The sequence below is a fragment of the Pseudomonas fluorescens genome (genome assembly GCF_000967965.1).
GTDB lineage: Bacteria > Pseudomonadota > Gammaproteobacteria > Pseudomonadales > Pseudomonadaceae > Aquipseudomonas > Aquipseudomonas grandcourensis.
Genome location: NZ_LACC01000048.1, coordinates 1 through 52,780, shown reverse-complemented (window position 1 = coordinate 52,780; position 52,780 = coordinate 1). Strand labels below are relative to the sequence as shown.

At 60.2% G+C, this 52,780-nt stretch carries 45 protein-coding genes; 25 read left to right on the top strand and 20 right to left on the bottom strand.

All coding sequences use genetic code 11. From position 1 onward, the window contains the following. On the bottom strand, positions 1–1,666 hold a 1,666-nt coding region (locus tag VC35_RS27055; RefSeq protein WP_046043730.1), incomplete at its 3' end, for a retention module-containing protein. Positions 1,667–2,254: 588 nt separating this feature from the next. Between VC35_RS27055 and VC35_RS27050 the strand changes: the two genes are divergently transcribed. The 3 genes from VC35_RS27050 to VC35_RS27040 all read left to right on the top strand — a co-directional run bounded on the left by VC35_RS27050 (position 2,255) and on the right by VC35_RS27040 (position 7,293). Continuing rightward, complete coding sequence (locus VC35_RS27050; protein ID WP_046043733.1) at positions 2,255–3,619, top strand: TolC family outer membrane protein; 1,365 nt, start codon at positions 2,255–2,257, stop codon at positions 3,617–3,619. Between the two features lie 149 nt (positions 3,620–3,768). After that, entirely contained in the window at positions 3,769–5,928 is a 2,160-nt protein-coding gene (locus VC35_RS27045) for a type I secretion system permease/ATPase (RefSeq protein WP_046043729.1), read from the top strand. A 9-nt stretch (positions 5,929–5,937) separates the two neighbouring features. Further along, positions 5,938–7,293 carry an HlyD family type I secretion periplasmic adaptor subunit gene (locus VC35_RS27040; RefSeq protein WP_046043728.1) on the top strand — a complete coding sequence of 452 codons (1,356 nt, stop codon included), beginning with the start codon at positions 5,938–5,940 and terminating at the stop codon, positions 7,291–7,293. Positions 7,294–7,438: 145 nt separating this feature from the next. On the opposite strand, the gene VC35_RS27035 is transcribed toward VC35_RS27040, so the two are convergent. Further along, on the bottom strand, positions 7,439–8,035 hold the full coding sequence (locus tag VC35_RS27035; RefSeq protein WP_046043726.1) for a tRNA-uridine aminocarboxypropyltransferase: 597 nt from the start codon (positions 8,033–8,035) through the stop codon (positions 7,439–7,441). A gap of 4 nt (positions 8,036–8,039) precedes the next feature. Beyond that, positions 8,040–8,933: a LysR family transcriptional regulator gene (locus tag VC35_RS27030; protein WP_007972518.1), complete on the bottom strand. Its 894-nt coding sequence runs from the start codon at positions 8,931–8,933 to the stop codon at positions 8,040–8,042. A 349-nt stretch (positions 8,934–9,282) separates the two neighbouring features. On the opposite strand from VC35_RS27030, the gene speB reads away from it, so the two are divergent. The 6 genes from speB (at position 9,283) to VC35_RS27000 (ending at position 14,934) form a co-directional block, all read left to right on the top strand. After that, positions 9,283–10,233, top strand: a complete 951-nt coding sequence (speB, locus tag VC35_RS27025) for an agmatinase (protein WP_046043724.1) — start codon at positions 9,283–9,285, stop codon at positions 10,231–10,233. Positions 10,234–10,242: 9 nt separating this feature from the next. After that, positions 10,243–10,665, top strand: coding sequence for a YybH family protein (locus VC35_RS27020; RefSeq protein WP_046043723.1), 423 nt, complete (start codon positions 10,243–10,245; stop codon positions 10,663–10,665). A 55-nt stretch (positions 10,666–10,720) separates the two neighbouring features. After that, positions 10,721–12,232 carry a purine-cytosine permease family protein gene (locus VC35_RS27015; protein WP_046043721.1) on the top strand — a complete coding sequence of 504 codons (1,512 nt, stop codon included), beginning with the start codon at positions 10,721–10,723 and terminating at the stop codon, positions 12,230–12,232. 190 nt (positions 12,233–12,422) lie between these two features. Then, complete coding sequence (locus VC35_RS27010) at positions 12,423–13,802, top strand: sodium:solute symporter family protein (RefSeq protein ID WP_046043720.1); 1,380 nt, start codon at positions 12,423–12,425, stop codon at positions 13,800–13,802. An 84-nt stretch (positions 13,803–13,886) separates the two neighbouring features. Further along, the gene (locus VC35_RS27005) at positions 13,887–14,612 is read left to right on the top strand and encodes an MBL fold metallo-hydrolase (RefSeq protein WP_046043719.1); all 726 of its coding nucleotides are present in this window, start codon (positions 13,887–13,889) and stop codon (positions 14,610–14,612) included. A gap of 70 nt (positions 14,613–14,682) precedes the next feature. Further along, on the top strand, positions 14,683–14,934 hold the full coding sequence (locus VC35_RS27000; protein ID WP_046043717.1) for an acyl carrier protein: 252 nt from the start codon (positions 14,683–14,685) through the stop codon (positions 14,932–14,934). 86 nt (positions 14,935–15,020) lie between these two features. On the opposite strand, the gene VC35_RS30135 is transcribed toward VC35_RS27000, so the two are convergent. Further along, on the bottom strand, positions 15,021–15,149 hold the full coding sequence (locus VC35_RS30135) for a PA1414 family protein (protein WP_007972508.1): 129 nt from the start codon (positions 15,147–15,149) through the stop codon (positions 15,021–15,023). Positions 15,150–15,284: 135 nt separating this feature from the next. After that, positions 15,285–16,178: a putrescine utilization regulator PtrR gene (gene ptrR, locus VC35_RS26995; RefSeq protein ID WP_046043716.1), complete on the bottom strand. Its 894-nt coding sequence runs from the start codon at positions 16,176–16,178 to the stop codon at positions 15,285–15,287. Positions 16,179–16,282: 104 nt separating this feature from the next. Here ptrR and VC35_RS26990 point away from each other — a divergent pair, with 104 nt between their 5' ends. Beyond that, positions 16,283–17,464, top strand: coding sequence for an MFS transporter (locus VC35_RS26990; RefSeq protein ID WP_046043715.1), 1,182 nt, complete (start codon positions 16,283–16,285; stop codon positions 17,462–17,464). On the opposite strand, the gene VC35_RS26985 is transcribed toward VC35_RS26990, so the two are convergent. Further along, positions 17,415–18,341, bottom strand: coding sequence for a DMT family transporter (locus tag VC35_RS26985; RefSeq protein WP_046043713.1), 927 nt, complete (start codon positions 18,339–18,341; stop codon positions 17,415–17,417). The genes VC35_RS26990 and VC35_RS26985 overlap by 50 nt on opposite strands. Positions 18,342–18,538: 197 nt before the next feature. Further along, positions 18,539–19,375, bottom strand: coding sequence for a CvfB family protein (locus tag VC35_RS26980; RefSeq protein WP_046043712.1), 837 nt, complete (start codon positions 19,373–19,375; stop codon positions 18,539–18,541). Positions 19,376–19,726: 351 nt separating this feature from the next. Between VC35_RS26980 and VC35_RS26975 the strand changes: the two genes are divergently transcribed. The 5 genes from VC35_RS26975 to VC35_RS26955 all read left to right on the top strand — a co-directional run bounded on the left by VC35_RS26975 (position 19,727) and on the right by VC35_RS26955 (position 23,023). Then, positions 19,727–19,915 carry a hypothetical protein gene (locus VC35_RS26975; RefSeq protein ID WP_015096330.1) on the top strand — a complete coding sequence of 63 codons (189 nt, stop codon included), beginning with the start codon at positions 19,727–19,729 and terminating at the stop codon, positions 19,913–19,915. 208 nt (positions 19,916–20,123) lie between these two features. Beyond that, positions 20,124–20,846 carry a TorF family putative porin gene (locus VC35_RS26970; protein WP_046043710.1) on the top strand — a complete coding sequence of 241 codons (723 nt, stop codon included), beginning with the start codon at positions 20,124–20,126 and terminating at the stop codon, positions 20,844–20,846. Positions 20,847–20,923: 77 nt separating this feature from the next. Further along, positions 20,924–21,793 (top strand): DUF6279 family lipoprotein, encoded by an 870-nt coding sequence (locus VC35_RS26965; protein ID WP_046043709.1) that lies wholly within the window; start codon positions 20,924–20,926, stop codon positions 21,791–21,793. A 190-nt stretch (positions 21,794–21,983) separates the two neighbouring features. Next, positions 21,984–22,718: a DUF899 domain-containing protein gene (locus VC35_RS26960; protein ID WP_046043708.1), complete on the top strand. Its 735-nt coding sequence runs from the start codon at positions 21,984–21,986 to the stop codon at positions 22,716–22,718. 71 nt (positions 22,719–22,789) lie between these two features. Beyond that, positions 22,790–23,023 carry a hypothetical protein gene (locus VC35_RS26955; protein WP_223466245.1) on the top strand — a complete coding sequence of 78 codons (234 nt, stop codon included), beginning with the start codon at positions 22,790–22,792 and terminating at the stop codon, positions 23,021–23,023. Between the two features lie 46 nt (positions 23,024–23,069). On the opposite strand, the gene VC35_RS26950 is transcribed toward VC35_RS26955, so the two are convergent. The 3 genes from VC35_RS26950 to VC35_RS26940 form a co-directional block, all read right to left on the bottom strand. Further along, positions 23,070–23,840, bottom strand: coding sequence for an IclR family transcriptional regulator (locus VC35_RS26950; RefSeq protein ID WP_046043706.1), 771 nt, complete (start codon positions 23,838–23,840; stop codon positions 23,070–23,072). Between the two features lie 95 nt (positions 23,841–23,935). Beyond that, entirely contained in the window at positions 23,936–25,147 is a 1,212-nt protein-coding gene (locus VC35_RS26945) for a CaiB/BaiF CoA transferase family protein (protein WP_046043705.1), read from the bottom strand. Next, a complete protein-coding gene (locus VC35_RS26940) occupies positions 25,144–26,085 on the bottom strand; it encodes a hydroxymethylglutaryl-CoA lyase (RefSeq protein ID WP_046043704.1) in 942 nt (313 codons plus the stop codon). The genes VC35_RS26945 and VC35_RS26940 overlap by 4 nt, the downstream gene beginning before the upstream one ends. Positions 26,086–26,353: 268 nt before the next feature. Between VC35_RS26940 and VC35_RS26935 the strand changes: the two genes are divergently transcribed. Then, positions 26,354–27,640, top strand: a complete 1,287-nt coding sequence (locus tag VC35_RS26935; RefSeq protein WP_046043702.1) for a CitMHS family transporter — start codon at positions 26,354–26,356, stop codon at positions 27,638–27,640. A 61-nt stretch (positions 27,641–27,701) separates the two neighbouring features. Here VC35_RS26935 and VC35_RS26930 read toward each other — a convergent pair whose 3' ends face one another. Further along, complete coding sequence (locus tag VC35_RS26930; protein ID WP_046043701.1) at positions 27,702–29,042, bottom strand: DEAD/DEAH box helicase; 1,341 nt, start codon at positions 29,040–29,042, stop codon at positions 27,702–27,704. A 192-nt stretch (positions 29,043–29,234) separates the two neighbouring features. On the opposite strand from VC35_RS26930, the gene VC35_RS26925 reads away from it, so the two are divergent. Then, complete coding sequence (locus VC35_RS26925) at positions 29,235–30,533, top strand: mechanosensitive ion channel family protein (RefSeq protein ID WP_046043700.1); 1,299 nt, start codon at positions 29,235–29,237, stop codon at positions 30,531–30,533. A 203-nt stretch (positions 30,534–30,736) separates the two neighbouring features. Here VC35_RS26925 and VC35_RS26920 read toward each other — a convergent pair whose 3' ends face one another. After that, on the bottom strand, positions 30,737–31,381 hold the full coding sequence (locus VC35_RS26920) for a hydrolase (protein WP_008018228.1): 645 nt from the start codon (positions 31,379–31,381) through the stop codon (positions 30,737–30,739). 158 nt (positions 31,382–31,539) lie between these two features. Here VC35_RS26920 and VC35_RS26915 point away from each other — a divergent pair, with 158 nt between their 5' ends. Beyond that, positions 31,540–32,427, top strand: coding sequence for a LysR family transcriptional regulator (locus VC35_RS26915; protein WP_046043699.1), 888 nt, complete (start codon positions 31,540–31,542; stop codon positions 32,425–32,427). A gap of 45 nt (positions 32,428–32,472) precedes the next feature. On the opposite strand, the gene VC35_RS26910 is transcribed toward VC35_RS26915, so the two are convergent. From VC35_RS26910 to VC35_RS26900, 3 genes are all read right to left on the bottom strand, one after another. Next, positions 32,473–33,339, bottom strand: coding sequence for a carboxylate/amino acid/amine transporter (locus VC35_RS26910; RefSeq protein WP_046043698.1), 867 nt, complete (start codon positions 33,337–33,339; stop codon positions 32,473–32,475). 341 nt (positions 33,340–33,680) lie between these two features. Then, positions 33,681–34,280, bottom strand: coding sequence for an FMN-dependent NADH-azoreductase (locus tag VC35_RS26905; RefSeq protein WP_046043697.1), 600 nt, complete (start codon positions 34,278–34,280; stop codon positions 33,681–33,683). Between the two features lie 228 nt (positions 34,281–34,508). Beyond that, the gene (locus VC35_RS26900) at positions 34,509–34,823 is read right to left on the bottom strand and encodes a hypothetical protein (RefSeq protein WP_046043696.1); all 315 of its coding nucleotides are present in this window, start codon (positions 34,821–34,823) and stop codon (positions 34,509–34,511) included. Positions 34,824–34,872: 49 nt separating this feature from the next. On the opposite strand from VC35_RS26900, the gene VC35_RS26895 reads away from it, so the two are divergent. The 5 genes from VC35_RS26895 (at position 34,873) to aqpZ (ending at position 39,996) form a co-directional block, all read left to right on the top strand. Then, positions 34,873–35,796, top strand: a complete 924-nt coding sequence (locus tag VC35_RS26895; protein ID WP_007972479.1) for a PA3225 family LysR-type transcriptional regulator — start codon at positions 34,873–34,875, stop codon at positions 35,794–35,796. A 14-nt stretch (positions 35,797–35,810) separates the two neighbouring features. Next, entirely contained in the window at positions 35,811–36,614 is an 804-nt protein-coding gene (locus VC35_RS26890; protein ID WP_046043695.1) for an alpha/beta fold hydrolase, read from the top strand. Positions 36,615–36,617: 3 nt separating this feature from the next. Next, positions 36,618–37,181, top strand: coding sequence for a peptidylprolyl isomerase (locus VC35_RS26885; protein ID WP_046043694.1), 564 nt, complete (start codon positions 36,618–36,620; stop codon positions 37,179–37,181). 94 nt (positions 37,182–37,275) lie between these two features. After that, on the top strand, positions 37,276–39,108 hold the full coding sequence (locus tag VC35_RS26880) for an ABC transporter ATP-binding protein (RefSeq protein WP_046043692.1): 1,833 nt from the start codon (positions 37,276–37,278) through the stop codon (positions 39,106–39,108). Positions 39,109–39,297: 189 nt separating this feature from the next. Beyond that, the gene (gene aqpZ / locus VC35_RS26875) at positions 39,298–39,996 is read left to right on the top strand and encodes an aquaporin Z (RefSeq protein WP_046043691.1); all 699 of its coding nucleotides are present in this window, start codon (positions 39,298–39,300) and stop codon (positions 39,994–39,996) included. Positions 39,997–40,007: 11 nt separating this feature from the next. Here the strand turns inward: aqpZ and VC35_RS26870 are convergent, their stop codons facing one another. Continuing rightward, positions 40,008–41,132, bottom strand: a complete 1,125-nt coding sequence (locus VC35_RS26870) for a GNAT family N-acetyltransferase (protein WP_046043732.1) — start codon at positions 41,130–41,132, stop codon at positions 40,008–40,010. Positions 41,133–41,412: 280 nt separating this feature from the next. On the opposite strand from VC35_RS26870, the gene VC35_RS26865 reads away from it, so the two are divergent. Further along, positions 41,413–42,744: a putative porin gene (locus VC35_RS26865; protein ID WP_046043690.1), complete on the top strand. Its 1,332-nt coding sequence runs from the start codon at positions 41,413–41,415 to the stop codon at positions 42,742–42,744. Between the two features lie 338 nt (positions 42,745–43,082). Here VC35_RS26865 and VC35_RS26855 read toward each other — a convergent pair whose 3' ends face one another. The 3 genes from VC35_RS26855 to aceK all read right to left on the bottom strand — a co-directional run bounded on the left by VC35_RS26855 (position 43,083) and on the right by aceK (position 50,248). Next, on the bottom strand, positions 43,083–44,204 hold the full coding sequence (locus tag VC35_RS26855) for a beta-ketoacyl-ACP synthase III (RefSeq protein WP_046043688.1): 1,122 nt from the start codon (positions 44,202–44,204) through the stop codon (positions 43,083–43,085). 277 nt (positions 44,205–44,481) lie between these two features. Beyond that, complete coding sequence (gene hrpA / locus VC35_RS26850; protein WP_046043687.1) at positions 44,482–48,393, bottom strand: ATP-dependent RNA helicase HrpA; 3,912 nt, start codon at positions 48,391–48,393, stop codon at positions 44,482–44,484. Positions 48,394–48,529: 136 nt separating this feature from the next. After that, a complete protein-coding gene (gene aceK / locus VC35_RS26845) occupies positions 48,530–50,248 on the bottom strand; it encodes a bifunctional isocitrate dehydrogenase kinase/phosphatase (protein WP_046043686.1) in 1,719 nt (572 codons plus the stop codon). A 159-nt stretch (positions 50,249–50,407) separates the two neighbouring features. Between aceK and VC35_RS26840 the strand changes: the two genes are divergently transcribed. Continuing rightward, a complete protein-coding gene (locus VC35_RS26840) occupies positions 50,408–51,316 on the top strand; it encodes a DMT family transporter (RefSeq protein WP_046043685.1) in 909 nt (302 codons plus the stop codon). Between the two features lie 116 nt (positions 51,317–51,432). On the opposite strand, the gene VC35_RS26835 is transcribed toward VC35_RS26840, so the two are convergent. Further along, complete coding sequence (locus VC35_RS26835; RefSeq protein WP_046043684.1) at positions 51,433–52,296, bottom strand: DMT family transporter; 864 nt, start codon at positions 52,294–52,296, stop codon at positions 51,433–51,435. Positions 52,297–52,780: the final 484 nt, after the last annotated feature.

Here is a 52,780-nt window from a genome sequence, read left to right as displayed (position 1 = left end):
ACTGTTCAGGCAGGGTGTTGGCGCCGCTGGCATTGGGGTGGGCTTCGTTATCGTTCAGGGTGTAGCTGTAGCTCACCACGCCGGTCGCCGCGTTGAACCCGGTGATGGTCAGCGTGCTGCCCAACGGGGTGGTGATCGATTGCGGAAAACCCGCCGCCACGCCAGCAGTGACCACGGCAATGCCGCCCACGGTCAGGGTCGTGACGCCGTCGAGGGCGGCGACGGTGAAGGTGCCGTTCTGGGTCAGCGCGGTGGCATCCGGTGCGCTGCCGTCGCTGAGGTTTTTCTCGAAGACGGTGAGCTCACCACCGGTGACGCTCAGGCCATCGATGGTGACGGGATCATCGTTGTTGTGGATCTGCAGCACCAGGTTCGCGGTGCTGCTGTCGCCGTCCGAATCGGTGAGGGTGTAGGTGAAGGTTTCGGTACCGTCGCCACCGCCGTGCAGGGCTTTGAAGTCGGCATCGCTGGTGCTCAGCGTGTAGGTGTACGTGCCGTTGGCATTCAGCACCAGGGTGCCGTAGGTGCCGGTGAAGGTGCCGGGGGTGATCGGGCCGCTGTTTTCACCGAGCGGCACCCGGTCCGCGCCTTGCACATCGTTGGTCAGCACATTGCCGTTGAGGGTCAGCAGGGTTTCCGAGGCGATGCCATTGTTGTCATCGACTGCTTTCGGTACGTCGTCGATGATGCTGATATCCAGCGTACCGGTAGTGCTGTCGCCATTGCTGTCAATGGCCACCACGGTGACGTGTTCGACAAGACTGTTGGTACCCTCGCCGCTCGCTTGGGATTCGGCACGGTTGAGGGTGTAGCTGTAACTGACCACGCCCGTGGCCGGGTTGTAACTGGTGACGGTCAGCGTGCTGCCCAGCGGGGAGGTGATCGTCTGCGGGAAACCTGCCGCCACGCCGCCGCTGATCAAGTTGATTGCGCCGATGCTGAGACTGGTCAGCCCGTCTGGCGCGTTGATGGTGAAGGTGCCGCTTCGCGTCAACGAGCCTTCGTTCCGCGCCGAACCGTCGGCCAGGTTGGCTTCATTGACGGTCCGCTCGCCGTTCTGCGCCGACAGGCCTTCGAAGGTGACCGGATTGTTCGGTACCTGCACAACCACCGGCGGAACCACAGGGGCATCGGCCGCTACAGCGTTGTCCGGATTAGCGTTCAGGCGTTCTTCGGGAAGTTCGGGAATGCCATTGAACCCGGCTGTGGGGAAGCCGATGATCGGATCGACACGCCCGCCCACTTCTTCGAGCAGGACAAAACTATGGCCGCTGCCCGCGATGCCACCCGGTATACCGGCAGTCGTGGCAGGCCCGGCAGCGGTGGCTTCAGCGGTTTGGGTCGGGTCGTCGCCCGCCGCAATGGCTTTTTGCAGCTGTTCGACATCGGTCAGTTGCGCTTCGCTCGGCGTCAGGGCTTCAGGCGAGTCCACATGGGGAATCTGATTGGCGAGCAACTGCGGTGTCATCTGCATGCTGCTGTCGCGCCCGAGGGTCAGTTCCTGGCCATTTTGCAGATGCACCGCCACCGCGCCTTCAGCGCCAGTGGTCAGTTGGTCGCCAGCGAACAGCCTGTCCCCTTCGACTAAAGCACGCCGGGTGCCGTCGCTCGCAACTGCGAACACCTGACCGATGACCTTACTGACGATTCCGATGAGCGTTGCCATGTGCACTTCCTCCGCTGCCAACCGCTGTCGGCACCTTGATTGTGCGAAGAACGTGCTCATGGCTCGAGCGGGTTGTCTGGCGGATCGTGTTCCGGGTGCCGGTTTACTTGAGTAAGCCGTGGCCCCGGCACCGATCTCGCCCAGCCAGTCGCTCACGGCGCTGTTTACGATTTCGGGAAAACCCCTCTGCAATCAATGGCATCGGATCCCTGTGCGCAACAACGTTGCCTGTGAGCGATGCGTAACGATCTTGAATCACTCGAGTGACAAAAAACCGTCACCACCAGATCGCTCGCGTCCCTCCCCTCCAGCACTTCTCCGCTCTTTGTCGATAAGTGGATTGGAACTTTCCTCAAGCCCTCGATGAGCGCCCTAGAGCTCGTAAAACAAGGGTTTTCGAGTTGAACAATGTGCTGGATTTTGCAGAGCGCATAAGTTTTTTTTGGCATAAGCGTTATGAAAAAAATTTCTTAGCTACGCTTCAAAATGTTCTTAGCTCTTGTGTTAAAGATGTGAAACAACTTTACCTATAAATGTCGTCAAATAATTGGCGACGGATAAGCACCATCAGGAATCAGGGAGATGTACATGCGCCTATTAACCCCCCTCTGCAGCGCGGTTCTTTTGGCCATGGCCTGCTCATCCCAGGCTCAGGCCATGACGCTGACCGAAGCGATCCAGAGCACCATTGCGACTCACCCGGAACTGGCATCCCGTGTGGACAGCCGACTGTCGGCGGATGAGGACGTGAAGGTCGCCAAAGGGGGCTTTTATCCATCGGTTGATTTGAATGCTGCCTACGGGCGCGGGTACAGCGATAACACCAATACCCGGGCGCTCACCCCCGGCGGGCACAACACCGAAACCTTGAACTACACCCAGTCGGAATTGCGCCTGCGGCAAATGCTCTTCGACGGGTTCAACACTTCCAATGAAGTCGAACGCACCAAAGGCGTGGTCAACTCGCGCGCCTATTACGCTCAGGGTACGGCTCAGGATCTGGCCCTGCGCACCACCGAGGTTTACCTGGATGTCCTCAAGCGCCGCGAACTGGTGACACTGGCCAAGAACAACCTGCAAGCGCACTTGCGGGTCAACGACCAGATCGGACTGCGCACCCAGCGCGGCGTGGGCAGCAACGCCGATGCCGACCAGTCCAGCGCTCGCCGGGCACTGGCGGAAAACAACCTCGACACTGCCGAAGTCGATCTGGCCGATGCCGAGTCGAATTTCTATGCCGTCGTGGGGCGCATGCCCGATGAACTGGAAGCCCCGCCGTCGATTCGCGGCGAAGTCCCTGCCTCCCTGCCGGAAGCCCAGCAGAGCATGGTGGAAAACAACCCTTACCTGAAATCGGCCCAGGCCGACGTGCAATCAGCCGAAAGCCAGTACGAAGTCGCCAAGTCGCCGTTCTACCCACGTTTAGACGGCGAGGCGGCAGTGGGCGCGAACAACAACGTGCAGGGGGATGAAGGCCACGACAACGAATGGCGGGTCGGCGTGGTGATGAACTACAACCTGTTCCGCGGCGGCAGCGACAAGGCGCGCCTGGCCTCCGACTCGCACAAGATCAACCAGGCCATGGACATCCGCAACAATGCCCTGCGCCAGCTCAACGAGAACATTCACCTGGCCTGGAACGCCATGGTCAATGCCAAGAAACAAACCCCGACCGCCCGTGAATACGCCGACACCAGCAAGCGCGTACGCATCGCCTATCAGGATCAGTTCGGCCTCGGCCAACGGACACTGCTGGACCTGCTCGACAGTGAAAACGAGCTCTACAACGCCAACCGTCGCTACACCGAAGTGCGCTACACCGAAGAGTTCTCGATGTACCGTGTCCTGGCGAACATGGGCCAGTTGCTGAGCAAGCAACGGGTCGTACTGCCCGCCGACGCGATCGCCCAGACCGAAGTGAAAAACGAAGCCCGTCTGCCTGAAATGAAATAACGAAGTACCCGTGCAGGAGCTGCCGCCGGCTGCGATCTTTTGACTTTGCTTTTGAGCAAACAAGATCAAAAGATCACAGCCGGCGGCAGCTCCTACAGTGTGATACGCAGATATCTGTCAATTGCCGTAGAGCAACGGGAGCAATCAATTTGACCAGCATGGAACCCGGCAACACTGGTGTCGATCCGCGCCTGAGCTTCGATGACCCGCTTCTGGACGGTCTGTTGATCCTCTGCAAACTCCACGGCGCGGCGGTCAGCCGCGCCAGCCTCAGTGCCGGGCTGCCAATGGCACACCAACGCCTGAGCCTGGACCTGCTGCCTCGTGCAGCGGCCCGGGCCGGTTTGCAGGCGCGCTTGCTGCGCCGCGACCTCAAAGACATCTCCGCGCTCAACCTGCCCGTGCTGCTGTTGCTCAACAACGGCCGCACGGCCGTGCTGCGCCGTTATGGCGAGGACGGCAAGGTGCTGATCCTGCCCAGCGAAGCCGACGGCGGCGAACAATGGCTCAGCCCCGAGGAGCTGGCCGAACACTACAGTGGCCAGGCGTTGTTTGCCCGGCCACGCCACGAACTCGAAGACTTGCGCTCGCCGCTGGTACCTCGGGTCCAGGCATGGTTTCGCGATACGCTGAAGCTGTCGAAATGGCTGTACAGCGATGCGATCCTGGCGAGCTTCCTGATCAACCTGCTGGGGTTGATGGTGCCGCTGTTCGTGATGCAGACCTACGACCGCGTGGTGCCGAACCAGGCCACTTCGACCTTGTGGGTGCTGGCGATCGGTCTGCTGATCGGCACCGCTTTCGAACTGGTGCTGCGGGTCGTGCGCGCGCACTTGCTCGATACCGCCGGCAAGAAAACCGATGTGATCCTGTCGGCCACCCTGTTCGAGCGCATCACCGGCATGGCGATGAAAGCGCGACCGGCGACCATCGGTGGCTTCGCCCAAAGCATTCATGACTTCCAGGGCCTGCGGGAATTTCTCACCGCCGTGACCCTCACCAGCCTGATCGACTTGCCCTTCTGCTTGCTGATGCTGCTGGTGATCGGCCTGCTCGGTGGCTGGCTGGTGGTGATCCCGATTCTGGCGTTTCCCATCACCATCATCTTCGCCATGGTGATCCAGGTGCGCCTGCGCGATACCGTACAGAAAAGCCTCAGCCTCGGCGCCGAACGCCAGGCACTGCTGATCGAAACCCTCAGCGGCCTGGAAACCCTCAAGGCCTGCAGCGCCGAAAGCGAACGCCAGCACAAATGGGAAAGCACCCACGGCGCCCTCACCCGCCTCGACAGCCACGCGCGCAACCTCTCGGCCCTCGCCACCAACGGCACGCTGTTCATCCAGCAACTGTCCGGCATGGCAACCATCGTCGCCGGGGTCTACAGCATCATCGCCGGCAACCTCAGCGTCGGTGCCCTGGTGGCCAGCTACATGCTGGGCAGCCGGGTGCTTGCACCACTGGGGCAGATCGCCGGCCTGATCACCCGCTACCAGCAAGCGCAACTGACCATGAAAAGCACCGACGCACTGATGGGCCTGCCCCAGGAGCGCGACGCCAGGCAACGGCCGCTGGAGCGCACCCAACTGCAAGGCGCGCTGGATGTTGTCGGCGTGACCTTCCACTACAACGGCCAGAGCTCTCCCGCCCTGGCCAATGTCAGCTTCAGTGTGAAACCCGGCGAGCGCGTCGGCATCATCGGCCGCAGCGGCTCAGGCAAAAGTACCCTGGCGCGACTGGTGATGGGCTTCTACGAACCGGATGAAGGCCAATTGCTTCTCGATGGCCTGGACCTGCGGCAACTGGACGTCGCCGACCTGCGCCATCAAATCGGTTACGTCGCCCACGACCTGCCGCTTTTGGCCGGCAGCCTGCGCGACAACCTGACCCTCGGCGCGCGCTACATCAGTGACTCACGCATGCTTGAAGTGGCGGAAATGACCGGCGTAACCGAACTGGCCCGACAGCACCCGCAAGGCTTCGACCGGCCCGTGGGCGAGCGCGGGCAACTGTTGTCCGGCGGCCAGCGCCAAGCCGTATTGATGGCCCGGGCGATGTTGCTCGACCCGCCCATCATGCTGCTCGACGAGCCCACCAGCGCCATGGACAACAGCAGCGAAGACGTCCTGCGGCAAAAACTTCACGGCTGGGTCCAAGGCAAAACCATCCTGCTGGTGACCCATCGCACCTCGATGCTGAGCCTGGTGGACCGGTTGGTGGTGCTGGACAACGGACGGGTCGTCGCCGACGGTCCGAAAGAAGCAGTCATCGATGCACTGCGCAAGGGCCGTGTCGGCTCTGCGGCCGTCTAGGAGTAGCCCATGTCTGCCGATCAAGGATCCCGTGGCTACTTCGACAGTTTCAACAAAAGTGCCGAAACCGAGTTCATGCCGGAAACCGCCGGCGCCTCCTTGCAGGACTCACCGCGCTGGTCGCGAATCACCGTGTGGCTGGCCGCCGGGCTGGTGGTCAGTGCGCTGGTCTGGGCCAAATTCGCCGTGTTGCAGGAAGTGACCATGGGCGAAGGCAAGGCGATTCCCTCGAGCAAGGTCCAGGTGATCCAGAACCTGGAGGGCGGCATCGTCACTGAAATTTTCGTCCGTGAAGGACAAATGGTGAACAAGGGCGACACCTTGCTGCGCCTGGATGACACCCGCTACCTGTCGAACAAGGGCGAAAGCGAAGCCGATCGCTATGCCTTGACCGCGCAGGTCGAACGGCTTTCGGCCGAGGCCGAGGGCCGGCCGTTCAAGCTGTCAGAAGAAGTGATCGCCAAGGCCCCGCAAGTGGCCGAAGACGAGCGCTCGCTGTACGACCAGCGGCAACGTCGACTGGCCAGCGAGCAGCGCACCCTGAGCGAGCAACTTCGGCAAAAAACCCAGGAACTTGCAGAGTTCCGCTCAAAACAGGGGCAGTTCAGTTCCAGCCTGGCGCTGCTGCAACAAGAGATGAACATGTCCACACCGTTGGTGGGCACGGGTGCGGTGTCACCGGTGGAAATCCTGCGGCTCAAACGCAGCGCGGTGGAGATTCGCGGCTCGCTGAACGCCACCACCCTGGCGATTCCCCGGGCGGAATCGGCGATCAACGAGATCAAAAGCAAGATCGACGAGTCGGAGCAAACCTTCCGCTCGGAAGCCGCCAAAGAGCTGAACGAGAAACGCACCGACCTGTCGAAAATCACAGCCTCAAGCATTGCTATCGACGACCGTGTCACCCGCACCACCGTCGTCTCGCCGGTACACGGCATCATCAAGGTGTTGAAGGTCAACACCATCGGCGGCGTGGTCCAGCCCGGCAGTGACATGGTGGAAATCGTGCCGCTGGAAGACAACCTGCTGATCGAAGCCAAGGTCCGCCCGCAGGACGTTGCATTCCTGCATCCGGGTCAGAAAGCCATGGTCAAGTTCAGTGCCTACGACTACACCATTTACGGCGGCCTGAGCGCCAAACTGGAGTTGATCGGGGCCGACACCATCACCGACGACAAGGGCAACAGCTTCTATCTGATTCAGGTGCGTACTGACAAAAACCATTTGGGCGGGGACGTCAAACCACTGCTGATCATCCCGGGGATGGTGGCGACGGTGGACATTATTACCGGGGAGAAAACGGTGCTGGATTACTTGCTTAAACCGGTGTTGAAAGCGCGGACCGAGGCGATGCGGGAAAGGTAGGCCCTCCTCAAAGTCTGTTGTGATCTTGCTGCCGTCATCGCGAGCAAGCTCGCTCCCACAATGTCCGCGTCGAACTCAAGTTCTGCGCACGCCACTGAACCTGTGGGAGCGAGCTTGCTCGCGATGGGGCCATGACAGGCACCGACTATTTCGGCCCATGGTTAAGCTGATAAACCTCCTCCCCCATCGCCGCAATCTGCCCCTCGATCAACGCTTCAAACGGCTTCAACAACGGCGCAAACGTCGCCGGCGCTTCGAGGGTTTCCAGCGCCTGCACAATCGCCTCCACCGTCGACAACGCCCCCGGCCCCGGCGCCTTGCGCAGGCGATAACGAGACACACCGCCTGCGGCCAGCGTCGCCCTGGGCAACGCCGCCAGCAGCGGGTTGAGGTGCAGCATCTTGCGCGCTTTGCGCCAGGTGCCGTCCGGGACCACCAACAACAAGGGTTCGTCTGTCGCGGCATAAGCCTGCATCGGCTGTGCCTCCTCGCCGGGAAACAACAAGCGCGCCTGATACCCCGGCCGGCTCAACAACGTCGGCAAATCCTCGAACACCTCGCCCACGATCAACTCGGCATTGTTCAAGCCCAACGCCGCCAATCGCGCCGTATTCAGCGCATGGTTCACTTCGCTCGGATGCTGCAGCAGCAACACCCGGGTGCGGCTGTCGAGGCTCGGGATCAACGGGCACAGACAGTGGCTTTGCGGGCGCAGGCAGCGCGGGCATTGGATTCTGGACATCTTCTCAGGCCTGATTCAGTTGGGCTTTAAGCAAATCGCGGAACGTCTGGATCAGCGGCTCGCGGCTACGGCCCCGGCGCACGATCATCGAGAACGGCGCCTGATAACCAAAGGTCGCCGGCAGCAACACCCGCAAGTCACCCTTGTCGGCCCAGGCCTGGGCGTAGTGCTCCGGCAGGTAGCCGATGTAGGCGCCGGACAGCACCAGAATCAACTGGGCCTCCATACTTTCTACCGTCGCGGCGCTGTGCTTGAAGCCGTGACGCGCCAGTTCGGCCTGGCTCCAGTAGCCACGACCGACCATGCGCTGCTGGGTGATGACTTGTTCCGGAATGCGCCGCTCGTTGAACAGCGGATGCCGCGTGCTGCAATACAACCAGTGTTGTTCACGGTACAGCGGCATGTACACCAGACCGCTCATGCGCGTGGAAAACGCGCCGATGGCCAGGTCGAGACGGTTGTCCTGCACCCCGAGTTGCAATTCGTAAGGGCTCATCACCGACAGGTGCAAGTGCACCGCCGGGTGTTCCTGGCTGTAGGCGCCGATAGCCTCTGCGAACGGCAGGGCCTTGTCACTGACGGTGGAGTCGATCACCCCGAGGTTCAAGGTACCGCGCAACTCGCCCTTGAGGGCGGCGGCGTACTGCTCGAAACCTTCGAGTTCGCCCAACAGGCGCAGGGTTTCCTGATGGAACAGCTCGCCCTTGCTGGTCAGGCTGAAACCACCACGGCCGCGATGGCACAGCACCAGGCCGAGGGCTGCTTCGAGCTGGCTCATGTAGGTGCTGATGGCCGACGTCGAGAGATTGAGCTCCTGCTGGGCGTTGGCGAACCCCTGATGGCGCACCACGCTGACGAAGATGCGCAATAGTTTCAGGTCGGGTAAAGCGTTGGCCATGTCGGGCTCCGATAACGAGGTGACGCGCAGTGCTCCAGTCGATAAAGAACCTTGTGGGAGCGAGCTTGCTCGCGATGAGGGCATGACAATCGACATCAATGTTGACTGCCCCGCCGCCATCGCGAGCAAGCTCGCTCCCACAAGGTTTGCTCCTGGCATCGGGCTTAGCGTATGGCGTGAAGTCTATCGCTGTCCCAGCCATTAGTTTAGAAAAATCTGAACTAAGTATTTGCCCGTAGCGATTCTTCCCGGCCACTACATTTCGCAGAATCGGCGCCACAAGGTTCGCCCGTACTCCCGTGAATGGCGCAACCGACATAAATAAAACAACGACGATGAGGCCCTACCCGTGGACAAGATTCTTCACCAACCACTGGGCGGCAACGAAATGCCGCGCTTCGGCGGCATCGCCACCATGATGCGACTCCCCCATTTGAATACCGCTGCCGGCCTGGACGCTGCCTTCGTAGGCGTGCCACTGGACATCGGTACATCGCTGCGCCCCGGCACCCGTTTCGGGCCTCGCGAAATCCGCGCCGAGTCGGTGATGATCCGCCCGTACAACATGGCCACCGGTGCTGCCCCGTTTGACTCGCTGTCGGTTGCTGACATCGGCGATATCGCGATCAACACGTTCAACCTGCTGGATGCCGTACGGATCATCGAAGAATCCTACGACAACATCCTCGAACACGATGTGATCCCCCTGACTCTGGGCGGCGACCACACCATCACCCTGCCGATCCTGCGTGCCATCCATAAAAAGCACGGCAAGGTCGGCCTGGTACACATCGACGCCCATGCCGATGTGAACGATCACATGTTCGGCGAGAAGATCGCCCACGGCACCACCTTCCGTCGCGCCGTTGAAGAAGGCCTGCTGGATCCGGACCGTGTCGTGCAGATCGGTCTGCGTGCCCAAGGCTACACCGCTGACGACTTCAACTGGAGCCGCAACCAGGGCTTCCGTGTGGTTCAGGCTGAAGAGTGCTGGCACAAATCGCTGGAGCCTTTGATGGCTGAAGTCCGCGAAAAAGTCGGCGGCGGTCCTGTTTACCTCAGCTTCGACATCGACGGCATCGACCCTGCCTGGGCACCGGGTACCGGTACCCCGGAAATCGGCGGTCTGACGACCATTCAGGCAATCGAGATCGTTCGTGGCTGCCAAGGCCTCGACCTGGTCGGTTGCGATCTGGTAGAAGTCTCGCCCGCTTACGACACCTCCGGCAACACCTCGCTGCTGGCCGCCAACCTGCTGTACGAAATGCTCTGCGTACTGCCTGGCGTAGTCCACCGCTGAGGATTGGTCATGAACGAACGTGATCAGGTGCTCAAAGCCGCCGCCGATCTGGTGTCCGCTTTTGCCCGTAACGATCGCGAAGCCTACTTCGGCGCGTTCAGCGCCAATGCCAGCTTCGTCTTCTACACCCTCGAACAGCCCCTGCTGTCGCGCGACGCCTATCAGGCGATGTGGGACGGCTGGCGCTCTGAGGATGGCTTCGAGGTGCTCTCGTGCACCTCAAGCAACGCTTTCGTCAGCCTGCAGGGTGACGTGGCGATTTTCATCCATGACGTAGCCACCGAGTTGCGCATGCAAGGGGAGCAACACTTCAGCCAGGAGCGCGAGACGATTGTTTTCAAGAAACAAGCGTCTGGCCAAGAACAACAAGGCCTATGGCTGGCCTGCCACGAACATTTGTCCGCGATGCCGGAAGGGCTGCCAACCCCTTAGCCAACACAGGTGACGCTCACGCACGATGAGCGCGCCTTTATGATCGGAGCTGATCATGAATAACAACAACAACGACCAAAGCCTTACGCAAATTGAAACCTACGGGGTCGAACAGCTCCCGGACAGCGAACGCACCGCAGGCCCGACGGACTTGTTCCGGATGATCTTCGGGGGTTCCAACACCTTTGCAACCGCCGTCCTCGGCAGCTTCCCGGTACTGTTCGGCCTGTCTTTCCAGGCGGGCGTCTGGGCGATTGTGCTGGGCGTATTGCTGGGTTCGCTGATCCTCGCGCCAATGGGCCTGTTCGGCCCGATCAATGGCACCAACAACGCCGTATCTTCCGGGGCGCACTTCGGCGTGCACGGGCGGATCGTCGGTTCGTTCCTGTCGCTGTTGACCGCCATCGCCTTCTTCTCGCTCTCGGTGTGGAGTTCGGGGGATGCGCTGATCGGAGGCGCCAAACGCCTGATCGGCCTGCCGGAAACCGACCTGACCCTGGGCCTGGCCTACGGTCTGTTCGCGATCCTGGTACTGACCGTATGTATCTATGGATTTCGCTTCCTGCTGTGGGTCAACAAGATCGCGGTGTGGAGTGCCAGCCTGCTGTTCCTGCTGGGCATCTTCGCCTTCGCCGGTCCCTTCGATGCGAACTACGCCGGCACCGTCAACATGGGGCAACCCGGTTTCTGGGCCGCGTTCATTGGCGCTGCGCTGGTGGCGATGAGCAACCCGATTTCCTTCGGTGCGTTCCTCGGCGACTGGTCGCGCTACATTCCGCGTGACACCTCCAAGCGCCGCATCATGGCGGCGGTGGTGATTTCGCAGATCGCGACGTTCATCCCGTTCCTGTTCGGCCTGGCCACCGCGACCATCGTGGCGATCAAGGCACCGGACTACATCGCGGCCAACAACTATGTCGGTGGTCTGCTGGCGGTATCGCCGAGCTGGTTCTTCCTGCCGGTGTGCCTGATCGCGGTGATTGGTGGCATGTCCACCGGCACCACCTCGCTCTATGGCACCGGCCTGGACATGTCCAGCGTGTTCCCTCGGGTGCTGTCGCGGGTCAAGGCCACGCTGCTGATCGGTGTGATGTCGATTGCCTTCATCTTCATCGGGCGCTTCGCGGCCAACCTGGTGCAGAGCGTGTCGACCTTCGCCGTGCTGATCATCACCTGCACCACCCCGTGGATGGTGATCATGATCATCGGCCTGCTGGTGCGTCGCGGCTTCTACTGCCCGGATGACCTGCAAGTGTTCACCCGCGGCGAGAAAGGTGGCCGCTACTGGTTCACCCACGGCTGGAACTGGCGTGGCCTGGGTGCCTGGATCCCGAGCGCGGCCGTCGGCCTGTGCTTCGTGAACCTGCCGGGTCAGTTTGTCGGGCCACTGGGCGAAATGGCCGGTGGTATCGACATCAGCTTGCCGGTGACCCTGGGCCTGGCCTCGCTGGTGTACCTGGCGCTGCTGAGCCTGTTCCCGGAGTCGAGCGCAGTGTTCGGTCCGAACGATTCACGCAGCCAGAGCACGGATTCGCTCGCTAAACCGGCGATGCGTCAAGCCGCCTGATTCAACGCATTACCTGTGGTCAACACATTACCTGCGGGAGCGTGGCTTGCCCGCGATGAACGATAACGCGGTCTGCCTGGTGGACCGCGGCGCTCCCTTCGCGGGCAAGCCACGCTCCCACAGGAATTGATGTTCCCACAGGGATTGATTTTCAGCCTCACATAAAAAAGACAATCGGAGACACGCAACAATGGCTTTGGATTTATTCGTCGTACTCATCTACGCCGCCGCGATGCTGATACTCGGCTACTACGGCATGCGCAAGGCCAAGACCAACGAAGACTTTTTGGTCGCCGGTCGCAACCTCGGCCCAAGCCTGTACATGGGCACCATGGCTGCCACCGTCCTGGGCGGCGCGTCCACCGTGGGCACCGTGCGTCTGGGCTACGTGCATGGCATCTCCGGTTTCTGGCTATGTGCGGCCCTGGGTTGCGGGATCGTGGCGCTGAACCTGTTCCTCGCCAAACCGCTGCTGAAACTGAAGATCTACACCGTTACCCAGGTCCTGGAAAAACGCTACAACCCGATGGCCCGCTCCGCGAGCGCGGTGATCATGCTGGCCTACGCGCTGATGATCGGCGTGGTTTCGATCCTGGCGATCGGCACCGTATTGCAAGTGCTGTTCGGCCTGCCATTCTGGGTGTCCGTTCTGCTCGGCGGTGGCGTCGTGGTGATCTACTCGGCAATCGGTGGCATGTGGTCCCTGACCCTGACCGACATCGTCCAGTTCGTGATCAAGACAGTCGGCCTGATGTTCATCCTGTTGCCGATCTGCCTGTACCGCGTTGGCGGCTGGGATGAGTTGGTATTGAAACTGCCGGCAACCGCCTTCAGCTTCACCACCATCGGTTGGGACACCATCATCACCTACTTCATGATCTACTTCTTCGGGATCCTGATCGGTCAGGACATCTGGCAACGGGTGTTCACCGTCAAGACCGCTAAAGTGGCTCAGGTTGCCGGTACTGCTGCCGGTATCTACTGCATCGTTTATGGTCTGGCCTGCGCCCTGATCGGCATGGCCGCTCACGTGCTGATCCCGGATCTGGATAACGTCAACAACGCCTTCGCCGCCATCGTCAAACTGTCGCTGCCGGACGGTATCCGTGGTCTGGTGATTGCTGCTGCACTGGCCGCCATGATGTCCACCGCCAGCGCTGGCCTGCTGGCCGCTGCCACCACCCTGACCGAAGACCTGCTGCCGAAACTGCGCGGCGGTAAACAGTCGAGCCTGGGCCTGAACCGCCTGGTCACCATGCTGACCGGTATTGTGGTGCTGGGTATCGCTCTGGTCGTGAACGACGTGATCAGCGCCCTGACCCTGGCGTACAACCTGCTGGTAGGCGGCATGCTGATCCCGCTGATCGGTGCGATCTTCTGGAAACGTGCCACCACCGCCGGCGCCATCGCCAGCATGGGCATGGGCTTCGCCACTGCCCTGCTGTTCATGTTCAAGGATGGTCTGGATGCCAATACCCCGATCTACTACAGCCTCGGTGTAGGCCTGGTGAGCTTTGTTGCAGTCAGCCTGCTGTCCCGTCGCCCGGTGACTGTGGCCAGCGCGGCCTAAGCTGAACATAACGACTTGATGCTTTCTTCGACGAGTGTGGCGTCGGTTGCCGCACTCGTTTTTTTCGTCTGGAGAAAACTGCTCATGAAGATCGTCAGCCGCGATCATTGGTTCGAAGTCAAACATCTCAGCGACGGCATCCGCTTGATTCACGAGCCGTACATCCGCCCCTTCTACCGCTGCAACCTCTGGCACATCCAGGGCCGTAACAAAGACCTGCTGCTGGATAGCGGCTCGGGACTGGTCAGCCTGCGCGAACAACTGCCGTGGATCACCGAACGGCCGCTGGTGGCCGTGGCCAGCCACTGCCATTTCGATCACATCGCCGGTCATCACGAATTCGCTGAACGGCTGGTGCACCCGGCCGAGGCGGACATTCTCGCCGCCCCCGATGGCGACAACGACCTGAGCAAAGCCTTCGTCGGCGACGACATGTTCGAGGCGCACCCCGATTGCCCGCTGTGCTACGCCGAATACCGGGTCAAGGCCGCACCGGCCACGGGGTTTGTCGAAGATGGGGATGTGCTGGACCTGGGTAATCGGGTGTTGCAGGTCGTGCACACACCGGGACACTCACCGGGTGGCATCTGCCTGTACGAAGCCGCCACCGAGACCCTGTTCAGCGGCGACATCATCTACGACGGCCCGCTGATCGAAGACGCCTACCACTCCAACCTCGATGACTACGCCCGCAGCCTGCAACGCTTGCACGCGCTATCGATCCGCACGGTGCATGGCGGGCATTTCGGCAGTTTTTCCGGGGAACATTTGCGCAGCATGATTGACGAATGGCAGCGCTCACACGCCTAAAGCCTGCTGTACTCAACGGCAGGAACTGCACCGGCAGGAAGAACTACACCCACTTCCTCGAAGAACGATCATGAAAGAAGCTGCCCTTCGTGCTGTCGTACATCGCTACATCAGCCGCCTGCTGGAAGGCCGGGATGACTTCGACGACAACGCCAGCCTGGCGCAGTTGGGATTGGATAAAAAAGATATCGAAGAGCTGATCTTCCATCTGGAAGATGAACTGGGTGTCACGGCGTTTACGGTAGAGGAAGACCGGATGCTCAAGACCGCCAGGACGGCGAATGATTTGAGCCGGTTTTTGCTGGAGATCGGGCGGTACTAAGGCTGGTGATCAAACGTACACGAAGCGGCAAGGGAGCTTGCTCCCTCGCCACGGGAAACCTTTCACCTGTCAGATGATATCTGCCATTACCGGCGTCGCTGCTGGCGCCGACGTTGTTCGTCATCAGTACGAACAGGCACGGGTTGCAGAGGCGGTTCGATCAAACCGAGAGCCACGCCCAGGTCATGCAGCCAGTTTTGGATTTTCTCTTTCATGGTGCCCCCTTCAGGGTAGTGCCGAGCGGCCAAAGTTCTGTAGCCCCTTCGTACAGATAATAGTCCGAAGTCCTACGCAATGCTCGCGCAAAGTCACAATGATCTGTTACTGAATCCATCACAATCAGCCTGTGTTCAGGCAATGTCCTGTGCCCGCACTCGTGCCGGCGGAAAAACCACCTGTTGCTGCTCGATCCAGGCATTCAGGTTGGCCCCGACCATGCCCTTGCGCCACATCAGCCAGGTGGTAGCACTGGCGAACGGTTCGGCCAACGGATGCACGGCCACACTCTCACGGCCCGGCAGACTGGCGAGCATCGACTCCGACATAAGCGCCACGCCGGAACCGGCAATCACACATGCCAGCATCCCCGGGTAGGACTCGATCTCCATCGCCCGGCCCATGGCCGCATGGTCATGGGCGAACCAGGCCTCCAGGCGCATGCGGTAGGAGCAGCCCTGGCGAAAGGTGAACACCGAACGCCCCTCCACATCCAGCGCGCTACGCACTGGAGGATGGTCGGCCTCGCTGATCAGCACCAGGCGCTCGTCACACAAGGGCACACCGTCAAGCCCGGCCAGTTCCAGGGGCCCATCCACCAGCGCCGCATCGAGTCGACCGGTGAGCAGGCCTTCGAGCAATTCACCGCTGGGGCCGGATTGCACTTGCAGGTTCACCGCCGGATACAAACGGTGGTAGTGCGCCAATAGCCCCGGAAGATGAATCGCCGCTGTGCTGTACATGGTGCCGAGCACGAAGTCGCCCGCCGGTTGCCCGCCCTGCACTGCCGCACTGGCTTCATCGCGCAAGGCAAAAAGCCTGGCGGTGTAGTCCAGCAGGACTTTTCCCGCAGGCGACAACTGCAAGCGCTGACGTTCGCGCAGGAACAGTTCGACGCCCAGTTGCTCTTCCAGCTGTTTGAGCCGGGTCGACAGGTTCGACGGTACTCGATGCAGCCGTTCGGCGGCCCGGGTGATGGACCCTTCTTCCGCCACTGCCTGGAAGATGCGCAATTGGCTGAATTCCACGACATTCTCCAAAAAAGAACAAGTTACTCACTATTATTCATTTTTAAAGAAAGTCAATCAGTCCTAGCCTGACGGTCATTGATCCTCCAGACGGAATCCAGACCATGTCTCCCCTGATCCGCTTATCCGCCAGTTTCGTTGCCCTGATGATGGCCATGGGCATCGGCCGTTTTGCCCTGACACCGCAACTGCCGCACCTGCTCAGCGAAGGCCAGATCGACCTGACCGCCGCCGGGCTGATTGCCGCCGCGAACTACCTCGGTTATTTCATTGGTGCGGTGGACGCCATGTTTTCCCGGCGTTCCGCGCAAGTGCGCCGGCGCTTGCTCGGCGGATTGTGGCTCTGCGTGCTGCTGACCCTGGCGTCGTTCTGGGCCAATGGTTTCTGGTCGCACTTGCTGCTGCGCTTCGGCACCGGCGTGGCCAGCGCCTGGGTGCTGGTGATGATTACCGCCCTGAGCCAGCCACTCGCGGCAGAGGCCGGTCGTCCTCGGCTCGGCGCCCTGGTCTTCGCTGGACCGGGTTTGGGGATTTTTCTGACAGGTTTGTTGGCCCTGGGCTCGAATCTGCTGGGCCAGACTTCCGCCACCTTGTGGCTGGTGTACGCCGCCGCAGGACTGGTGATGCTGCTGGGTATCCTGCCGTTCCTGCCACAACCGGGGGTCACCGCGACTGCTGCGCCCAGCGCCAGCGCGTCGGGCAATCAAGGCATCGCTCGCCTGGGTTGGATCTATGCCTTGTATGGATTGGGCTACATCATTCCGGCGACCTTTTTGTCACAAATGGCCAACGCGCAATTCCATGGCCAATGGCAGGCCGACCTGTTCTGGCCATGCTTTGGCTTGGCGGCAGCAATCGGCGTGGTGCTGGTGAGTCTGCGGCGGCAAAAACCCGGCGCCACGAGTCACTGGTTGATGGCGACGTTATGGCTGCAAGCCGCTGGCGTGTTCGCCTGCCTGCTGGGCAACGGGCCAGGCCTGGCGTTGGGTGTGATCCTGTGCGGCACGCCGTTCCTGGCCTGCATGCAACTGGTGATGCAACGCTCCCGGGAACTGGCGCCCCATGCCACCCAGCGCAATGCCGGCCTGCTGACAGCCTGCTTTGCCGTGGGCCAGCTCAGCGGGCCATTGCTGGCGGCGCTGAGCAGTCATTTCAGTGGCGGTTTGCAACCGGCATTGGTGGTCGCCGGCTGCGGCTTGTTGATCGCCGGCAGTCTGTTGCTCGCGCCGGTCAATGCTACCCGAGGGCTTTGCGCAAACGACGGCGCAACCACTGCTCGGCGCTGACAAAAGTGATGCCCGCCAATACCAGCACGGCACCGATGACGAAGTTCAGGCTCAGCTCCTCGCCGAGCAGCACCACACCGAAGGTGACGCCGAACAACGGCGTCATGAACGAAAACACCGCGAGGTTGGCCGCCAGGTAACGGCGCAGCAGCCAGAACCAGATCAGGTAACTGAAGAACGACACGACCACACCCTGAAACAGCACACTGGCCACCGCCACGCTGGTCAGGCTGACATGGGTGATCTGGCCGCTGAGCAGCGCAATCAACAACAAGCCGAAGAAGCCGACGATCAACTGATAGAACAGCGTCAGGGTCACCGGCGCTTCCGAAAGTCGCGAGGCGCGCACCACCACCGTGGTCGCACCCCAGGCGGCACCCGCCAGCACCCCCAAGGCATCGCCCATCAACATGCGGTAATCAAGGTTGTCCCAGGACACCCCGCCGGCAAACGCAATGGCAATCCCGATAAAGGCCAGGACAATCCCCAGCCATTGCAGCGGCCGCAATCGCTCACTGGGCAGCAACCAGTGCACACCCAATGCGGTGAAGATCGGCGCGGTGTAGAGGAACACCGACATGTGCGCCGCCGTGGTCAGTTGCAGGCCTTCGGAAATGAAGAAGAACTCCAGGCCGAACAAGGCACCGGCCAACAGACCGCCACGCCAGGTCGCACCCACCTGGTTCCAGCCACCCTTCCAGCAGATCAGCAGCCCGACCAGCAACGCTGACATACCGGAACGTCCGGCTGCCTGCATCACTGGCGCGATATCAGCCGCCGCCCACTTGATCATCACCTGCTGAACGCCCCAGACCAGGCACAACCCGACCATCACTTGCAGGGCAAACCCGTCGGCGCTGCGCCGGGTGGCGCTCACCGGAACACCTCGAAGACACAATCCATGGCAAAGACTCGGCAGAATAAAAAGCAAAACCCCGGCCTTCTCGTTGAAAAGAAATCACCGGGGCAATGAATCATGTTGTCGATTATTAACCAGAAGGCCAGAAAATGCCGCCCGCCAGAGACCTCTACTTCTCTGCTTGCGCCATCCTGGCCCTCTGTCTTGTCAGCGCATCAACTGAGTTCGATGCGATCGGCATGAATGACAATCTGGCCATTCTTGTACAACGCACCAATGGCCTTCTTGAAGTTGCCCTTGCTGACACCGAACAGGCTGCTGATCAACGCCGGATCGCTCTTGTCGCTCACCGCCAGGCTGCCATTGTTTTCGCGCAACTTGGCGAGGATCTTCGAGTTCAGGCTGGTGGCCGCTTCCTGGCCGACCGGTTGCAGGCTCAGGCTGATCTTGCCGTCGGCGCGAGCTTCCTTGATGAAGCCCTTTTCTTCTTTACCGGCGCGCATGAACTTGAAGATTTCGTTCTTGTGGATCAGGCCCCAATGCTTGTTGTTGATGATGGCCTTGAAGCCCATATCCGTGGCTTCGGCCACCAGCAGATCCACTTCCTGGCCCGCGGTGTAGTTGGCCGGGGTCTTGTCCAGGTAGCGGTCCAGACGCGCGGTCGCGGTGATGCGACGGGTGTGCTTGTCGAGATAGACATGCACCACCACATACTCGCCCGCCGTCATCTGGCGCTTCTCTTCGGAGAACGGCAGCAACAGGTCTTTCGGCAACCCCCAGTCCAGGAATACGCCGATGCTGTTGACTTCAACAACTTTCAAACTGGCGAATTCACCGACTTGAACTTTCGGTTTTTCAGTAGTTGCGATGAGTTTGTCATCGCTGTCCAGATAAATAAAAACGTTGAGCCAGTCTTCATCTTCGGTAGGAATATCTTTTGGAATATAACGATTAGGCAGAAGGATTTCGCCATCCGCGCCACCGTCCAGATATAAACCGAAGTTAGTGTGTTTAACCACTTGCAAACTGTTGTAACGCCCGATTAAAGCCATGTCCAATACCCTCATTGCGTGGGCGGCATTCTACCCGGTTTTAAGCGTCGCGTTCGGCAGCCGGCCCGGTGGCGCGAGAAAATCCTCTGAAACCCTTAATTTTCCCGGGGTTTCATCCAACGCCTGGCCGCTCGTCAGGCCGTTCCGGGCATTTACGCCATGCCCAGGCAAGCGTGACGCGGTATTTTTCCAGGCAATGTTCTTAGTTAAAACAGCGGCTTAGGTGCATATTTCGAATATTGGCCGGTGACTAATTACCCCGTCCTCAGGAATATGCCGAGGGGATATTTGCCAAGCAATTATCAGGCAATTCCTGTACGATGCCTGGCCAAGTTAATTTTCTACAGGTTAATGGCCGCCATGCGCGTAAAAGCATCCACCAGCAAAGCAAAGCCAGCTCCAGCCGTCGAAACCAGCGAGTCGATCAACAGCCAGATCGCTGCGTTCCTCAAGTCCGGCGGTGAAATCCAGCAAATTGCCAAAGGCGTCAGCGGCCAGACGTTCGGCCCGTCCAAGCAGATCACCTTGGGCAAAAAGTAATCCCCTCGCGTCACCTGGTCCCAAAGCGCTTTGAGCTTCGAAGCGCTTGGACTGGAACCCTCGATACTCCCCTGCGCCACACCATCAAATCCTTTGGAAATCGACGAACGGCCTTCATTGCCGATCATTCGCCGGTATCCTTGCACACGTCTGGATCAAGCGTTTCAGCGGGCCCGCCAGCCTGTCCTCGCTGTTCATGGAGTGACGCATGTTCAAACCTTTCTATCTATCGGCATTGCTCGCCAGCCTGTTGGCCTGCTCTGTAGCACACGCACAAATCTTTCAGCGTGAGCTGGGGGGCTTCGACCTCAAGCTCGGCACCACCCCCACCCGCAGCATGGCCCAAGGCCTGGTCAAACCCTCGGCCGTCGGCTCGTTCCACGGCGGCCTGGACCTGAGCCACGACAGTGGTTTCTATGTGGGCCAATGGTCGCCCAGCATGGGCATCAGCCCGGGGAAAGACCTCGAGATCGATTCCTACATGGGTTTTAAGCAACCCTTCGACCAAACCCTCGGCTACGAAGTAGGCCTGATCCGCTACAGCTACCCCGAAGTCACGACCCCTGCCAGCCAGGAACTGTTCGGCGGCCTGACCTTGCTCGGCAGCCGTTTCGGCATCGCCTTCAGCAATGACCCGGACAAACAGAACAACACCCTGTTCGCTGACTTGAGCGGCAATCAACCGTTCGGTGTCGGCATCAGCCTTAAATACACCACCCACCAATTCAATACGCCAGTGGCGGTGGATGGCGGGTATGTAGGCAGTTTTACCGATTGGTCGCTGAAATTGTCCCGCCCGTTCATGGGCATCGACCTCGACCTGATCTACAGTGACTCCAACCTGAGCGGCAGCGGTTGCTCGGCCTATGCCGGGCACAACAGCCAATGCGACGGACTGGTTACACTCAAGGCCGAACACGCGTTCTATTGATCGGCTGAACTGCCGGACTCCTCCTGGGTTCACATGAGAATCAGCCCCCGAAGACTGGCTTTCGCAAGGATTCGCCCATGTCCCGCTGGTTCAAACATATCGCCGTTGTGTTGACCGTTACCCTCGCCCTCGGCGCGTGCAGCCGCGTGGGCCTGGCCTACCGCAATCTCGACGTGATTATCCCGTGGACGCTCAGCGACTACCTGGACATGAACGGCGAGCAAAAAAGCTGGCTGAACGAACGCCTGAAGGAACACCTGAGCTGGCACTGCACCACCCAATTGCCCGGCTACCTCGACTGGCTGGACCGCCTGCAAACCATGATCGCCACCAACCAGGTCACCGATGCCGCCTTGCAGGCCCGCGCCCGCGAAGCCGAACAGGCGATCGCCGAGACCGCGCGTGAAATCACCCCGTCGGCCATCGAGTTGCTGCAAGGGCTGGATGACAAGCAAGTTGCCGAGATGAACGATGCCTTTGCCAAGGACCAGCGCAAACGCCAGGAGGAATATCTCAAACCCTCCCTCGACCAGCAGATCAAGGAGCGCGGGGCGCGCATGGAGAAACGCCTGAACGACTGGCTCGGGCCACTGAACGCTACCCAGCAACAGCGGGTAACCACATGGTCCAACGCCCTGGGTGAGCAGAACACCCAGTGGCTTGCCAACCGGGTCCATTGGCAGAAGCAGTTCAGCGCGGCTGTTGCGCAACGCCAGAGCCCCCAATTCCCACAACGCATCGAGACACTTCTGGTCAATCGCGAGAGCTTGTGGACACCCGCCTATCGTCAGGCCTTTGCCAACACCGAGACCCAGGCACGCTCGCTGTTCGTGGATCTGATGGCTGAAAGCACGCCGAACCAGCGCGCACGACTACTGAAGAAAGTTGAAGGTGTGAAGAAGGACTTCAGCGACTTGAAGTGCCTGAAAGCGGCGAAACAAGGCTGACTGCAACACAAGTCCCATGTGGGAGCGAGCCTGCTCGTCCGGCACCTGCTACGGGTGATCATTGCCGGGAATACTGCTGTCGATCAGACGGGCATTTGCTGACGACCGACCGGCGGCATGTCGAAATCCATGCAAGCCAAACGACTAGGCTGTGTAAGTCACCTCCCCGCCCCACGCAGGAGAAAACACCATGAACATTCAGAATCATCCCGTCGTGTCGCGGGAAGAATGGCTCGCCACCCGCAAACAGCACCTGGCCCGCGAGAAAGCCTTCACCAAGGAAAGGGACAGACTCAGCGCCGAACGCCGCGCCCTGCCCTGGGTGAAAATCGACAAGGACTACCACTTCCAGGGCCCCGACGGCGAACTGAAACTGGCGGACCTGTTCGGGGGGCGCAGCCAGTTGGTCATCTACCACTTCATGTTCGCCGAGGGCTGGGACGAGGGTTGCCCCGGTTGCTCGTACCTGAGCGATCACATCGACGGCGCCAACCAGCACCTGGCTCATCATGACGTGGCCGTGGTAGCGGTTTCCCACGCACCGTTCGCCGAATTCCAGGCCTTCAAACGGCGCATGGGCTGGAAGTTCGACTGGGTATCGTCCGAAGGCTGCGATTTCAATTACGACTTTGGCGTCACCGCCCGAGCCGAAGAGGTCGCCGCCGGAAAGGCTACATACAACTACGAAAAAACCGACGGTTCCGAGGAAGAACTCCCCGGTCTCAGCGTGTTTTATCGCAATGACGCCGGCGAAATTTTCCATACCTACTCCACCTATGCCCGGGGCCTGGACATGCTGGTCGGCGCCTACAACTACCTCGACTTGACGCCCAAAGGTCGCAACGAAGAGGAAATCATGGAGTGGGTGCGGCATCACGACAAATATGAGGAACAGGAGAAGTCGAGCTGCTGCCATGGTGGTTAGCCCCGGACACCGAGGCGCGGCCTTCGCGGGCAAGCCACGCTCCCACAGTTTCTGTGGCGTTCACAAAACCTGTGGGCTTGCCCGCGAAGGGGCCCACCCCCGACGAAGCCACTGCCAAGCGCGAACAACTGGCCCGGGAAGTGGCCCGGCTCACCGAGCAGAACCCGGCCAAGGCCAAGGAGATCAACGACGAGTTGCAGAAAATGGATCTGGGCACCGCCGCCAAAGACTTGCCGGATAAGTGCCAATTGATCGACCAGCGACTCAAGGAACTGGCAACGGCGGAGAAAAAAGCCGAAAGCTGAATACAAAAAGCCCGGTCACCGACCGGGCTTTGAGGTTTCAGGACTGTTAACCCTGCGGGGCTGCGCGCTCAAGGGCTTTAAGCAACTCCCGATTGTCCCCGCCTAACGCGAGGGTCGCCTTGGCCGCTGCTTCGAGCAACAACCCACACGCTGTCGCCACTTTTTCCTGGCTGAAACGCTCTGCCGGGCCGGACAAGGTCATCGCTCCGGTCAGGTCATAAGCCGCGTTGAATACCGGCACCGACACAGCTGCGGTCTCGGCGTCGCGCTCGCCGAAGGACGTCGCCCAGAATTGCTCGCGGACAATACTGAGCATCGGGTCTGATGTGCCGGCAAAAGCCCGCAGGACTTTTCCCGATGCGCCCACATTCAGTGAAAATCGCGCTCCCTCATGCAGGGCAACACGCACCGCGCGTTTTGGTTCCACGCGAAACAGCACCACACGGCTGTCGTTTTCTCGCACATAGAACGAAGACGTTTCGCCGCTGGCTAGCGACAGGGATTCCAGCAACGGGTAGATCACATCCCGCAGGCGGAACGACGCCTGATAAACCTGCGCCAGCCGCAATGGTTCGGGGCCGACGGCGTACTGGCCGTCTCCAAGGCGACGGATGAAACCGGCACGCTCGAGCGAGCTCATCAGGCGCAGGATGGTGCTTTTATACAGCCCCGTGCGCCGGGCGATTTCCGCCAGTGGCAGGCTGTTGCTGCCGACATCAAACGCCGCGAGGATCGCGAACGCGCGATCCACGGCCGCTACACCACCTTCGGCAGCAGGCGTGGAGGATTCGTCTTCCGATAGGGATTGTTTGCTCATGTTCGCTCGTGACAAAACTTCAGGACGGCGCCAGCTCCGGGCTGCGCAGAGGCTACCTTAACCGTTGCTCGAAGCGGCGGCCACCCTGAGTGAGCTCAGGCCTGAGACTTGATGACACCAGCACCGTGCAGTGCCGTTACATCGGCAGCGGTGTAACCCAGTTCAGCCAACAACTCATCACTATGGCTACCCAATTGCGGTACGTTCAAACGCGTACCGAAACGCTGGCCGTCCATTTCGAACGGCAGCATGGGCACCTTGACCGACTGACCGTCGGGCATTGTCACTTGAGCCATGCCACCAGACTCGTTCAGGTGTTTATCGTCGAACAGATCCTGTGGACGCTGGATTGGTGAGAACGGCAACCCGGCCTCTTCGCACAGGGCCATCACTCGTTCCTTGCTCATCCGTGCCAGGCACTCACGCACGTGCGGCAGGATCTCTTTACGTGCAGCCACCCGCTGATTGTTGGCGGCCAACTGCGGATCGCTAGCGAACGTGTCGAAGCCAAACACCTCGCAAAAGCTTTTCCACTGACTGTCACTGACCACGCCGAGGAAGATCTGCTCTTCACCGACACAACTGAACACGTCATAGATGGCCCATGCCGAGACGCGGCTCGGCATCGGTGCCGCGGGTGTGCCGGTCACCACGTTCTGCATCATGTGCTGGGCCACGAGGAATGCCGAATTTTCAAACAGGCCGGTTTGCACGAACTGACCTTGAGCATTTTGATTGCGTTGCAACAGCGCTGCTAGAATCGATATCGCGCTGAACATCCCGCCCATGACATCGTTGACCGAGGCCCCAGCGCGCAGCGGCTGGCCGACCGGGCCGGTCATGTAAGCCAGGCCTGTCATCATCTGCACCACTTCGTCGAGGGCCGTGCGATGTTCGTAAGGGCCGGGCAGGAAACCTTTCATGGAGCTGTAAATGATGTCCGGTTTGATCGCCTTGATGTCGGCATAACCCAGACCGAGTTTATCCATGGTGCCAGGACGAAAGTTCTCGGTGACCACGTCGGCGGTGGCAATCAGCTTTTTCACCGCCGCAATGCCTTCGCTGGTTTTCAGGTCAACGGCGAAACTTTTCTTGTTGCGGTTGTAGGTGGTCCAGTAGCCGGCGCCAGACCCCATCAAGCGCCGGGTATTATCGCCTTGCGGAGTCGGTTCGACCTTGATCACCTCGGCCCCCAGATCCGCCAGCACCAGACCGCAGGCCGGCCCCATGACCATGTGCACGAACTCGATGACCCGAATACCGGCCAGCGGTAAAGGCTTTTGTTGTTGGCTGAGGCCCATGTTCATACCGCCTTCTTTGCATAGTGAAAATTCTTGCCCACACCGGCGTCCGGAATGAAGCCGTACAGCGGCTCTCCCGGCAGGCCTTGGTAGAGCCATTCGCGGGCCGCCACCAACCGATCGATGTCGATGCCGGTGCGCAGGCCCATCGATTCGAGCAGGTAAACCAGGTCCTCGGTGACGATGTTGCCTGACGCACCGGGAGCGTAAGGGCAACCACCAATCCCGCCTTGCGAGGCATCGATGGTGGTCACGCCCACGTCCAGCGCCGCCAGCACATTGGCCAGGCCCTGGCCACGGGTGTTGTGGAAATGCGCACTGCCAGCAACGCCCGGCAACTCCTGACGCAAGCGGGTGAACAACCGACGGACCTGCGTCGGGTTGGCGTAGCCGACGGTATCGGCCAACCCCACTTCATTGACACCCAGTTCGGCCATGATCGCGGCCATGCGCAATGTGTCGTCATCCGGCACTTCCCCCTGAATCGTGCAACCGAATACGGTCGATAACCCGGCCTCGATTTCGATGTGCGGGTATTGCTCGTTACGCAAGGCAACCACGGTGCGCACTTCCTGATAGACCTCGGCGTGAGTCTTGCGGATGTTGGCCAGGGAATGGGGTTCGCTCACCGAAATCGGCATCGTGATTTTCTGCACACCGGCCCTGAACGCCGCTTCGGCGCCCTTGAGGTTGGGCACCAACGCCGTCACAAACAGGTTGGGCAAGGTCCGCGCATGGGCCACCAACTGCGCCGCGTCGGCCATCTGCGGCAGCAGTTTGGGTGACACAAAAGAGCCCACTTCAATCTCCCGCAACCCGGCGGTCGCCAGGGCGGTGATCCATTTCAGTTTCAGTTCAGTCGGCATGGTGGCGGCGACGCTTTGCAGACCGTCACGTGGCCCGACTTCGCTGACCAAAATATCGATTTCGTTCGAATGACCCATCACCAGCTCTCCTGAAACGCTACGGGAGCCCCTGTTTTCAGGGGCTTCAGCATGAGTTCTACCTGACAGAATAATGTTCTATTTTTAGTATCGGCCGGGTTTCGATGCCTTGTCAACGAGTGGACAAAAACTTGACAGCACAAAAAATTGATCGGAAAGTTGTTCCACCAAAAGGAATGACGTTCTATCTGGTAGAACGATATAGGCGACAAGCGTTTGCTTAGGCCGCCGTGACACCCGGACAAAACCTATAAAAACGAGGGAACCCATGCTGACTCTACTCAGCTATTCGATGATCACCTGCTTCATGTACCTGGTCATGAGCAAACGCCTGTCGCCGCTGGTTGCGCTGTTGCTGGTCCCGGTCGCCTTTGCCTGCCTTGCCGGATACACCACGACGCTCGGACCGATGATGTTCGACGGTTTGAAGATGCTGGCCCCGACCGGAGTGATGCTGACCTTTGCCATCCTGTATTTCTGCATGATGACCGACGCAGGGCTATTCAACCCACTGGTCAAATTGATCCTCAAGGCGGTGAAAGGCGATCCGCAAAAAATCGTGCTGGGCACGGCGATTCTCGGGATCTGTGTCGGTCTGGATGGCGATGGCGCCACGACTTACATCATTACGTGCGCAGCGCTGCTGCCGCTCTATCGCCGCACCGGCGTGCGCCTGCAAGTCATGGCCACGGTGTTGCTGCTGGCCATTGGCGTGATGAATATTCTGCCGTGGGCCGGTCCGTTTTCCCGTGCGGCCAGCGCCATGCACGTCGATATCACCGAACTGTTCGTGGCGATGTTGCCGTTGATGGCTTTCGGTCTGGTCTGGGTGATGTTCGTCGCCCTTTACTTGGGCCGCCTGGAACGACGCCGGTTGGGGGTGGTGCAGCTCAATGGCGATGAAGGCCTGGATCACGCCACTGAATTTCGTTTGGGCGACTGGCGCTTGCTGTTCAACGCTGCGCTCACCATCGCCCTGATCGCGCTGATGATGCTCGCCGTGATGCCACCAGCAGTACTGTTCATGCTCGCGTTCGGCATTGGCCTGGTGGTGAACTTCCCGAACCTCAAAGAGCAGAAAGCCGTGATCGCCCGCCATGCCGACAACGTGATGGCGGTGACCTTGCTGATCTTTGCCGCCGGGATTTTCGTCGGCATCATGAGCGGCACCGGAATGACCAAAGCCATCTCCGAGAGCCTGATCCACGTCATCCCTGAGTGGGCCGGCAGCTCGATGTCGATCATCACGGCGTTCATCAGCATGCCGTTCACCTACGTGCTGACCAACGATGCGTTTTACTTCGGCGTTCTGCCGATCCTCGCGCAAACCGCCAGCCACTATGGCATCAGCGGCAAGGAAATGGCGATCGCCGGTTTGATCGGCCAGCCGGTGCATTTGCTCAGTCCGCTGGTGGCGTCTACCTATTTGCTGTGCGGATTGCTGGACCTGGATTACGGCGACAACCAGCGCATGACTTTGAAGTGGACCATCGGAACAGTGGGGGTGATGTTGCTGGCGGCGCTAGCGCTTGGTTCCATATCGATTGTCAGGTAGTTGTTTTGACGTAAAAAAACCCGGACGCTGTCCGGGTTTTTCATAGGTCGACTACAACGACTTACTCAGCCGCCGGCGCTTCCGGCTTGCGGCGCTTGAGCGGGGCCATGCCGTCCTTGCTGACCAGTGAATCGCTCTTGGGCCGGTTGGCGCTCTTGCGCTTGGTCGGGGTCTTGGCGGCAGTTTTCTTCTTGTCGCCCTTGGCGTCGGTCTTTTTCTTCTTCACGCCGACGGCCTTGCCCGAGGCCTTGACCTTTTTCGGTCCGCCGTAGGTGCCTTTGACTTCCTTGATGGTACGGCGCTCGAAGCTCTGCTTGAGGTAGCGCTCGATGCTCGACATCAGGTTCCAGTCGCCGTGGCAGATCAGCGAGATGGCCAGGCCATCGTTACCGGCGCGGCCGGTACGACCGATGCGGTGCACGTATTCGTCGCCGCTGCGCGGCATGTCGAAGTTGATCACCAGGTCCAGGCCATCCACGTCCAGACCGCGAGCGGCGACGTCGGTGGCCACGAGGATTTTCACGCCGCCCTGCTTCAGGCGGTCGATCGCCAGTTTGCGATCCTTCTGGTCTTTCTCGCCGTGCAGCACGAACGCTTTGTATTCCTGCGCCACCAGGCGGCCGTAGATACGGTCGGCCATGGCCCGGGTGTTGGTGAAGACGATGGCCTTCTGGTAGGTCTCGTTGGCCAGCAGCCAGTTGACGATCTGTTCTTTGTGCTGGTTGTGGTCAGCGGTGATGATTTGCTGACGGGTGGTTTCGTTCAGCTGGCTGACTGCGTTGAGCTGCAAGTGCTCAGGGTTGTTCAGGACCTTGGCGATCATCTCGCGCAGGCCCGAACCACCGGTGGTGGCGGAGAACAGCATGGTTTGCTGACGGTTGGTGCACTCATCGACCAGACGCTGAACGTCATCGGCGAAGCCCATGTCGAGCATACGGTCGGCTTCGTCGAGCACCAGTACTTCAACTTCTTTCAAGTCGAGGTTGCCGGCGTTCAGTTGCTCGATCATCCGGCCCGGCGTACCGATCAGGATGTCCGGTACCTTGCGCAGCATCGCGGCCTGGACCTTGAAGTCTTCGCCGCCGGTGATCAGGCCGGACTTGATGAAGGTGAACTGCGAGAAGCGTTCAACTTCCTTCAAGGTCTGCTGGGCCAGTTCGCGGGTCGGCAGCAGGATCAGGGTCTTGATGCTGACGCGGATTTTCGCCGGGCCGATCAGACGGTTGAGGATGGGCAAAACGAATGCAGCGGTTTTGCCGCTACCGGTTTGCGCCGTCACCCGCAGGTCACGCCCCTGGAGCGCCAGCGGGATGGCCGCGGCTTGCACAGGCGTTGGCTCGACAAATTTCAGCTCGGCCACGGCTTTGAGCAGGCGTTCGTGCAGGGCGAATTGGGAAAACACGGGTGCTACCTCGAAGAAATGCAAAAAAACAGCTGCATAGGGTAACGGTTTCGAGCGCTCAGGCCGAGTTTCTTTATACAAATGGCGGTAAACAGTTGGTTTTTTGTTGCCTGATTTTTCCCGAAACGTAATACAAAGCGTCTTAAATGCTCTAATCCCCTCTCGCGCCTTACAGAAGAATCGTTTTCGACCATGGATATCAAACAGCTCTGGATCAACATCCTGGACCTTTGGGGTGCCCTCGACCAGCACCCGCTCGTGCACTCCAGCCTGTCGCTGTTGTTGCTGCTGGCAATTGCGCTGTTCCTCGGACGGGTGGCGCGCTACCTCATTCTGCACGCGGCCAAAATGCTCGGCCGCCAGCCGGCCTTGCACTGGGTCAATGATTTTCTACAGAACAAGGTGTTCCATCGCCTGGCGCAGATCGCGCCTTCGCTAGTGCTCCAGTTCGGTCTCAATCTGGTGCCGGACCTGAGCAAAACCAGCCTGAACTTCCTCGGCAACGTCGCCCTGTCCTTCACCTTCCTGTTTCTGCTGCTGGCGGTCAGCGCCCTGCTCAACGCCCTGCTGGACATCTACGCCCGCACCGAGCACGCCCGCACCCGCTCGATCAAGGGCTATGTGCAACTGGCGAAAATGGTGCTGTACGTGTTTGGCGCGATCATCATCGTCGCCACGCTGATCGACCGCTCGCCGCTGTTGCTGCTGTCGGGTCTGGGTGCCATGTCGGCGGTGATTTTGTTGGTCTACAAGGACACGCTGCTGTCGTTCGTCGCCAGCGTGCAGTTGACCAGCAACGACATGCTGCGGGTCGGCGACTGGATCGAGATGCCCCAGGTGGGCGCCGACGGCGATGTGGTGGACATCACGCTGCACACGGTCAAGGTGCAGAACTTCGACAAGACCATCGTCTCGATCCCGACCTGGCGCCTGATGTCCGAGTCGTTCAAGAACTGGCGCGGCATGCAGGCTTCCGGTGGTCGCCGGATCAAACGCAGCCTGTTCATCGACGCCAGCGGCGTACGCTTTTTGCGTGACGACGAAGAGCAGAAGCTGTCCCAGGTGCACTTGCTCACCGACTACATGACCCGCAAACAGGCCGAACTCAAGGCTTGGAACGAAGCCCAGGGCAACGTCGCGGCCATGTCGGCCAACCGTCGGCGGATGACCAACATCGGCACCTTCCGCGCCTATGCACTGGCCTACCTGAAGACTCACCCGGGGATCCAGCCGAACATGACCTGCATGGTGCGCCAGATGCAGACCACAGCCCAGGGCATTCCGCTGGAGATCTACTGCTTCACCGGCACCACGGCGTGGGCCGACTACGAGCGGATCCAGGGGGATATTTTCGACTACCTGCTGGCGGTGCTGCCGGAGTTTGGGTTGAGTCTTTATCAGCAGCCGAGCGGAACGGATTTGCGTGCGGGGATATTGCCGGCGGTACTGGGCGCGAGCCACATTCCCGAAGCTGAAAAGCGCAGGGTGTAACACCACAAAAAAACTGTGGGGTTTGTGTGGCGAGGGAGCTTGCTCCCGCTGGACAGCGAAGCTGTCCCAATGACTGCAGTCCGGTTCCTTCAGACAACCACCGTCGGCTGGTACTACGACTGCTGCGCAGCCGAGCGGGAGCAAGCTCCCTCGCCACAAGAGCCTGCTCCCACAAGGGTTACATCGCTTTCAGAAATTGCGAGTTACTTGACCTGCCGCTGCGGTGCCTTGTGCACCATGGTGTAGGCGTAATCCACGCCCATGCCGTACGCGCCGCTGTGTTCCAGCACCAGCTCCATCACCGCCTCGTAAGTGTCCTTGTGTGCCCAGTCGCGCTGGTATTCGAGCAACACTTGCTGCCAGGTCACCGGTACCGCGCCGGCCTGAATCATCCGTTGCACCGACATATCGTGGGCTTCCTTGCTGGTGCCGCCGGAAGCGTCGGTAACGATGTACACCTCGTAGCCTTCAGCCAAGGCTTCCAATGCCGGGAAAGTCAGGCAGACCTCGGTCCACAGCGCGGCAATGATCAGCTTCTTGCGGCCGGTGGCTTTCACCGCGTCGACCAGTGCCTTGTCTTCCCAGGAGTTCATCGAAGTGCGTTCGATCGGCTTCTGATCCGGGTGCACCGCCAGCAATTCGGGCCAGATGTAACCGCTGAAGCTTTCGGTTTCGACCGAGGTGTAGATGGTCGGCACGTTGAAAATCTTCGCTGCCTTGGCGAGGCCCACGGTGTTGTTCTTCAGAGTCTGGCGGTCGATGGACTGCACGCCGAATGCCATTTGCGGCTGGTGGTCGATCAGGATCAGTGCGGAGTTGGTTGGGTTGAGCAGTTCACGAATAGACATGGCGCGTTCCTTTTGATGTCGATACTTCGAATGGGTCAGGGGTTAGTCGACGATGCCTTCAGCGGCGTTGTTGTCGGCTTGGATGTCACTTTAGGGGCTGGCGATTAAAGGGACAATTACCTAAAATTGAGAATCATTGATTCTAAAATAGGGACAATATGGATCGCATCGAATGCATGCGCGCGTTCGTCGTCACGGTCGGCGAGAACGGCTTCGCCGCAGCCGCCCGGGCCATGGACGTACCGCGCTCGAAAGTCAGCAAACAGATTCAGGCGCTGGAAGAAGCCATCGGCGTGCAATTGCTGCAACGCACCACCCGCAGCCTGCACCTGACCGAGGCCGGAGCCGAGTATTTCGACGCAGCACGGGAGGTGCTGGCGGCACTTGACGAGGCCGAGCAACGCGCCCGTGACGGCATCGGCGAGTTACGCGGTGTGTTGCGGGTCAATGCGCCGATGTCGTTCGGTCTTCGGCGGCTGGGGCCGTTGATTCCGCTGTTTCATGAACAGCACCCGAACATCGAGCTGCAACTGGTGCTCAGCGACCAGCAGGTCGACCCGGTGCGGGGCGGCTTTGACGTGACCATCCGTATCGCCAGCATGCCCGACTCGACGATGATCGCCCGGCAACTGGCACCCGCGCCGCGCATCATGGTGGCGTCCCCGGCTTATCTCGAGCGCGCGGGCGTTCCGCAGACTCCGCAGGATCTGCGCACCCATCAATGCCTGAACTACGGGTATCTGCAGAGCGGTGTCAGCCTGCAACTGTGCAATGGCAAGGAAACCCAGCGGGTGAACGTCACCGGCCCACTGCACGCCAACAACGGCGACCTGCTCGCCCAGGCCGCCGAAGCCGGCATGGGCATCGCCCTGCTGCCCGACTTCATCGTCGAGGATGCGCTGGCGGCCGGGCGACTGGTGCCGGTGCTGTGCGAATGGCAGGCCCCGGCGATCACCATCAACGCGGTGTATTCATCAGCACGGCGGGTGCCGCAGAAGACCCGGGCGTTTATCGAGTTTCTGGTGGGACAACTGGCGCCGAAGTGATTTTCGGAGATCACGCGCCCACAGGGATATCGGGTTACCCAGGGTTTAGTGAACGGCCAAAGGCTTGCGTATACCCAACCGACTGATCCACACCGCCAGCAAAATCACCGAACCACCGAGCAACAGCCGCCCCAGTTCTTCGTGCTGGTTCCAGATCAGCAGGTTGATCAGCAACCCCACCGGCACATGCAGATTGTTCATCACCGCCAGCGTCCCGCCGCTGACCAGGCATGCGCCTTTGTTCCACCAGTACAGCCCCAAAGCAGTCGAGACCAGGCCGAGGAACAGCAGCACGCCCCATTGCAACGGTGCTTCGGGCAGGAAGTTCTGTTTGCCGAACAATAGAAACGCTGGCAGCGCCACGGCCAGTGCGCCGAGGTAGAAGTAGCCGAAGCGCCGGTAATGCGGCAGATCGCTCGGGTGGCGCGCGACCAGGTGTTTATAGAGCACCTGCCCGGCGGCGTAGGTGAAGTTGGCCAGTTGCAGCAACAGGAACCCCATGAAGAAGTCCGGGTTGATCCGGTCAAAGCGAATCACCGCCGCCCCAGCCACTGCCACCAGCGCCGCGATCAGGGCCCAGGGATTGAAGCGACGATTCAGTGCATCTTCGATCAGGGTCACGTGCAGCGGCGTGAGGATGGTGAACAGCAACACTTCCGGCACCGTCAGTACGCGAAAGCTCAGGTACAGACAGACGTACGTCACGCCGAACTGCAACGCGCCGATCAGCAGCATGCCGCGCATGAACGCCGGTTCCACCGAGCGCCAGCGGGTCAGCGGGATGAACACCAGCCCCGCCAGCAGCACTCGTACCAAGACTGCAAAATAACTGTCGACATGACCGGCCAGGTATTCGCCGATCAAACTGAAAGAAAACGCCTGGATCAGCGTGACAAAAAGTAGATAGCCCATGCTCGCCTCATTTCGAATGGCGGCGACGATAGCGGGTTTTGCTGCTGATCGCGAACGCTAAACCAACACAAAACCTGTGGGAGCGAGCCTGCTCGCGAAGACGGCGCGTCAGACACATAGAGGCTGGATGTGCCGACGCTTTCGCGAGCAGGCTCGCTCCTACAGGGGTGCGTGGGTGTCTATAAAATCGCAGGCAAAAAAAAGCCCGATCTCGCTAAAGCGTTCAATCGGGCCAGGGCACTCAGGAGCAACAAGTGCGAAGGGAGGTTCGATGCGCGTACAGGCTTGAAGGGTTGCGCCAGGTCACTAGACCATCCAGCGATTATCTGGCGATTAACCGGTCAGGCCACTTGCGAAAGCTTGGCGTTCGCCTGGTTCAGGCCTTTCTCCTGGAAGTCACCGCCCAGGTTCATGCCTTCGGCGTGGATGAACGTCACGTCGTGGATGCCGATGAAGCCCATGACCTGGCGCAGGTACGGTTCCTGGTGATCGGCGGTGCTGCCGGCATAGATGCCGCCACGAGCCGTCAACACATAGGCACGCTTGCCGCTGAGCAGGCCTTGCGGACCGGTCTCGGTGTACTTGAAGGTCACGCCGGCACGCAGCACATGGTCGAGCCAGGCTTTCAGGGTGCTGGGAATTGCGAAGTTGTACATGGGCGCGGCCATGACCAGAACATCGGCGGCGAGCAATTCGTCGGTCAACTGGTTGGAGCGTTCCAGGGACGCCTGCTCGATGTCGCTGCGCTGCTCGGCGGGTTTCATCCAGCCACCCAGCAGGTTGATGTCCAGGTGCGGCACCGGCTTTACGGCCAGGTCCCGGACGGTGATCTGGTCATTCGGGTGAGCGGCTTTCCACTGGCTGATGAAGGTCTGGGTCAGTTGACGGGAAACCGAGTCTTGCTGACGGGCACTGCTTTCGATGATCAGAACGCGGGACATGGGATGTAGCCTCCATCTGAGAATGCGGTAGGTCGATGGAGTGAAGGTTAAACAGAGTCATATCGATGAAAAAGCGCAAATAACTGCTACAACCCATCAATAAATTCGTTTATAAGCAAACGATGCCCCTGTAGGAGCGAGCCTGCTCGCGAAGCGGTGGGTCAACAAAAGAGATATCGACTGACACGACGCCTTCGCGAGCAAGCCCGCTCCGACAGGAGATTGCTGTTATTTCGGGGTGCAGGACAGCTCGATGCGCAGCTTGATGATGCTGCGGGTGAACTTGGCGGTGGCATTTTTGTGCTTGCCGGCCGGTACGTCGATCTTGCGGGTACGCGGTGCTTCCGGGCCATTGATGAAAACGGCCTTGCAGCTGGCATCGACGTCGCCGTAGTTGGCCACCTGAATGGAGCCGATGTCGTTATCCGTGTCGTAGGTCTGGTAATCGATCTTCATGCCGTTGAGGTCTTTTTTCACATCGATCGGGTAAGCCATCGCCGTCAGCGGCAGCAGCGCCAGCAGCACATAACAGAATTTTTTCATTCAGCAGCCTCCAATAGGGGCTGCCAGCTTAGGACAAGAGGAGCTCAACATGAAAGCGCCCCGCGTGACCCTTGATCAATGGCGAACGCTGCAGGCCGTGGTCGATCACGGTGGTTTCGCTCAGGCCGCCGAGGCGCTGCATCGCTCGCAATCGTCAGTCAGCTACACCGTGGCCCGCATGCAGGATCAACTCGGTGTGCCGTTGCTGCGCATTGACGGACGCAAAGCCGTGCTGACCGAAGCCGGCGGGGTGCTGTTGCGCCGTTCCCGGCAACTGGTGAAACAGGCCAGCCAACTCGAAGACCTGGCCCATCACATGGAGCAGGGCTGGGAAGCCGAAGTGCGCCTGGTGGTCGATGCCGCCTACCCAAGCGCCCGCCTCGTCCGCGCCTTGACCGCGTTCATGCCGCAAAGCCGTGGCTGTCGGGTGCGCCTGCGTGAGGAAGTGCTGTCGGGGGTGGAGGAAGTCCTGCTCGAAGGCGTGGCCGACCTGGCCATCACCGGGTTCAGTATTCCCGGTTACCTGGGCGCGGAATTGAGCGACGTCGAGTTCGTCGCGGTCGCCCATCCGGAGCATCCCCTGCACCGCCTCAACCGCGAACTGAGCTTCCAGGACCTGGAAAGCCAGATGCAAGTGGTGATCCGCGACTCGGGCCGCCAGCAGCCACGGGACGTCGGCTGGCTCGGTGCCGAACAGCGCTGGACCGTCGGCAGCCTGGCCACTGCCGCGACCTTCGTCAGCAGCGGTCTGGGTTTTGCCTGGCTGCCCAGGCACTTGATAGAACGGGAACTCAAGGAAGGCACGCTCAAGCTGCTACCGCTGGATCAGGGTGGCAGCCGCAACCCGAGCTTCTATCTGTATTCGAACAAGGACAAACCGCTCGGGCCGGCCACGCAGATTCTCATCGAACTGCTGCGTACGTTTGACACCGCACCACTGGACGCACCGTTCGCCGCCCCCGAACAAGCCTGACACGGAGTGTATGCATGGCCTATTTCGAACACGAAGGTTGCAACCTGCACTATGAGGAATACGGCCACGGCACGCCGCTGCTGCTGGTCCACGGCCTGGGCTCCAGCACCCTGGACTGGGAAAAACAGATCCCGACACTTGCCACCCGCTACCGGGTGATCGTCCCGGATGTGCGCGGTCACGGCCGTTCGGACAAACCCCGGGAGCGCTACAGTATTGCCGGATTCAGCGCTGACCTGATTGCACTGATCGAACACCTCAATCTCGGTCCGGCACACTATGTCGGCCTGTCCATGGGCGGCATGATCGGCTTCCAGCTAGGCGTGGATCAGCCGCAACTGCTCAAGAGCCTGTGCATCGTCAACAGCGCGCCCGAGGTCAAACTGCGCAGCCGCGACGACTATTGGCAGTGGTTCAAGCGCTGGAGCCTGATGCACGCACTCAGCCTGCGCACCATCGGCAAGGCGCTGGGCGGCAAGCTGTTCCCGAAACCCGAGCAGGCCGATTTACGACAAAAGATGGCCGAGCGCTGGGCAAAAAACGACAAACATGCTTATCTCGCCAGCTTCAATGCCATTGTCGGCTGGGGGGTCCAGGAACGACTTTCGAAGGTCGCCTGTCCAACCCTCATCGTCAGCGCCGACCGGGACTACACACCGGTGGCGCTGAAGGAAAATTACGTAAAACTGCTGCCCGACGCGCGACTGGTGGTGATCGACGATTCACGCCACGCCACGCCTCTGGACCAGCCGGAACACTTCAACCAAACACTGCTGGAGTTTCTGGCCGCAGTCGACACCACCACTCAGGATCACTGACCCATGCTGAAAAAAATCGCCCTCGCCGCAGGCTCCGTCCTGTTTGCCGCCAACCTGATGGCCGCGACGCCGGAAAAGGCACCGCATGTGCTGCTGGACACCACCAACGGCCAGATCGAAATCGAACTGGACCCGGTCAAGGCCCCGATCAGTACCAAGAACTTCCTTGAATACGTCGACAGCGGCTTCTACAACAACACGATTTTCCACCGGGTGATCCCGGGTTTCATGGCCCAGGGCGGTGGTTTCAGCTCCTCGATGCAGCAGAAACCAACCAAGGATCCGATCAAGAACGAAGCCAGCAACGGCCTGCATAACGTACGCGGCACGCTGTCGATGGCGCGCACCTCCGATCCTGATTCGGCCACCAGCCAGTTCTTTATCAACGTCAAGGACAACGACTTCCTTGATCCGGGTCGCGACGCCGGCTATGCCGTATTCGCCAAAGTGGTCAAGGGCATGGATGTGGTCGATATCATCGTCAATGCACCGACCACCACCAAAAACGGTATGCGCGACGTACCGGCCGATCCTGTGTTCATCAAGTCGGCCAAGCGCATCGACTGAGACTAAGCTGGACAAGGATGTCCGAGCCGTTGCCGGTGTTTGCCGGCAACGCTCAACACGTTAAAAGGAGAGCCCGCTCGCGGGCAAACAACCAATGCTTTATCGCCGCTTTGAAAAACTGATCGATGTTTTCCGTGAAGCACCGACGGCGTCTCCGCCGGACCGGGTTTTCCCTTTCTACACTTATTACCTCAAGCAGGTCTGGCCGAGCTTCGCCGCCCTGCTGATCGTCGGCCTGATTGGTGCCTTGATCGAGGTGGCGTTGTTCAGCTACCTGAGCCGCATCATCGACCTGGCCCAAGGCACGCCGAACGTCAGTCTGTTCCAGGATCACGCCCTCGAACTGACCTGGATGGTGGTGGTTGCGCTGGTGCTGCGCCCGATCTTTGTCGGCCTGCATGACCTGCTGGTGCACCAGACCCTGAGCCCCAGTATGACCAGCATGATCCGCTGGCAAAACCACAGCTACGTGCTCAAGCAGAGCCTGAATTTCTTCCAGAACGACTTCGCCGGGCGCATCGCCCAACGCATCATGCAAACCGGCAACTCGCTGCGTGATTCCGCCGTGCAGGCCGTAGATGCGTTGTGGCATGTGCTGATCTACGCCATCAGTTCCCTGGTGCTGTTCGCCGAAGCCGACTGGCACCTGATGATCCCGTTGCTGACGTGGATTTTCGCCTTCATCGGCGCCCTCTGTTACTTCGTGCCACGGGTAAAGGACCGCTCTGTGGTGGCGTCCGATGCGCGCTCAAAACTCATGGGGCGGATTGTCGACGGCTACACCAACATCACCACCCTGAAACTGTTCGCCCACACCAACTTCGAGCAGCAATACGCCCGCGAAGCCATCAAGGAACAGACCGAGAAGGCGCAACTGGCCGGCCGCGTGGTCACCAGCATGGACGTGGTCATCACCAGCATGAACGGCCTGCTGATCGTCTGCACCACCGGCCTTGCCCTGTGGTTGTGGACGCAGTCGTTGATCAGCGTGGGGGCGATTGCCCTGGCCACCGGCCTGGCGATCCGCATCGTCAACATGTCCGGCTGGATCATGTGGGTGGTGACCGGCATCTTCGAAAACATCGGCATGGTGCAGGACGGTCTGCAGACCATTTCGCAACCGGTCAGCGTCACCGACCGCGACCAGGCCAAACCCCTGGCGGTGGCCCGTGGCGAAGTGCGCTTCGAACAGGTGGATTTCCACTACGGCAAGCAGAGCGGGATCATCGGCGACCTCAACCTGACCATCAAGGCTGGCGAGAAAATCGGCCTGATCGGACCGTCCGGTGCCGGTAAATCGACCCTGGTGAACCTGCTGCTGCGCCTGTACGACGTCGAAGGCGGACGCATCCTGATCGACGGCCAGAACATTGCCGACGTCAGCCAGGAAAGCCTGCGCGAACGCATCGGCATGATCACCCAGGACACCTCGCTGCTGCACCGCTCGATCCGTGACAACCTGCTGTACGGCAAGCCCGACGCCACCGACGCGCAACTCTGGGAAGCGGTGCACAAGGCCCGGGCTGACGGGTTCATTCCGTCGCTGTCGGACGCTGAAGGCCGCACCGGTTTCGATGCCCACGTCGGTGAGCGCGGGGTGAAACTCTCCGGCGGCCAGCGCCAGCGCATCGCCATCGCACGGGTACTGCTCAAGGACGCGCCGATCCTGATCATGGACGAGGCCACCTCGGCACTGGATTCGGAAGTCGAATCGGCGATCCAGGAAAGCCTCGAAACCCTGATGCAGGGCAAAACCGTGATCGCCATCGCTCACCGGCTCTCGACCATCGCCCGGATGGACCGGCTGGTGGTTCTGGAAAACGGCAAGATCGCCGAAACCGGAACCCACGCCGAACTGCTCGCCCATGGCGGTTTGTATGCGAGGTTGTGGCAACACCAGACCGGTGGGTTTGTCGGGATCGATTGATCCCCTGAACAACACACCAATAGTCCACAAAAAACCGCCAGGCCCCGTCAACAACGGGTCTTGGCGGTTTTTTATGCCTGCTGGAATTCTGAAAAAACCGTGCTGTACTCACTCCAACGTTCTGGAGATGGTTCTGCAGTCCATCGGCTGGATGCTCAAGGCAGCATAATCTCGAAAGGGCACTCTCTTATGTCTCTGTTAAAACGTTCGGCGACTGAGTTGGTAGGTACGTTCTGGCTGGTGTTGGGTGGTTGCGGCAGTGCGGTGTTGGCGGCAGCTTTCCCGGAGGTGGGGATCGGTCTGCTCGGGGTGTCCTTCGCGTTTGGCCTGACAGTGCTGACCATGGCTTTCGCCATCGGCCATATTTCCGGCTGCCATCTCAATCCTGCGGTGTCCCTCGGCCTGGTGGTAGGTGGGCGGTTTCCGGCCAATGAATTACCGGCCTACATCGTTGCCCAGGTCATTGGCGGCGTGATTGCAGCCGCCCTGCTGTATTTCATTGCCAGCGGAAAACCCGGTTTCGAACTGGCGGGAGGCCTGGCGTCCAACGGCTACGGCGAACACTCGCCTGGCGGCTATTCGATGGCGGCAGGGTTTGTCTGTGAACTGGTGATGACCGCGATGTTCATCCTGATCATCCTCGGCGCCACCGACAAGCGTGCACCGGCTGGACTGGCACCGATTGCCATCGGCCTGGGGCTGACGCTGATCCACCTGATCTCGATCCCGGTCACCAACACCTCGGTCAACCCGGCGCGCAGCACCGGCCCGGCGCTGATCGTCGGCGGCTGGGCGATTCAACAACTGTGGATGTTCTGGGTCGCACCGCTACTCGGTGCAGTGGTCGGCGGCGTGCTGTATCGCTGGCTGGGCAAGGAAGAAAGCTGAAACGTTGAAGATCAGCCTTGTCGATAAGGCAAGGCTGACTTCGCCTCCTCTGCATAAGCCAGTACTCCCAACCGCTCCTGCTCCAGGAAGTCTTTCACCGCAGCTTTCAATCCAGGATGCCGCAGGTAGTGCCAGGAATGGGTAATGACTGGCTCGAATCCGCGAATCAGTTTGTGCTCGCCCTGGGCACCGGCATCGAAACGCTGGAAACCGTTGGCAATGGCATAGTCCATGCCTTGGTAGAAGCAGGTCTCAAAATGCAGGCGATCGAACTCCGCCAGGCATCCCCAGTAACGACCATAAAAGCTGTCCCCCCCCACCAGACTGAACGCCATCGCCACCGGCCGTGAACCTTGCTTGGCCAGCACCACGCGAATCGACTCTGGCATGCGTTCGGCCAGCAGGCTGAAAAACTCTCGCGTCAGATACGGCGCTTGCCGGCGCACCGCGTAGGTGTTGGCGTAGCAGGCATAGACGAAATCCCATTGCGCCTCGCTCAGTTCCCGACCTTCGAGCCATTCGAAATCGAAGCCCTGCCCGGCCACCTGCTCGCGCTCCTTGCGCATCTGTTTGCGCTTGCGCGAACTGAGCACGTCGAGGAAGTCCTGGAAATCCCGGTAGCCGCGATTCTGCCAGTGGTATTGACAGCCAACGCGCTGCAGCCAGCCCGGTTGCTCGCTCAGTGCCGCGTCGGTGAACGGGTCGGTGAAGTTGATGTGCGCACTGGAGAGCCCTTCAAGCTCAAGGTAGCCCGGCAGGCTTTTCAATAACTCGAAACCGTCTTCGACCGTGGCCGCCAACAGCCGCGGCCCAGTGACCGGACTGAACGGCACCGCGGTCAACAATTTGGGGTAGTAGTCGATGCCGGCACGTTCACAGGCATCGGCCCAGGCGTGATCGAACACGTACTCGCCGTAAGAATGCCACTTGCGGTAACCGGGCAGTGCGGCGATCAGTCGATCCCCTTCGACGTGCAATAAATGCTCGGGCTGCCAGCCGGTATGGGGTCCGACGCTGCCGCTGTCTTCCAGTGCGCTCAAAAAGGCGTGACGCAGAAAAGGCTGAGTTTCGGGCACCAGTGCGTCCCACGTCTGCGGGGAGATTTCTGACAGTTTTTGCAGGCGTTGCAACGGCATCACCATCCTCACTCTTTATGGCGTGAAAGCCCCGCGAGTATCGCCTATCGCTCTGCAATGCACACGGGCAAAACGACGACAGTGCTCTAACTCAATAGTTCACGGCGACTTTGTATCGTCATGGACATGACATCACATTGCCACTGCTCTGTAATAAACCATCGCGATACTGGCGCCTGTTTTTAGAGCGCCGGGTTATACCCGGCCACAGTTTTCCGCCCCTTATGGTCGGTTGTGTCCCGGATGGCTCTGTCATCCCCTCTCATCTTCGGAGATTGATATGCGTCTTGCTTCCACGAAAACTGCGGCGGCCTTGTGTGGTGGCCTGTTGCTGGCCATGAGTGTTCCGGCCAGTGCCGCAGTCGACGCCAAACTGCTCGACATGCTCAAGGCTAACGGCTCGATCACCAACGCGCAGTACAGCGAACTGCAAGCCGAGCTGGCCAGGGATCAGAAAGACCAGCAGATCGCCCGTCAGGCTCAGCAAGAGACCAACGAGCAAATCGCAGCCACCGCGAAGAAAACCGACGCTCTGAGCACCTTCGACCAGAAGCTGGCATGGGCCGCCAAGACCCAGTTCAAGGGTGACGTGCGCTTCCGCGAAGAAACCGTGCACAACGATGGCGTGCCGAACAACAAGGACCAGGACCGTCAGCGCATTCGTGCCCGCCTGGGTGCCTACAGCGAAATCAACCCGCAGGTCGACACCGGTATCCGTATCGCCACCGGCAATAACGACGACGCTCGCTCGACCAACCAGGACCTGAACAACTACTTCGACAAGAAGCAGATCTGGCTGGACCAAGGTTACATCGACTACCACCCGGACGCGATCAAGAACCTGCACCTGGTTGGCGGCAAGATGCCACAACAATGGGTGAGCATGGGCGACATCATCTGGGATAGCGACATCAACCCGGAAGGTCTGGCCGTCACCTACAAATACCCACTGAGCGGCACCACCGAGCTGTTCGGTAGCGCCGGTCACTACACCCTCAAGGACAACGTCGACGGTGAAGGCGTGCAGTTCAAACACGACCTGCGCCTGTACGCTGGCCAGTTGGGTGGTCGCTTCGCCATCACCGACAGCATGAAAATGACGTTGGGCGGCAGTATCTACTCCTACGACAACGACAGCAGCAGTGCCTGCCCTACCTCCGGCACCGTCACCACGCCATGCGCACTGGCCGTCAACGGCAACAGCCCGGGCGAAACCTTCAAACTGTACGAAGGCTTTGGTCAGCTCGACTTCTCCAACCTGCCAGTTCCGCTGTCGATCTACGGTCAGTACGTCAACAACACCGATGCCAGCAACGACCAGGACACTGGCTGGTTGGCCGGTGTGAAGTCCAAGGTCTACGGCTTCAACCTGGACTACAACTACCGCGACGTGCAGCGTAACGCTGTGGTGGGTGCCTTCACCGACTCCGACTTCGCCAACGGCTTCACCGGTTCGCGCGGCAGCAAGATGAAAGTGAGCTACGATCTGGACAAGAACTTTGCCTTGGGCGCGACCTACTTCATGGCGACTTCGGACCAGACCAACGCCAACATCAAGAAAACCGACTCGGACATCAACACCCTGCAACTGGATGCCGAAGCGAAGTTCTGATTCACCCCGCTACACGACTCGGGCAAGGAAGCCCGGGCTCCTTTTACAGCCTGGCGTTGGTGTGTCGGTCCCCATCATCCTCCGATGCATCAACGCGAGACTGTTTTCTCTCCCCTACCCATCGAATCAGCTTTATGTGGCGAGCGAGCTTGCTCGCGCTGGACTGCGAAGCGGTCCCAGAACCAACCACCTCGATTTGCCAGACATGCCGCATTAGCTTGTTTACGACGACGTCGTCGCCGAACGGGAGCAAGCTCCCTCGCCACAAAAGCCCCGCCAAAAAAAAATCGCAGCTTTCGGCTGCGATCTTTTCTTCTGCTGCGACAGCTAATTCAAAATCAGCGCTTGCGCAGCAACACACTACCAATCGAATAACCGGCACCGAACGAACTGAGCACCGCCAGCGAACCGGCGGCCAGGTCGTCCTGGTTCTTGTGGAACGCAATCACGGAACCGGCGGAACTGGTGTTGGCGTAGGTGTCGAGAATCACCGGAGCTTCCTGTTCGGTGGCGTCGCGACCCAGCAGTTTCTTGACGATCAGGTGGTTCATGCTGAGGTTGGCCTGGTGCAGCCAGAAGCGTTTCACATCGCTGACGTTGAGCTGGTTCTCTTGCAGATGCTCACTGATCAGTTCGGCAACCAACGGGCAGACTTCCTTGAACACCTTGCGGCCTTCCTGCACGAACAGTTTGTCCCTGGCACCGATGCCCTCTTGCGCCGCGCGGTTGAGGAAGCCGAAGTTGTTGCGGATGTTGTTGGAGAACTTGGTCAGCAGCTTGGTGCTGACGATGTCGAACTGGTACTTGGACGTCGCCAGGTCAGCACGCTCGATGATCATCGCAGTGGCGGCATCGCCGAAGATGAAGTGGCTGTCGCGGTCACGGAAGTTCAGGTGGCCGGTGCAGACTTCCGGGTTGACCAACAGGACTGCCCGGGCCTGGCCCAGTTGCACGCTGTTGGCGGCGGTCTGGATGCCGAAGGTTGCGGACGAGCACGCCACGTTCATGTCGAAACCGAAACCCTGGATGCCCAATGCTTCCTGGACTTCGATGGCAATGGCCGGGTAGGCACGTTGCAGGTTGGAACAGGCGACGATCACGCCGTCGATGTCCGCGGCGGTCTTGCCGGCGCGCTGCAAGGCTTGTTCAGCGGCGCCAATGGCCATCTGGCACAGAACCGACCACTCGTCGTTGGAACGCTCCGGCAGGCGTGGGGCCATGCGTTGTGGGTCGAGGATGCCGTCCTTGTCCATGACAAAGCGGCTCTTGATGCCCGAGGCTTTTTCGATGAATGCGGCGCTGGACTCGGTCAATGCTTCAATTTCGCCGCGCGCAATGGCGTCGGCGTTGTCGGCGTTGAATTGCGCCACATAAGTATTGAAAGACTGCACCAGCTCTTCGTTGGAAATGCTGTTGGCCGGGGTGTACAGGCCGGTGCCGCTGATGACAACGTTATGCATGGTCGTGTCTCTAATCTGTTCAGGCAGAAAGCATTGGCACCGTCGTACCAACACACAAAGGGTCTATTCCCGTCCGGGGGACGCAAACCTGGCATCGCTTTATTCCGACCTGCCCGAGACCGTGAAGGCTCAAAACCGCGGGGCCGGCGTTTATAGGCGCGAAGTTTGCCATAAACGTGGGCATTTCGCCCCTTTTGCTGGATCAAACTCCCACTGACACACCACCTGAGCTGTGGGAGCGGGCTTGCTCCCACAGGGTATTGCACCAGCCTCGGGACTACGGTTCGACTTGCGACCACTGCTTGTTCAGGCGCTTGTCGGAGATAGGCACCTTGGTTCCCAACTGTTGTGCAAACAGCGAAACCCGGTATTCCTCCAGCCACCAGCGATACAACTCCAGTTGCGGATCGCGTTTGCCTTCCTGGGCGTGTTTGTTGGCGCGGGTTTGGTATTGCGTCCACAGCCCGCTCAACTCGCCGCTCCAGACCCGGTCACGCTGCACTTGGGCACCGATTTTTTCAAAGCGCTGCTCGATCGCCTTAAGGTAACGCGGCAACTCCTTGAGCCATTGCATCGGCGTTTCCCGGACAAATCCCGGATAGACCAGGTGGCTGAGCTGCTGCTTGATGTCGTTCAGGGCCACGGCTTGCGCCAGGTCAATCTTGCCTTTGAAGCGTTTTTGCAGGCCATGCCAGAGCTTGAGTATTTCCAGGGTCAATTTCGCCACACGCTCGGCGTGCTCAGTCCAGGCACCACGCTTGCGCTCGGCCAGGGACGCCAGACCCGCACCGTCACGGGGCAGCGGGTCTTCGCCCTCAAGAATGCAGCTGTCGAGGCTGGCCAGCAGAATGTCCTCCACCAGCGCATCGACGCGCCCCATGTCGCGGTACAGCAGGCCCAGTTCGGTCAGGCCCGGCAACTTGCCACGGAGGAACTTGGCAGGTTCGGCCAGTTGCTGCATCAGCAAGCGTTGCAGGGCACGGCGATGCTGAAACTCGGCCTCGGCCGGGGTCGAGAAACGCCCTTCCTTGACCGTGCCGGCCTCTTCCACCAGCGCCGGGTAGACCGTCATCGACAGCCCGGCGATCTTCTGTTGGGTTTTCTCGGCCACGGCGGCGAACACTTTCGGTTCAACCGGCTGCTGGCTTTTCGCGGTTTGCGGCACCGCCAATGCTGCCTGGCTGGCCTCGGCGAAACGCGCCGTCAGTTCGGCCAGATCGCGACCTTCGCCGAGGAACTTGCCCTGGGCGTCGACGATTTCCAGGTTCATGCGCAGATGGCTTTCGACCTGCTGCGCGGCCTCGGCCCAGGCTTCATCGCTGACCCGCGCACCGGTCATGCGCAGCAACTCGCGCCCCAAGGCCTGGGGCAGCGAGCCCTCGGCAAAGGTCATGCGCTGCAAGGCTGCCTTGACGAAGTCCGGCACCGGTACGAAATTCTTGCGCAAGGCCTTGGGCAGGTTGCGCACCAGGGCAATGCACTTGGCTTCGATGACGCCCGGCACCAGCCATTCCAGGCGTTCCGGTGGCAGCATCGGCAACAGCGGTGCCGGCACGCGCAGGGTCACGCCGTCGCGCGGGTGATTCGGTTCGAAGTGGTAGCTGAGGGCCAATTCCAGATCGCCGATGTGCAGCGTATCCGGGTAATGCTGGGCGGTGACTTCACTGGCTTCACGGGCCAGCACGTCTTCCTCGCGCATGATCAGCAGTTGCGGGTCTTTCTGGCTGTTGATCCGGTACCAACTGTCGAAGGTCGCGGTCTGGTGGATCTCCGCCGGCAGTCGCGCGTCGTAGAAGGCGTACAGGGTTTCTTCGTCGGCGAGGATGTCGCGACGACGGGCCTTGGCTTCCAGTTCGTCGAGTTGTTCCAGCAATTGCTTGTTGGCCGTCAGGCACTTGGCCCTGGACTGAATCTCGCCGCGCACCAGCGCTTCGCGGATGAACAACTCGCGGGACACCACCGGGTCGACCGGGCCGTAATGCACCGGCCGGCGCCCGACCACGATCAGCCCGAACAGGGTGATCTGCTCGAACGCCACGACCTGCCCACGCTTCTTCTCCCAATGGGGCTCGAAGTGGTTTTTCTTGATCAGGTGCCCAGCCAGCGGTTCGATCCAGTCGGCATCGATTTTCGCCACCATACGCGCGTAGAGCTTGGTGGTTTCCACCAGTTCGGCAGTCATCAGCCACTGCGGGCGCTTCTTGCCGATGCCCGAGGACGGATGAATCCAGAAGCGCCGCTGACGGGCGCCAAGGTAATCGCCGTCTTCGGTTTTCTGCCCGATCTGGCTGAGCAACCCCACCAGCACGGCTTTGTGCAGCTTCGGATAATCCGCCGGCTCTTTGTTGAGGCTCAACTGCATGTCGCGGCAGATCAGGCTCAGTTGGCGATGGGAGTCGCGCCACTCGCGCAGGCGCAGGTAATTAAGGAAATTCTTGCGGCACCAGTTACGCAGCGGGCTCGCGGTCAGCGCCTGACGCTGTTCTTCGAAACCGCGCCACAGATTGACCAGCCCGGCGAAGTCCGAGTCGACGTCTTTCCACTGGGCGTGGGCCTGATCCGCCGCTTGCTGACGCTCCGGCGGACGCTCGCGCGGGTCCTGGATCGACATGGCGCTGGCGACGATCAGCACTTCCTGCAAGCTGCCGAGCTTCGCCGCTTCCAGCAGCATGCGGCCCATGCGCGGATCCACCGGCAGCCGTGCCAATTGACGACCAAGCGGGGTCAACTGGCTATTGCGATCCACCGCCGAGAGTTCCTGCAGCAGGTTGTAACCGTCGCTGATGGCCTTGCCATCCGGCGGCTCGATGAACGGGAACGCGCTGACCTCGCCGAGGCGCAGATGCAGCATCTGCAGAATGACCGCCGCGAGGTTGGTGCGCAGGATTTCCGGATCGGTAAATTCCGGGCGCCCAAGAAAATCTTCTTCGCTGTAGAGGCGGATGCAGATACCCGGCTCGACCCGCCCGCATCGACCTTTACGCTGGTTGGCGCTGGCTTGGGAAACCGCTTCGATCGGCAGGCGCTGGACCTTGGCGCGATAGCTGTAGCGACTGATGCGCGCAGTGCCGCTGTCGATCACATAGCGAATGCCCGGCACGGTCAGCGAGGTTTCCGCGACGTTGGTCGCCAGTACTACGCGACGTCCAGGGTGCGACTGGAAAATCCGCTGTTGCTCGGCTGGCGACAGTCGCGCGTACAACGGCAGGATTTCGGTGTGCTTGAGCTGGGCCTTGCGCAGCATGTCGGCGGCATCGCGAATCTCGCGCTCGCCGGGCAGGAACACCAACACGTCACCGGGACTGCGGCGTTCACTGCGCTCATAAGCGGCGATTTCATCGAGGGTGGCGAGGATCGCCTGATCCACCGTCAGGTCGTCCTCGACGCGGTTGCCCTCTTCGTCCTGCTCCAGGGTCAGCGGGCGATACCAGGTGTCCACCGGGTAGGTGCGGCCGGAGACTTCGACAATCGGCGCGTCATCGAAGTGCTTTGAGAAACGCTCCAGGTCGATGGTCGCCGAAGTGATGATGACCTTCAGGTCCGGACGACGTGGCAGCAGGGTTTTCAGATAGCCAAGCAGGAAGTCGATGTTGAGGCTGCGTTCGTGGGCTTCGTCGACGATGATCGTGTCGTAGCGTTCCAGATACCGGTCGTTCTGGGTTTCCGCCAGCAGGATGCCGTCGGTCATCAGCTTGATCAGGGTGCTGGAATCGCTCTGATCCTCGAAGCGCACCTGATAGCCGACCAGCGCACCGAGCGGCGTACCGAGCTCTTCGGCGACCCGGCTGGCGACGCTGCGCGCAGCGATCCGGCGTGGCTGGGTGTGGCCGATCAGGCCATGCTGGCCGCGACCGATTTCCAGGCAGATCTTCGGCAACTGGGTGGTTTTACCCGAGCCGGTTTCGCCAGCGATGATCAACACTTGGTGCTTTTCCAGCGCCTTCTTGATTTCGTCGCGCTTGGCGGCAATCGGCAAACTGTCGTCGTAACGAATCACCGGCAGACTGGCCTTGCGCGCCAGCACCTGCTCGCAGGACGCCTGCATCCGCGTCACCCACTGGCCCAGCCTGGCCTCGTCGGGTTTCTTGCGCAGCTCAAGCAACTGCCGCCGCAGCCGGTGGCGGTCGGCAAGCATGGCGTGATCGAGGTTTTTCAGCAGTTTGTCGATGGAGGGCGATTCGTCGGTCATCGGGTACGCAATTCAGTCGTCTAGTGGCGCAGGGTGCCGATTGTCGCAGAAAAGCAGCTTCAAGCGGCAAGCTACAAGCCGCAAGTTAAAAGCGGCTTCTAACTTGCCGCTTGTAGCTTGCCGCTTGCAACTGTTCCTATTCGTTATCCAGCCCTTTACGCCGATACGGGAATACATCAATCACCTTCCCCGCCCGAATCGCTTCCTGCAGGCTTTTCCAGTAATCGGCGTTGTACAACTCGCCATGCAGCTGATCGAACAACTTGCGTTGCCGGAAATCGGCAAACAGGAACGGCGGAAATTCCTCGGGGAACACGTCCAGCGGCCCGATCGAGTACCACGGTTCGGACGCCATTTCATCTTCCGGGGTGCGCGGTAACGGGATGTGGCGAAAGTTCGCCTCGGTGAGGAAGCAGATCTCGTCGTAGTCGTAGAACACCACCCGACCGTGACGGGTCACCCCGAAGTTCTTCAGCAGCATATCCCCGGGAAAGATGTTGGCCGCCGCCAGTTGCTTGATCGCCAACCCGTAATCTTCCAGCGCTTCGCGCACCTGCGCCTCGTTGGCGTTTTCCAGGTAGAGGTTCAGCGGGGTCATGCGGCGCTCGGTCCAGCAGTGACGGATCAGCACCGTATCGTCTTCCACCGACACTGTGGACGGCGCGACTTCCAGCAATTCCTCCAGGCACGCCGGATCGAACTTGCTCAAGGGGAAACGGAAATCGGCGAACTCCTGGGTATCGGCCATGCGCCCGACGCGGTCGACGCTTTTTACCAGACGGTATTTTTCGATCACCGTGGCGCGGTCGACGTTTTTCGACGGCGAGAAACGGTCCTTGATGATTTTGAACACGGTGTTGAAACCCGGCAGGGTAAACACGCTCATCACCATGCCGCGCACACCGGGGGCCATGATGAACTGGTCGTCGGTGTTGGCCAGGTGATTGATCAGCGCCCGGTAGAACTCGGACTTGCCGTGCTTGTAGAAACCAATCGAGGTGTACAGCTCGGCAATGTGCTTGCCTGGCAGGATACGCCGCAGGAAGCCGATGAACTCCGCCGGCACCGGCACATCCACCATGAAATACGAGCGGGTGAACGAGAAGATGATCGACACCTCCGCCTCGTCGGTGATCAGCGCATCGATCTGGATGCCGCGACCCTCCAGGTGCAGCAATGGAATTGCCAGCGGCCATTGCTCATCGGCGGTGTAGATACGCCCCACCAGGTACGCGCCTTTATTACGGTACAACACCGAGGAAAACAGCTCGACGCTCAGCTCCGGGTCCTTGCACACCCAATCCGGCAGGTTCTCGCGCAGTTGCGCTTCGAGGCGCTTCAGGTCACCGGACAGGTCGGCGTAATCCTCGCTGAAGCGGTAGTCGGCGAAGATGCTGGCGAGCATCGCCGACAATTGACCTTGCGGCTTGTAGGTTCGGGTTTGCGCGGCCCGGGCACGGCGCAGGCTCGGCCGGGTGGTGTGGATGAACATGCAACCGTCGCTGATCAGGTCATGGCTGAACAGCCCGCAGAAAATCGAGTTGTACCAGGTCTCGGACAGTTCGTCGTCGAAGCGCAGGTCGATCAGGCTGATGTAGGCGCTCTTGACCAGCGGCCAGCAGCTGACGTCCAGGGTGTCAGCGTCAAACGCGGTGCGCAGTCGCTCCACCGTTTCACCGACCTTGTCTTCGTACAGATTGATCCGCGCCGCCGACGCCGACTGCGTCTCTTGCCACCGGGCCTGTTCGAAGCGGGCCCGGGCGCCGTCGGTGATCTGGCGAAAATGCTCGCGGTAATCGTCAAAGCCATCGAGGATCAAGCGGGCGATGTCGGCGGCTGGCCATTGCTGCGGCATAGTGAGACCTCTGCGGGAATTCGGGAGGCTTGAGCTTAGCCAGTGAACCGGGTGCAGGAGAAGCGCAATTTTCCAGCCGAATTAAATGCCCGGTTTTCGGTTGCCATCGGTCACACACTCAGCAACACTTTCGCCCCTCCCCCAAGGAAGGACCGCGCTGTGAACCCCGTCGATATTTTCCGTTTACTGTCACTGGCGGCCATTTGGGGTGCGAGTTTTCTGTTCATGCGCATCATCGCCCCGGTGATTGGCAGCATTCCTACCGCTTTTTTCCGTGTATCGATAGCCGCTGCCGGACTGCTGGTGATTCTTGGGCTGATGCGCATCAGTTGGGATTTCAAGGGCAAACTCAAGACCGTGATGCTGCTTGGTGTGATCAACTCCGGCATCCCGGCGACGCTCTATTCGGTGGCCGCGCAGGTGCTGCCAGCCGGTTACTCGTCGATTTTCAATGCCACGACACCCTTGATGGGCGTGCTGATCGGCGGCCTGTTTTTCCATGAAAGGCTCACTGGCGCCAAACTCGGCGGCGTGTTCCTGGGGCTGTTCGGCGTGGGCGTGCTGACTCGTGCCGGTCCGGTGGCGTTCGATATGCAATTGCTGATGGGCGCCGTCGCCTGCCTGCTCGCGACCACTTGCTACGGATTTGCAGGGTTTCTGGCCCGCCGCTGGCTCGATCAGGCCGGGGGTCTCGATAGCCGTCTGTCCGCGTTGGGCAGCATGCTCGGCGCGACGCTGTTCCTGCTGCCGCTGTTCGGCTACAGCGTGATCAGCCAACCACCCGCGAGCTGGGGCGGCTGGAGTGTCTGGCTCTCGTTGCTGGGGTTGGGTCTGGGATGCACAGCGTTTGCGTACATTGTTTACTTCCGGCTCCTGAGCTCGATCGGTCCGGTGAAATCGATGACTACGACCTTTTTGATCCCGCTGTTCGGCGTGTTGTGGGGGGCGCTGTTTCTCGATGAGCCGCTGTCGATGGCGCATATTTATGGCGGGTTGTTGATTGCGCTGGCGTTGTGGCTGGTGTTGAAGCCGGCTGCTGTGAAACCAGGCTTGGTGGCTGACCGGTAGAATTGTTGCGTTGCGGATGACGCCTTCGCGGGCTTGCCCGCGAAGGCGTCTGATCAGACGCCAAAAATCACAAAGACCCAGAGTATTGCTCCAGGCCTTCTCGGGTTTACCCGCAATCAAGCGGTTTTGCGGAACACAAACACCAGACCGACGATGATCAACAGCATACCGAACAGGCTCAACATCGCCAGGCGATTGCCGAAGATCAGATAGTCCATCACCGCCGTTACCGCCGGCACCAGGTAAAACAGGCTGGTGACGTTCACCAGATTGCCCCGAGCAATCAAGCGGTACAGCAACAGCGTCGCCAGCACCGATACCACAAGCCCCATCCACAGCACCGGCAGGATGAAACCGCTGCTGTGTTCGAAGTGAAACGGCTGAAAGGGAACGAAAACCCCGCACAACAGCAGTCCGGCCAGATACTGCACCGGCAGTGTACCGAGGGGATTGTCGGTGATGCGTTTCTGCATGATCGAACCGAAGGTCATGCTCGCCAGCGCCAGCAGACCGAAAAGCATCCCGGCCAGCGACATCCCGGCCAGCCCGATGCCCTGGTAGACCACCATGACCAACCCGGCCAGCCCCAGGGCCAGACCGAACATCCGGCGCCAGGAACGCTGGCGCTCCATCAGCACTACGGTGAGGATCGGCTGCACGCCCATGATGGTCGCCATCACCCCGGGCGTGACTTTAAGGTCCAGGGCCAGCAGATAGAAAATCTGATACGCCCCCAACAACACCACGCCGGTGGCCATCGCATACAGCATCGGTTTGCCGCCCTTGGGCAACTTCAGCTTGAGCAACGGCACGAGCAACACCAGGCCGCATAGGGCGATGACGAAACGAAACATCAGGAAGGCAAAGGGCGACGCGTGAGCCAGCCCCCATTTGGAGAAAATCGCCCCGCTGCTCCACAGCAGAACGAACAGGCTCGTGGACGCCGCCGCGAGCGCGGACTTTTTCGAAAGGACAAACATGAATACCACCTGTAGTCAGGCAAAAAGCCAACTCAGCAAAAAGCTGAAATCCAGTAGTTTTTCAGGCAGGCATGGGGAACAGCAGAAGGCAGCTGATCAGCCCGAAATGCCAACGCCTGGCGGTGATGCAACTGCGCACACCGACGTGCTACTGACAGGTGGGGGGTAATGACTGATCTGCCCGGGCTGCTGATTCCCGCACGGCACGACGCCAGCGTTGACCGCTGAATCGACTACCGCGTTGATGAGGGATGCAGGCATTGGGCTGATCTTTGATTGAGGGATGAAAAGGTGAGTCCTGAAACTCACTGTGCGCTGACTATAACCAGCCCTCGACATGGATTGCAACGACTTGGTCAAAAGGCCAGTAATGACAGCTGGCACAGAATCAGCATTGTGCGGTTGGAGGGGTTGCATGGGATTCCCCGGATCGAGTAGGAGGCGGATTTACATCCGCCGTCCTCTCACACCACCGTACGTACGG

Bases quoted from the DNA above. Each gene is read 5' to 3' on its own strand.
- VC35_RS27050 (WP_046043733.1), top strand. From the start codon at position 2,255: ATGCGCCTATTAACCCCCCTCTGCAGCGCGGTTCTTTTGGCCATGGCC.
- VC35_RS27040 (WP_046043728.1), top strand. From the start codon at position 5,938: ATGTCTGCCGATCAAGGATCCCGTGGCTACTTCGACAGTTTCAACAAA.
- VC35_RS27035 (WP_046043726.1), bottom strand. From the start codon at position 8,035: ATGTCCAGAATCCAATGCCCGCGCTGCCTGCGCCCGCAAAGCCACTGT.
- VC35_RS27030 (WP_007972518.1), bottom strand. From the start codon at position 8,933: ATGGCCAACGCTTTACCCGACCTGAAACTATTGCGCATCTTCGTCAGC.
- VC35_RS27020 (WP_046043723.1), top strand. From the start codon at position 10,243: ATGAACGAACGTGATCAGGTGCTCAAAGCCGCCGCCGATCTGGTGTCC.
- VC35_RS27015 (WP_046043721.1), top strand. From the start codon at position 10,721: ATGAATAACAACAACAACGACCAAAGCCTTACGCAAATTGAAACCTAC.
- VC35_RS27010 (WP_046043720.1), top strand. From the start codon at position 12,423: ATGGCTTTGGATTTATTCGTCGTACTCATCTACGCCGCCGCGATGCTG.
- VC35_RS27005 (WP_046043719.1), top strand. From the start codon at position 13,887: ATGAAGATCGTCAGCCGCGATCATTGGTTCGAAGTCAAACATCTCAGC.
- VC35_RS27000 (WP_046043717.1), top strand. From the start codon at position 14,683: ATGAAAGAAGCTGCCCTTCGTGCTGTCGTACATCGCTACATCAGCCGC.
- VC35_RS30135 (WP_007972508.1), bottom strand. From the start codon at position 15,149: ATGAAAGAGAAAATCCAAAACTGGCTGCATGACCTGGGCGTGGCTCTC.
- VC35_RS26990 (WP_046043715.1), top strand. From the start codon at position 16,283: ATGTCTCCCCTGATCCGCTTATCCGCCAGTTTCGTTGCCCTGATGATG.
- VC35_RS26980 (WP_046043712.1), bottom strand. From the start codon at position 19,375: ATGGCTTTAATCGGGCGTTACAACAGTTTGCAAGTGGTTAAACACACT.
- VC35_RS26975 (WP_015096330.1), top strand. From the start codon at position 19,727: ATGGCCGCCATGCGCGTAAAAGCATCCACCAGCAAAGCAAAGCCAGCT.
- VC35_RS26970 (WP_046043710.1), top strand. From the start codon at position 20,124: ATGTTCAAACCTTTCTATCTATCGGCATTGCTCGCCAGCCTGTTGGCC.
- VC35_RS26965 (WP_046043709.1), top strand. From the start codon at position 20,924: ATGTCCCGCTGGTTCAAACATATCGCCGTTGTGTTGACCGTTACCCTC.
- VC35_RS26960 (WP_046043708.1), top strand. From the start codon at position 21,984: ATGAACATTCAGAATCATCCCGTCGTGTCGCGGGAAGAATGGCTCGCC.
- VC35_RS26950 (WP_046043706.1), bottom strand. From the start codon at position 23,840: ATGAGCAAACAATCCCTATCGGAAGACGAATCCTCCACGCCTGCTGCC.
- VC35_RS26945 (WP_046043705.1), bottom strand. From the start codon at position 25,147: ATGAACATGGGCCTCAGCCAACAACAAAAGCCTTTACCGCTGGCCGGT.
- VC35_RS26940 (WP_046043704.1), bottom strand. From the start codon at position 26,085: ATGGGTCATTCGAACGAAATCGATATTTTGGTCAGCGAAGTCGGGCCA.
- VC35_RS26935 (WP_046043702.1), top strand. From the start codon at position 26,354: ATGCTGACTCTACTCAGCTATTCGATGATCACCTGCTTCATGTACCTG.
- VC35_RS26925 (WP_046043700.1), top strand. From the start codon at position 29,235: ATGGATATCAAACAGCTCTGGATCAACATCCTGGACCTTTGGGGTGCC.
- VC35_RS26920 (WP_008018228.1), bottom strand. From the start codon at position 31,381: ATGTCTATTCGTGAACTGCTCAACCCAACCAACTCCGCACTGATCCTG.
- VC35_RS26915 (WP_046043699.1), top strand. From the start codon at position 31,540: ATGGATCGCATCGAATGCATGCGCGCGTTCGTCGTCACGGTCGGCGAG.
- VC35_RS26910 (WP_046043698.1), bottom strand. From the start codon at position 33,339: ATGGGCTATCTACTTTTTGTCACGCTGATCCAGGCGTTTTCTTTCAGT.
- VC35_RS26905 (WP_046043697.1), bottom strand. From the start codon at position 34,280: ATGTCCCGCGTTCTGATCATCGAAAGCAGTGCCCGTCAGCAAGACTCG.
- VC35_RS26900 (WP_046043696.1), bottom strand. From the start codon at position 34,823: ATGAAAAAATTCTGTTATGTGCTGCTGGCGCTGCTGCCGCTGACGGCG.
- VC35_RS26895 (WP_007972479.1), top strand. From the start codon at position 34,873: ATGAAAGCGCCCCGCGTGACCCTTGATCAATGGCGAACGCTGCAGGCC.
- VC35_RS26890 (WP_046043695.1), top strand. From the start codon at position 35,811: ATGGCCTATTTCGAACACGAAGGTTGCAACCTGCACTATGAGGAATAC.
- VC35_RS26885 (WP_046043694.1), top strand. From the start codon at position 36,618: ATGCTGAAAAAAATCGCCCTCGCCGCAGGCTCCGTCCTGTTTGCCGCC.
- VC35_RS26880 (WP_046043692.1), top strand. From the start codon at position 37,276: ATGCTTTATCGCCGCTTTGAAAAACTGATCGATGTTTTCCGTGAAGCA.
- aqpZ (WP_046043691.1), top strand. From the start codon at position 39,298: ATGTCTCTGTTAAAACGTTCGGCGACTGAGTTGGTAGGTACGTTCTGG.
- VC35_RS26870 (WP_046043732.1), bottom strand. From the start codon at position 41,132: ATGCCGTTGCAACGCCTGCAAAAACTGTCAGAAATCTCCCCGCAGACG.
- VC35_RS26865 (WP_046043690.1), top strand. From the start codon at position 41,413: ATGCGTCTTGCTTCCACGAAAACTGCGGCGGCCTTGTGTGGTGGCCTG.
- VC35_RS26855 (WP_046043688.1), bottom strand. From the start codon at position 44,204: ATGCATAACGTTGTCATCAGCGGCACCGGCCTGTACACCCCGGCCAAC.
- hrpA (WP_046043687.1), bottom strand. From the start codon at position 48,393: ATGACCGACGAATCGCCCTCCATCGACAAACTGCTGAAAAACCTCGAT.
- aceK (WP_046043686.1), bottom strand. From the start codon at position 50,248: ATGCCGCAGCAATGGCCAGCCGCCGACATCGCCCGCTTGATCCTCGAT.
- VC35_RS26835 (WP_046043684.1), bottom strand. From the start codon at position 52,296: ATGTTTGTCCTTTCGAAAAAGTCCGCGCTCGCGGCGGCGTCCACGAGC.